The 57,671-nt window shown below is 37.0% G+C and carries 56 protein-coding genes, 1 tRNA gene, 1 other RNA gene and 1 riboswitch (1 of these 59 running past the window's edge); of the genes, 50 read left to right on the top strand and 8 right to left on the bottom strand.

Annotated elements, in window-relative coordinates:
• The 15 genes from lgt to Q1A47_RS04035 form a co-directional block, all read left to right on the top strand.
• On the top strand, window positions 1-855 hold the 3' portion of the coding sequence (gene lgt, locus Q1A47_RS04105) for a prolipoprotein diacylglyceryl transferase (RefSeq protein WP_121605665.1). The gene continues 21 nt to the left of window position 1, outside the view; 855 of the gene's 876 nt are visible here — the last part of the coding sequence; its start codon lies off the left edge, out of view; it ends in the stop codon at window positions 853-855.
• Window positions 856-947: 92 nt separating this feature from the next.
• Window positions 948-1,910 (top strand): nucleoside recognition domain-containing protein, encoded by a 963-nt coding sequence (locus tag Q1A47_RS04100; protein WP_026681669.1) that lies wholly within the window; start codon window positions 948-950, stop codon window positions 1,908-1,910.
• A complete protein-coding gene (gene ppaX, locus Q1A47_RS04095; protein ID WP_166530204.1) occupies window positions 1,885-2,520 on the top strand; it encodes a pyrophosphatase PpaX in 636 nt (211 codons plus the stop codon). The genes Q1A47_RS04100 and ppaX overlap by 26 nt, the downstream gene beginning before the upstream one ends.
• 3 nt (window positions 2,521-2,523) lie before the next feature.
• Window positions 2,524-3,045: a DapH/DapD/GlmU-related protein gene (locus Q1A47_RS04090; protein WP_026681667.1), complete on the top strand. Its 522-nt coding sequence runs from the start codon at window positions 2,524-2,526 to the stop codon at window positions 3,043-3,045.
• Window positions 3,046-3,054: 9 nt separating this feature from the next.
• A complete protein-coding gene (locus tag Q1A47_RS04085) occupies window positions 3,055-3,603 on the top strand; it encodes a glycerol-3-phosphate responsive antiterminator (RefSeq protein WP_026681666.1) in 549 nt (182 codons plus the stop codon).
• Window positions 3,604-3,788: 185 nt separating this feature from the next.
• Window positions 3,789-4,583 carry an MIP/aquaporin family protein gene (locus Q1A47_RS04080; RefSeq protein WP_121605662.1) on the top strand — a complete coding sequence of 265 codons (795 nt, stop codon included), beginning with the start codon at window positions 3,789-3,791 and terminating at the stop codon, window positions 4,581-4,583.
• A gap of 46 nt (window positions 4,584-4,629) precedes the next feature.
• The gene (gene glpK / locus Q1A47_RS04075; protein WP_026681664.1) at window positions 4,630-6,120 is read left to right on the top strand and encodes a glycerol kinase GlpK; all 1,491 of its coding nucleotides are present in this window, start codon (window positions 4,630-4,632) and stop codon (window positions 6,118-6,120) included.
• A 223-nt stretch (window positions 6,121-6,343) separates the two neighbouring features.
• The gene (locus tag Q1A47_RS04070; RefSeq protein WP_299630746.1) at window positions 6,344-8,011 is read left to right on the top strand and encodes a glycerol-3-phosphate dehydrogenase/oxidase; all 1,668 of its coding nucleotides are present in this window, start codon (window positions 6,344-6,346) and stop codon (window positions 8,009-8,011) included.
• Window positions 8,012-8,173: 162 nt separating this feature from the next.
• Window positions 8,174-9,187 carry a lipopolysaccharide assembly protein LapB gene (locus Q1A47_RS04065; RefSeq protein ID WP_026681662.1) on the top strand — a complete coding sequence of 338 codons (1,014 nt, stop codon included), beginning with the start codon at window positions 8,174-8,176 and terminating at the stop codon, window positions 9,185-9,187.
• A gap of 79 nt (window positions 9,188-9,266) precedes the next feature.
• Window positions 9,267-10,220, top strand: a complete 954-nt coding sequence (gene trxB / locus Q1A47_RS04060; RefSeq protein ID WP_121605659.1) for a thioredoxin-disulfide reductase — start codon at window positions 9,267-9,269, stop codon at window positions 10,218-10,220.
• A 504-nt stretch (window positions 10,221-10,724) separates the two neighbouring features.
• Window positions 10,725-11,189 (top strand): NUDIX domain-containing protein, encoded by a 465-nt coding sequence (locus tag Q1A47_RS04055; RefSeq protein ID WP_026681660.1) that lies wholly within the window; start codon window positions 10,725-10,727, stop codon window positions 11,187-11,189.
• A 25-nt stretch (window positions 11,190-11,214) separates the two neighbouring features.
• A complete protein-coding gene (rapZ, locus tag Q1A47_RS04050; protein WP_026681659.1) occupies window positions 11,215-12,099 on the top strand; it encodes an RNase adapter RapZ in 885 nt (294 codons plus the stop codon).
• Window positions 12,100-12,101: 2 nt separating this feature from the next.
• Window positions 12,102-13,067 carry a YvcK family protein gene (locus Q1A47_RS04045; protein WP_026681658.1) on the top strand — a complete coding sequence of 322 codons (966 nt, stop codon included), beginning with the start codon at window positions 12,102-12,104 and terminating at the stop codon, window positions 13,065-13,067.
• Between the two features lie 29 nt (window positions 13,068-13,096).
• Complete coding sequence (gene whiA / locus Q1A47_RS04040; protein WP_026681657.1) at window positions 13,097-14,041, top strand: DNA-binding protein WhiA; 945 nt, start codon at window positions 13,097-13,099, stop codon at window positions 14,039-14,041.
• 163 nt (window positions 14,042-14,204) lie between these two features.
• Window positions 14,205-14,459 (top strand): HPr family phosphocarrier protein, encoded by a 255-nt coding sequence (locus tag Q1A47_RS04035; protein ID WP_026681656.1) that lies wholly within the window; start codon window positions 14,205-14,207, stop codon window positions 14,457-14,459.
• Between the two features lie 44 nt (window positions 14,460-14,503).
• Here the strand turns inward: Q1A47_RS04035 and clpP are convergent, their stop codons facing one another.
• A complete protein-coding gene (gene clpP, locus Q1A47_RS04030; protein WP_026681655.1) occupies window positions 14,504-15,091 on the bottom strand; it encodes an ATP-dependent Clp endopeptidase proteolytic subunit ClpP in 588 nt (195 codons plus the stop codon).
• Window positions 15,092-15,316: 225 nt separating this feature from the next.
• Between clpP and Q1A47_RS04025 the strand changes: the two genes are divergently transcribed.
• Both Q1A47_RS04025 and Q1A47_RS04020 read left to right on the top strand, forming a co-directional pair.
• Window positions 15,317-15,389 (top strand) — tRNA-Arg (locus Q1A47_RS04025).
• A 432-nt stretch (window positions 15,390-15,821) separates the two neighbouring features.
• Window positions 15,822-17,081 carry a cytochrome P450 gene (locus tag Q1A47_RS04020; protein WP_166530205.1) on the top strand — a complete coding sequence of 420 codons (1,260 nt, stop codon included), beginning with the start codon at window positions 15,822-15,824 and terminating at the stop codon, window positions 17,079-17,081.
• Between the two features lie 165 nt (window positions 17,082-17,246).
• Here Q1A47_RS04020 and erm read toward each other — a convergent pair whose 3' ends face one another.
• The gene (gene erm / locus Q1A47_RS04015) at window positions 17,247-18,104 is read right to left on the bottom strand and encodes a 23S ribosomal RNA methyltransferase Erm (RefSeq protein WP_166530206.1); all 858 of its coding nucleotides are present in this window, start codon (window positions 18,102-18,104) and stop codon (window positions 17,247-17,249) included.
• Between the two features lie 1,033 nt (window positions 18,105-19,137).
• Here erm and Q1A47_RS04010 point away from each other — a divergent pair.
• The 3 genes from Q1A47_RS04010 (at window position 19,138) to Q1A47_RS20850 (ending at window position 20,513) form a co-directional block, all read left to right on the top strand.
• Window positions 19,138-19,371, top strand: coding sequence for a phage holin (locus Q1A47_RS04010; protein WP_026681652.1), 234 nt, complete (start codon window positions 19,138-19,140; stop codon window positions 19,369-19,371).
• 579 nt (window positions 19,372-19,950) lie between these two features.
• Entirely contained in the window at window positions 19,951-20,214 is a 264-nt protein-coding gene (locus Q1A47_RS04005) for a hypothetical protein (RefSeq protein WP_051388336.1), read from the top strand.
• A gap of 215 nt (window positions 20,215-20,429) precedes the next feature.
• Window positions 20,430-20,513 (top strand): putative holin-like toxin, encoded by an 84-nt coding sequence (locus Q1A47_RS20850; protein ID WP_220096165.1) that lies wholly within the window; start codon window positions 20,430-20,432, stop codon window positions 20,511-20,513.
• A gap of 211 nt (window positions 20,514-20,724) precedes the next feature.
• On the opposite strand, the gene Q1A47_RS04000 is transcribed toward Q1A47_RS20850, so the two are convergent.
• Window positions 20,725-21,285, bottom strand: a complete 561-nt coding sequence (locus tag Q1A47_RS04000) for a shikimate kinase (RefSeq protein WP_026681651.1) — start codon at window positions 21,283-21,285, stop codon at window positions 20,725-20,727.
• Between the two features lie 142 nt (window positions 21,286-21,427).
• Between Q1A47_RS04000 and aroD the strand changes: the two genes are divergently transcribed.
• The 7 genes from aroD to Q1A47_RS03965 all read left to right on the top strand — a co-directional run bounded on the left by aroD (window position 21,428) and on the right by Q1A47_RS03965 (window position 28,849).
• Window positions 21,428-22,195: a type I 3-dehydroquinate dehydratase gene (gene aroD / locus Q1A47_RS03995; RefSeq protein WP_246484663.1), complete on the top strand. Its 768-nt coding sequence runs from the start codon at window positions 21,428-21,430 to the stop codon at window positions 22,193-22,195.
• Between the two features lie 316 nt (window positions 22,196-22,511).
• Window positions 22,512-23,879, top strand: a complete 1,368-nt coding sequence (locus Q1A47_RS03990; protein WP_166530207.1) for a sigma-54-dependent Fis family transcriptional regulator — start codon at window positions 22,512-22,514, stop codon at window positions 23,877-23,879.
• 267 nt (window positions 23,880-24,146) lie between these two features.
• On the top strand, window positions 24,147-24,842 hold the full coding sequence (locus Q1A47_RS03985) for a CoA transferase subunit A (RefSeq protein WP_026681648.1): 696 nt from the start codon (window positions 24,147-24,149) through the stop codon (window positions 24,840-24,842).
• A 16-nt stretch (window positions 24,843-24,858) separates the two neighbouring features.
• The gene (locus Q1A47_RS03980; RefSeq protein ID WP_034679183.1) at window positions 24,859-25,536 is read left to right on the top strand and encodes a 3-oxoacid CoA-transferase subunit B; all 678 of its coding nucleotides are present in this window, start codon (window positions 24,859-24,861) and stop codon (window positions 25,534-25,536) included.
• 25 nt (window positions 25,537-25,561) lie between these two features.
• Window positions 25,562-26,338, top strand: coding sequence for a 3-hydroxybutyrate dehydrogenase (locus Q1A47_RS03975; RefSeq protein WP_026681646.1), 777 nt, complete (start codon window positions 25,562-25,564; stop codon window positions 26,336-26,338).
• Between the two features lie 21 nt (window positions 26,339-26,359).
• Entirely contained in the window at window positions 26,360-27,538 is a 1,179-nt protein-coding gene (locus Q1A47_RS03970; RefSeq protein ID WP_166530208.1) for an acetyl-CoA C-acetyltransferase, read from the top strand.
• Between the two features lie 27 nt (window positions 27,539-27,565).
• Complete coding sequence (locus Q1A47_RS03965; RefSeq protein WP_166530209.1) at window positions 27,566-28,849, top strand: GntP family permease; 1,284 nt, start codon at window positions 27,566-27,568, stop codon at window positions 28,847-28,849.
• A 40-nt stretch (window positions 28,850-28,889) separates the two neighbouring features.
• On the opposite strand, the gene Q1A47_RS03960 is transcribed toward Q1A47_RS03965, so the two are convergent.
• Complete coding sequence (locus tag Q1A47_RS03960; protein WP_026681643.1) at window positions 28,890-29,531, bottom strand: serine/threonine protein kinase; 642 nt, start codon at window positions 29,529-29,531, stop codon at window positions 28,890-28,892.
• Window positions 29,532-29,720: 189 nt separating this feature from the next.
• On the opposite strand from Q1A47_RS03960, the gene Q1A47_RS03955 reads away from it, so the two are divergent.
• Window positions 29,721-30,647, top strand: coding sequence for a fumarylacetoacetate hydrolase family protein (locus tag Q1A47_RS03955; protein ID WP_121605650.1), 927 nt, complete (start codon window positions 29,721-29,723; stop codon window positions 30,645-30,647).
• 382 nt (window positions 30,648-31,029) lie between these two features.
• On the opposite strand, the gene Q1A47_RS03950 is transcribed toward Q1A47_RS03955, so the two are convergent.
• Window positions 31,030-31,167 carry a hypothetical protein gene (locus Q1A47_RS03950; RefSeq protein WP_299630728.1) on the bottom strand — a complete coding sequence of 46 codons (138 nt, stop codon included), beginning with the start codon at window positions 31,165-31,167 and terminating at the stop codon, window positions 31,030-31,032.
• A 200-nt stretch (window positions 31,168-31,367) separates the two neighbouring features.
• Here Q1A47_RS03950 and Q1A47_RS03945 point away from each other — a divergent pair, with 200 nt between their 5' ends.
• Together Q1A47_RS03945 and Q1A47_RS03940 are read left to right on the top strand one after the other, a co-directional pair.
• A complete protein-coding gene (locus Q1A47_RS03945; RefSeq protein WP_026681640.1) occupies window positions 31,368-31,724 on the top strand; it encodes a DUF485 domain-containing protein in 357 nt (118 codons plus the stop codon).
• Window positions 31,721-33,250: a cation acetate symporter gene (locus tag Q1A47_RS03940; protein ID WP_166530210.1), complete on the top strand. Its 1,530-nt coding sequence runs from the start codon at window positions 31,721-31,723 to the stop codon at window positions 33,248-33,250. Before Q1A47_RS03945 ends, Q1A47_RS03940 begins: the two co-directional genes overlap by 4 nt.
• A gap of 31 nt (window positions 33,251-33,281) precedes the next feature.
• On the opposite strand, the gene Q1A47_RS03935 is transcribed toward Q1A47_RS03940, so the two are convergent.
• Complete coding sequence (locus Q1A47_RS03935) at window positions 33,282-33,677, bottom strand: ribonuclease HI family protein (protein ID WP_026681638.1); 396 nt, start codon at window positions 33,675-33,677, stop codon at window positions 33,282-33,284.
• A 264-nt stretch (window positions 33,678-33,941) separates the two neighbouring features.
• Between Q1A47_RS03935 and rpoN the strand changes: the two genes are divergently transcribed.
• From rpoN to Q1A47_RS03865, 14 genes are all read left to right on the top strand, one after another.
• Window positions 33,942-35,225, top strand: coding sequence for an RNA polymerase factor sigma-54 (gene rpoN, locus Q1A47_RS03930; protein ID WP_026681637.1), 1,284 nt, complete (start codon window positions 33,942-33,944; stop codon window positions 35,223-35,225).
• A gap of 1 nt (window position 35,226) precedes the next feature.
• On the top strand, window positions 35,227-35,469 hold the full coding sequence (locus Q1A47_RS03925) for a glutaredoxin family protein (protein ID WP_080668693.1): 243 nt from the start codon (window positions 35,227-35,229) through the stop codon (window positions 35,467-35,469).
• Between the two features lie 254 nt (window positions 35,470-35,723).
• Window positions 35,724-36,752, top strand: a complete 1,029-nt coding sequence (locus Q1A47_RS03920) for a sugar-binding transcriptional regulator (RefSeq protein ID WP_121605646.1) — start codon at window positions 35,724-35,726, stop codon at window positions 36,750-36,752.
• A gap of 37 nt (window positions 36,753-36,789) precedes the next feature.
• A complete protein-coding gene (gap, locus tag Q1A47_RS03915; RefSeq protein ID WP_121605645.1) occupies window positions 36,790-37,797 on the top strand; it encodes a type I glyceraldehyde-3-phosphate dehydrogenase in 1,008 nt (335 codons plus the stop codon).
• A 135-nt stretch (window positions 37,798-37,932) separates the two neighbouring features.
• The gene (locus tag Q1A47_RS03910) at window positions 37,933-39,114 is read left to right on the top strand and encodes a phosphoglycerate kinase (RefSeq protein ID WP_166530211.1); all 1,182 of its coding nucleotides are present in this window, start codon (window positions 37,933-37,935) and stop codon (window positions 39,112-39,114) included.
• A gap of 22 nt (window positions 39,115-39,136) precedes the next feature.
• Window positions 39,137-39,895 (top strand): triose-phosphate isomerase, encoded by a 759-nt coding sequence (gene tpiA, locus Q1A47_RS03905; RefSeq protein WP_026681632.1) that lies wholly within the window; start codon window positions 39,137-39,139, stop codon window positions 39,893-39,895.
• On the top strand, window positions 39,892-41,427 hold the full coding sequence (gene gpmI, locus Q1A47_RS03900; RefSeq protein WP_026681631.1) for a 2,3-bisphosphoglycerate-independent phosphoglycerate mutase: 1,536 nt from the start codon (window positions 39,892-39,894) through the stop codon (window positions 41,425-41,427). Before tpiA ends, gpmI begins: the two co-directional genes overlap by 4 nt.
• A 25-nt stretch (window positions 41,428-41,452) precedes the next feature.
• On the top strand, window positions 41,453-42,739 hold the full coding sequence (gene eno / locus Q1A47_RS03895; protein WP_026681630.1) for a phosphopyruvate hydratase: 1,287 nt from the start codon (window positions 41,453-41,455) through the stop codon (window positions 42,737-42,739).
• 342 nt (window positions 42,740-43,081) lie between these two features.
• Window positions 43,082-43,191, top strand: a riboswitch (TPP riboswitch).
• A 315-nt stretch (window positions 43,192-43,506) separates the two neighbouring features.
• Entirely contained in the window at window positions 43,507-44,520 is a 1,014-nt protein-coding gene (locus tag Q1A47_RS03890) for an ABC transporter substrate-binding protein (RefSeq protein ID WP_246484665.1), read from the top strand.
• A gap of 3 nt (window positions 44,521-44,523) precedes the next feature.
• The gene (locus tag Q1A47_RS03885) at window positions 44,524-44,814 is read left to right on the top strand and encodes an MTH1187 family thiamine-binding protein (RefSeq protein ID WP_026681628.1); all 291 of its coding nucleotides are present in this window, start codon (window positions 44,524-44,526) and stop codon (window positions 44,812-44,814) included.
• Window positions 44,814-45,584, top strand: coding sequence for an ABC transporter permease (locus tag Q1A47_RS03880; RefSeq protein ID WP_026681627.1), 771 nt, complete (start codon window positions 44,814-44,816; stop codon window positions 45,582-45,584). The genes Q1A47_RS03885 and Q1A47_RS03880 overlap by 1 nt, the downstream gene beginning before the upstream one ends.
• Window positions 45,577-46,317 (top strand): ABC transporter ATP-binding protein, encoded by a 741-nt coding sequence (locus Q1A47_RS03875; RefSeq protein ID WP_166530213.1) that lies wholly within the window; start codon window positions 45,577-45,579, stop codon window positions 46,315-46,317. The genes Q1A47_RS03880 and Q1A47_RS03875 overlap by 8 nt, the downstream gene beginning before the upstream one ends.
• Window positions 46,310-47,098, top strand: coding sequence for a TatD family hydrolase (locus Q1A47_RS03870; RefSeq protein WP_026681625.1), 789 nt, complete (start codon window positions 46,310-46,312; stop codon window positions 47,096-47,098). Before Q1A47_RS03875 ends, Q1A47_RS03870 begins: the two co-directional genes overlap by 8 nt.
• Before the next feature lie 62 nt (window positions 47,099-47,160).
• Entirely contained in the window at window positions 47,161-48,141 is a 981-nt protein-coding gene (locus tag Q1A47_RS03865; RefSeq protein ID WP_026681624.1) for a nucleoside hydrolase, read from the top strand.
• Window positions 48,142-48,322: 181 nt separating this feature from the next.
• Here Q1A47_RS03865 and ptsP read toward each other — a convergent pair whose 3' ends face one another.
• Both ptsP and Q1A47_RS03855 read right to left on the bottom strand, forming a co-directional pair.
• Window positions 48,323-50,035: a phosphoenolpyruvate--protein phosphotransferase gene (ptsP, locus tag Q1A47_RS03860; protein WP_166530214.1), complete on the bottom strand. Its 1,713-nt coding sequence runs from the start codon at window positions 50,033-50,035 to the stop codon at window positions 48,323-48,325.
• Window positions 50,036-50,194: 159 nt separating this feature from the next.
• Window positions 50,195-51,118 (bottom strand): alpha/beta fold hydrolase, encoded by a 924-nt coding sequence (locus tag Q1A47_RS03855; protein ID WP_026681622.1) that lies wholly within the window; start codon window positions 51,116-51,118, stop codon window positions 50,195-50,197.
• Window positions 51,119-51,287: 169 nt separating this feature from the next.
• On the opposite strand from Q1A47_RS03855, the gene Q1A47_RS03850 reads away from it, so the two are divergent.
• The 6 genes from Q1A47_RS03850 to ssrA all read left to right on the top strand — a co-directional run bounded on the left by Q1A47_RS03850 (window position 51,288) and on the right by ssrA (window position 57,453).
• Window positions 51,288-52,328, top strand: a complete 1,041-nt coding sequence (locus Q1A47_RS03850) for a M14 family zinc carboxypeptidase (protein WP_121605641.1) — start codon at window positions 51,288-51,290, stop codon at window positions 52,326-52,328.
• Window positions 52,329-52,720: 392 nt separating this feature from the next.
• Window positions 52,721-52,954, top strand: coding sequence for a preprotein translocase subunit SecG (gene secG, locus Q1A47_RS03845; RefSeq protein WP_021289023.1), 234 nt, complete (start codon window positions 52,721-52,723; stop codon window positions 52,952-52,954).
• A 97-nt stretch (window positions 52,955-53,051) separates the two neighbouring features.
• Window positions 53,052-53,798 (top strand): carboxylesterase, encoded by a 747-nt coding sequence (locus Q1A47_RS03840; RefSeq protein ID WP_121605640.1) that lies wholly within the window; start codon window positions 53,052-53,054, stop codon window positions 53,796-53,798.
• 48 nt (window positions 53,799-53,846) lie between these two features.
• On the top strand, window positions 53,847-56,018 hold the full coding sequence (gene rnr, locus Q1A47_RS03835; RefSeq protein ID WP_080668692.1) for a ribonuclease R: 2,172 nt from the start codon (window positions 53,847-53,849) through the stop codon (window positions 56,016-56,018).
• Window positions 56,019-56,501: 483 nt separating this feature from the next.
• Entirely contained in the window at window positions 56,502-56,966 is a 465-nt protein-coding gene (gene smpB / locus Q1A47_RS03830) for an SsrA-binding protein SmpB (RefSeq protein ID WP_121605639.1), read from the top strand.
• A gap of 123 nt (window positions 56,967-57,089) precedes the next feature.
• Window positions 57,090-57,453, top strand: a transfer-messenger RNA (tmRNA) gene (ssrA, locus tag Q1A47_RS03825).
• Window positions 57,454-57,671: the final 218 nt, after the last annotated feature.

The raw sequence follows: 57,671 nt of genomic DNA, 5'->3' as shown, positions 1-57,671 counted from the left end.
CTTGACCGTGTATTTTTACATATAGGATCATTACCGATATATTGGTATGGCGTGATTATAGCAGCAGGAGCCTTTCTAGGCTTATTTTTAGCTACTCGAGAGGCTGACCGCTTAGGTATGAAAAAGGATATCATGGTTGATTTAGTGGTATTTGCCATCCCTATTGCTATTATTTCTGCACGAATATATTACGTTATTTTTGAATGGGATCGTTATGCAGGTGGTCCATGGAGTGATGTCTTTGCTATTTGGGAAGGTGGTATCGCAATCCATGGTGCTCTAATAGGTTCTATTATAACAGCGATTATCTATGCACGTGTTAAACAAGTATCATTTTGGCAATTAGCAGATATTGCCGCACCAAGTATAATTCTAGGGCAAGCAATCGGCCGCTGGGGAAACTTTATGAATCAGGAAGCACATGGCGGAGAGATAGCAGAATCAACATATAATAGCTTTCATCAATACTTGCCTGATTTTATTATGAACCAGATGTGTATAGATGGGGTTATGTACCATCCGACGTTCTTATATGAGTCGTTCTGGAATATTCTTGTGTTTGTATTTCTACTTATATTGCGTAAATTTAACCCTATTCGTGGAGAATTATTCTTAAGCTATGCCATTACGTACTCGATTGGACGCTATTTCATAGAAGGAATGCGGACAGATAGTCTTTATGTCTTGGGATCACTACGTCAGGCACAGGTTATCTCAATTGTCATTATTGTTGTAGCGTTACTATTAATCATTTATCGCCGAAAAACGATTAATACCCGGTATAATGAGGTGGAACATAAGGGGAAAGTGGTAAAAAACACGTATCAAAAGAAAAAAAATAAGAAGAAGAAATAAAATAACATCTAGTTATAAAGAGGCGTTAGAATCGTAGCTAAATGTATACTATTTTAAGGAATTAAAGTTTCATATGAAAGAGGGAATATGGAATGAAGGGGATTTTACTTCGAGGAATGCAGCAGGGATTAAATACATCATGGACATTAGGAAAAGTTATTTTTCCTGTTACGTTAATCGTTACGATTTTACAATTCACGCCCGTTTTACCATGGATTATAAAGCAACTTACTCCTCTAATGGGATGGTTAGGGTTGTCTGGGGAAGCTGCTGTACCACTTGTTTTAGGAAATGCGCTGAATCTTTATGCGGGTATAGCAGCGATTGTTTCATTTGATTTTACGGTTAAAGAAGTATTTATTATGGCGATGATGTTATCATTTTCCCATAATTTATTTATTGAATCTGCCGTTGCCTCTAGGGTAGGTGTTAATTGGTGGTTGATCTCAGGAATTAGAATAGGGTTGGCGCTTTTCGCTGCGATTATCATTAACTTCCTGTGGAATGGCGGGGCGGAACAAGCAGCATATGGATTCATTTCTTCGGCAAATCCTGAATTAACAGGTTGGGGAGAGATTATTCTACATGGTCTGCAAACAGCTATTGTGGCCATTGCTCAGCTAGCTATGATTGTGATACCACTCATGATAGTTATGCAATTTTTACGTGAAAAAGGATGGTTGAATTATCTGTCTACTAAATTTGCTCCGTTTACAAGGGTTCTTGGAATGAAAGAGAATACCTCAATGACCATGGTAGCTGGGCTGACAATAGGTTTAGCATATGGTGCTGGTGTGATGATTCAGGCTGTGAAAGAGGATGGCGTTGAAAAAAAAGATATGATTCTAGCACTCATCTTTCTTGTTTCCTGTCACGCAGTAGTTGAGGATACGGTCGTATTTATCCCATTGGGAATCCCAGTATGGCCACTACTAGTTATTCGACTCATTACAGCAATTTTATTAACAATGGCAATTTCATTCATTTGGAACAGCATAGATAAGAACAAAAGAAGGAAGGAAACCACTAATGAGCATTCGTACAATACTTTTTGATTTAGATGGGACACTAATCGATACAAATGAATTAATTATTGCGTCATTTATTCATACATTTAATGCTTATCATTTAGAATATTCGCGTGAGGAAATTATAGAATTTAATGGACCTCCGTTGGTTGATACATTTACCAAGATTGATGCAAGACGAGCAGATAGTATGGTTGAAACCTATCGTGAGCATAATTTAAAAGAACATGATAATTATGTAAAACCGTTTCCGCATGTAGTTGATACTGTAAAAAAGCTACAGGAGAATGGGATTGAAATGGCGATTGTGACAACAAAGATGAGAAAAGGGGTAAATAAGGGGCTTTCATTAACAGGGCTGGATAACTATTTTGAAACAGTTATTACTATAGATGATGTGACGCATCCAAAACCGCATGCAGAACCTGTGTTAAAAGCAATGGAAGCATTGCAAGCCGATCCCAAGAGGACATTGATGGTTGGTGATAATTATCATGACATTGAAGCGGGGAAAAATGCTGGGTTACAAACAGCAGGTGTTGCTTGGACCTTTAAAGGTAAACAACGTTTACTGGAATATAAACCGACATATATGCTAGATGATATACGTGATTTACTGCAAATTACTGGAGTGTAGCCAATGCGAAAAACAAAGCGTTACCCTGTGCAGAATATGAATGCATTATGGCAAATTTATAATACAGTACCTTTTTGGAAGGTAATGAAAAATTTTATTGTGATTCAGATAGCAAGGTATACACCTATTTTGCCAATGAAAAATTGGTTGTATCGCAAGCTTTTACGGATGGAAGTTGGAGAGTATACAGCATTCGCTTTGATGGTAATGCCGGATATTATGTTTCCAGAAAAAATTAAAGTGGGAAAAAATAGTGTTATTGGCTATAATACAACCATTTTGGCACATGAATATTTAATAAAGGAATATCGTATTGGAACGGTAACGATTGGTGATGAAGTAATGATTGGAGCGAATTCAACGATATTACCAGGTGTAACGATTGGTGATCATGCGATTGTCTCTGCTGGCACGTTGGTACATAAGGATGTACCAGCTGGATCTTTTGTTGGTGGAAACCCGATGCAAGTGAAGTATACAAAAGATCAAGTTAAAGAAAGGGAAGAAAAATTGAAGCTAGAGTAGGTGATTGAATTGAACATACCAACTGGTATTTTACCTGCGATCCGAAAAATGAAAGATTTTGATAAGGCTTTGGATACCCCTCATGAATCCATAGTTATTCTAGAAACTAGATTGGCGCAGATAAAAAGTTTAGTGGACTATTCTAAGCGCGCAAAAAAAAATATATTGGTACACTTCGATCTTATTCAAGGATTAAAGTCGGATGATTATGGTATGGAGTTTTTGTTAAGAGAAATTAAGCCAGACGGTATCTTATCAACTCGAGCAAATGTTATTAGTATGGCGAAAAAGCATCAATTGTTAGCAATCCAACGTGTGTTTTTATTAGATAGCTTAGCCCTAGAGCAAAATATAAAAGTAATTAATCGAGTACAACCAGATTGTATCGAGGTATTGCCTGGACTTATTCCATCAATGGTGCATCAGATCCATGCCAAAACGGAATTGCCAGTAATCGCTGGAGGATTAATTACCAACGAGGAAGAAGTTAAAGCTGCTTTACAAGCTGGTGCTGTTGCTGTTTCAACATCAAATACAGATCTTTGGAAGATGATGTAATTTATTTCATGGTTGTTCGCTGATATAATAGATATAGTTTAAAATTGGCTAGGTAATCGTTAATGTAGATTGACGAGTGCCTAGTTTTTTATCTTTGTGAAAATGTACGCTTAAAGAATCTATTAATAACTTTCTGGAATTGTGGAATACCAAAATATCAACTTATTTAATGGAGGTATTTTAGTATGTCTGCATTTTTTGGAGAGTTAATTGGTACCATGATTCTAATTATTTTCGGCGGGGGAGTAGTAGCTGGGGTCAATCTGAAGCACACATTATCTGAAGGATCAGGTTGGGTTCTAGTCTCCATAGCTTGGGGTCTTGGCGTTACCATGGGTGTTTACGCAGTAGGTAATATTACTGGAGCCCATATTAACCCAGCTGTTACACTAGGTTTTGCTGCAATTGGTGAATTTCCTTGGGCGCAGGTTCCGTTATATATTTCAGCACAAATGCTAGGTGGCTTTATTGGTGCGATTATCGTTTTTTTTCATTATTTACCACATTGGAAAGAAACGAAAGATCAAGCTACAAAGCTAGGTGTGTTTTCTACCGGACCTGCTATTCCTAATACGCTAGCAAATTTAATTAGTGAAATTATAGGTACGTTTATACTAGTAATGGGTTTATTGTTTATTGGTGCGAATACATTTACAGAAGGATTGAATCCACTAATTGTAGGGTTGCTCATTATTGCTATTGGTATGTCTCTTGGTGGAACGACAGGATATGCGATTAATCCAGCTAGAGATCTAGGCCCAAGAGTGGCTCATTGGATTTTGCCAATTCCTGGGAAAGGATACTCTAATTGGAGCTATGCTTGGATTCCGGTAGCTGGCCCGGCAATTGGTGGTATTTATGGTGGACTTTTTTATGAGGCAATTTTTAAATCTCATGCTACAATAGTATTTTGGGTTTTTACTGCTGGTGTTTTACTATTGTTTATTACTGCATTAGGTAATGAACTAAAAAAGGCTTAATAATTACTAAATAAACGTATGACGGTTTTTTGGGGAGGAATAGAAATTGGAAAGATATATATTAGCACTTGATCAGGGGACAACCAGTTCACGTGCAATTATTTTTAATCATGCTGGTGAGATTGTTGCAACGGGACAAAAGGAATTTGAACAATATTTTTCAAAACCAGGCTGGGTAGAGCATGATGCCAATGAAATATGGACTTCTATACTTGCTTGTATCTCTGATGCACTTCGTAAGGCAGATTTAGAGCCATCTGATTTAGCTGGTATAGGTATAACAAATCAAAGAGAAACAACAGTTGTATGGGATAAAAACACTGGCAAACCTATTTATAAGGCGATTGTTTGGCAATCTAGACAAACTAAGGATATTTGCGATCAGCTTAAAAATGAAGGTTATAATGATGTCTTTCGGGCAAAAACAGGTTTATTAATTGATCCTTATTTTGCAGGGACAAAAGTGAAATGGATATTAGATCATGTCGATGGTGCAAGAGAAAAAGCAAATAATGGAGATCTTTTATTTGGTACGATTGATACATGGCTAGTCTATAAATTAACTGGTGGGAAACGCCATATTACGGACTATTCTAATGCATCTCGAACCCTCATGTATAATATTTATGATCTTAAATGGGATGAAGAATTATTAGAAATTTTAGGAGTACCGAAATCCATGCTGCCAGAGGTAAGGCAGTCTTCAGAGGTGTATGGTACTACGGTGGATTATCACTTTTTTGGACATGAGGTTCCAATTGCTGGAATTGCAGGAGATCAGCAGGCGGCCTTGTTCGGACAGGCTTGTTTTGAAAAAGGAATGGCAAAGAACACATATGGTACAGGATGTTTTATGCTAATGAATACAGGAGAACAAGGAATGCAATCAAAACATGGTCTCCTTACTACACTTGCTTGGGGAGTCGACGGTAAGGTAGAGTATGCATTAGAAGGAAGTATCTTTGTTGCGGGATCAGCAATCCAATGGCTGCGAGATGGCTTAGAATTAATCGAAAACTTGTCAGATACTGAATCACTTGCTCACGCTGTTTCTTCTACAGAAGGTGTATACGTAGTCCCTGCATTTGTTGGATTGGGAACGCCATATTGGGATAGTGATGTCAAAGGTTCTATATTTGGCTTAACGAGAGGAGCTACAAAAGAACACTTTGTACGAGCTACTTTAGAAGCATTAGCGTATCAAACAAAAGATGTTGTCGATGTTATGGAACAGGAAGCTGGTATGAAAGTGAAAAAATTCCGAGTTGATGGTGGAGTTGTCCAAAACAATTTTTTAATGCAATTTCAAAGCGATATGCTTGATGTTGCTGTAGAACGTCCAGTGGTTAATGAGACGACGGCATTGGGAGCTGCTTATTTAGCGGGTCTTGCTGTTGGCTTTTGGGAAAGCAAGGAAGAGATTGCTCAGCAATGGAAAGTAAATCGAACCTTTAATCCTACAATCATAAAAGAAGAAAGAACCAAATTATATACGGGATGGAAACAAGCAATAAAAGCAGCACAAGCTTTTAAGTAAAGTACTATACGAAATAAATGAATTATGCTATACTATAAGTAAGTTAATAGTGTGGACGGAGAATTGGAGAAGCCGCAAGCAACTAATGTAAGAATTGCATTAGTTTGTTTTGCGGCTTTATTTTTTATGTATTAGGAATTTTTTCCGTCTGCGTATACATGACTATCCAGAAATATGGGTATTGATATGTATAGACATTACTAGAAACGGGGAGTGAATAATAGTGAGTAATTTTTCTAGTCACGAACGCAATCAGCGATTAACAAAGATGGAAAATACAGAGTTAGATTTACTAGTTATTGGTGGTGGAATTACAGGATCAGGTATTGCTTTAGATGCTGTAACTAGAGGATTAACAACAGGGCTAGTAGAAATGCAGGACTTTGCAGCTGGAACCTCCAGTAGATCAACGAAATTAGTACATGGTGGACTACGTTACTTAAAACAATTTGAAGTAAAGATGGTTGCAGAAGTTGGAAAGGAAAGGGCCATCGTTTATGAAAATGGTCCACACGTAACCACACCTGAATGGATGATGCTACCATTCCATAAAGGTGGCACATTTGGTCCATTTACTACTAATATTGGATTACGCGTCTATGACTTTCTAGCAGGAGTTAAAAAAGGGGAACGCCGGAAGATGTTTAACCCAGAAGTAGCGCTAGAGAAGGAGCCTCTTGTTAAGAAGGAAAATTTAAGAGGCGCGGGTTATTATGTTGAATACAAAACAGATGATGCGCGACTTACCATTGAAGTATTAAAAAAAGCCGTGCAAAAAGGAGTACTTGCGGCAAACTATACTAAAGTGGTTGAATTTATTTACAATGATAAAAACCGCGTAAAAGGTGTTGTCGTAGAAGATCAGATCAGTGGAGAACAGTATCGCATTTTTGCTAAAAAAATTATTAATGCAGGTGGACCGTGGGTCGATAATTTAAGAGAAAAAGATGGATCGAAAAAAGGCAAAGCATTACACTTAACAAAAGGGATTCATTTGGTGTTCCCGAAAGAAGTCTTCTCTTTACAGCAAGCGATTTATTTTGATACACCTGATGGACGGATGATTTTCGCTATTCCTAGAGAAAACATCACCTATGTAGGGACAACGGATACTAGTTATAAAGGAGACATCGCTAATCCCAAAATGACAATCGAGGATCGTGACTATCTAATTGATGCGATTCATTATATGTTCCCTTCCTTAAACATTACAGCGGATCATGTCGAATCAAGTTGGGCTGGTTTACGTCCGTTGATTGCAGAAGAGGGGACAGATAATCCAAGTGAGATTTCACGGAAAGATGAAATTTTTGTTTCTGATTCTGGTTTAATATCCATGGCTGGAGGTAAATTAACTGGATATCGAAAAATGGCAGAACAAGCTGTTAATACAGTAACAAAACAGCTTCAAGAAGAAGAAGGTATCATGTATTCGAAATCAGATACAGTACATTTACCAATCGCAGGAGGAGAAGTTGGCGGTTCTAAAGGCTTCAAAAAGTATTTAGAGAGAAAAACCGCAGAAGCTGTAGCAGAAGGCTTAGATGAAGCAACTGCTATTTATTTAATTAAGAAGTATGGTGCTAACTTTGATGTTATTTTTGAGTTATATCAAACGAAGCAGGAGGAAGCGAAACAAGCAGAAATTGATCCAGTCGTTTTCGCTCAATTACTTTATGCGATGGAATATGAAGCTGCTTATAAACCAGTTGACTTCTTTATTAGACGTACAGGTGCGCTCTTCTTTGAAATAGAGTGGGTAAAATCACATCAGGAAAAAGTGATTGACTACATGGCACGAACGTTAAATTGGACAGATGATCAAAAAGAAATGTTTACAGAGGAACTACAGCAGCTGCTATATGATGCTGTTCACCCTGTAGCAGAATAAGGTAATAAATATAAAGCGGAGCATTGCAAAAAAGCTATGCTCTGTTTTTTAGTATCGTGCGTTACTTTTTACGTCGTGGGGCTATTTTCTTATCACGCTATATAAATCCCCTAGTAATTATGGTATACTTTGTTCGTATGTTAACAAACTAGGGGGATATACATGCAACACGTTACAAATAATATAAATGGAAAACAAAACAACGTTCTCCCTTTTATTCCTGAAGGTGATTTTTATTTCACAAAAGGTGTAGAAGCATTTCAAAAAAGAAAATTTGATATAGCTGTTAAATGGTTAAAAAAGGCTGTTGAGAAAAAACCATCTGATGCATTGTACCAATGTCAGCTATCAATTATATATACTGAAATAGGTTCTTATCATGCTGCAAACCAATTGTTAACCAACGTATTACAATCATCTGAATATGTTGATTGCTACTATTTACTAGCAAATAATTATGCACATTTAGGGTTATTAAACGACGCCAAAAAATATGCTGATTTGTATTTAGAAAAAGAACCTGAGGGTGATTTTAGTGAAGAAGCCTTTAGGTTATTAGAGCTGATCAATATTGAAGATGATGAAGATATCGATGACTGGGAATTGGAAGATGAGGATGAACTACTTATTTACCAAGAAACCGTATTCTATCATATGGAAAATATGGAATGGGATAAAGCTATTCCGGTATTAGAAGAAATGATGACTTTGTTTCCGGAACATAAAATGACAAAACATGATTATACTCAGGCATTATTTTTCTCTGGACATCCAGAAGAAGCTATTGAGATGGAATTAACTATGTTGAAGGAAGATCCTAATTCATTGTATAGCCATACAAATTTAGCTTTATTTTATTATCAAATTGGAGCACAAGAAGAATATGATTTGCATATTCAGACATTACTAAATGTATATCCAATTCATGAACAACAAAAACTGCGAATCGCTGTTACTTTATCAAGAACAGGTGAGCACGAAGCAGCGTATCCTCGTTTTTCGTCACTTGTCAAAGCGAAAGTAAAAGGACATCCCTCTTACTTCCGTTGGTATACCAAGTCTGCATATTATATTGGTGAACAAGAGAAAGCAACTGTTATTTGGCAAGAAGGCATAAAAAAACACCCCAAATTAACCAAGGAGGAGGCGCCTTGGGAACAAAGTAGTAGGAATTGAGCATAATAATAGACGAAACACGTTGATTTTATTAAGCTTAGTATGGCTGAATTATTATAGTGAAAAAGGGGCGATATCGATGTCCGAAAATCATATGTATGATGTTATTATTGCAGGGGCTGGTCCAGCTGGGATGACTGCGGCGGTCTATGCTTCTCGAGCTAATTTGGAGACATTAATGATCGAGAGAGGAATTCCCGGTGGTCAAATGGCAAATACCGAGGATGTTGAAAATTATCCAGGTTATGATCATATTTTAGGACCGGATCTTTCTAATAAGATGTTTGAGCATGCAAAAAAATTCGGTGCAGAGTATGCGTATGGTGATATTAAAGAAGTTATCGATCATGGAGACTATAAAACAATCGTAGCAGGAAATAAAGAATACAACACGAGAGCACTAATCATTACTACTGGAGCACAATACAAAAAGCTGGGAATTCCAGGTGAAGAAGAATTGAGTGGTCGTGGTGTTTCCTATTGTGCGGTTTGTGATGGTGCATTCTTTAAAGAGAAAAATTTGATTGTTATTGGAGGAGGCGATTCGGCTGTAGAAGAAGGAATTTATTTAACACGATTCGCTGATAAGGTGACAGTTGTGCATCGTCGTGACGCTTTACGTGCCCAACGTATTCTACAAGATCGCGCTTTTGATAATGAAAAGATTGACTTCATTTGGGACACTGTTGTGGAAAAAATTAATGAAGATGGCGGAAAAGTTGGAAGTGCAACTTTGAAAAACAATAAAACGGGAGAAACATACGAGTATTCTATTGATGGAGTGTTTGTATATATTGGAATGGTCCCTTTAAGTGAACCATTTAAATCGTTAGGAATTACAAATGATGAAGGCTATATACCAACAAACGAAAATATGGAAACGACGATTCCTGGTATCTTTGCTGCAGGAGATATTCGTGATAAGACATTACGTCAAATTGTGACTGCTACTGGAGATGGAAGTATTGCAGCAGAAGCAGCGATTAAGTATGTGGAAGATCTACAAGAAGAACTAAAAACCACAAATTCCTAGCTATTAAGAGGGTACTATAGAGAATAAATGAGCGATCACACCGGTAAAAGTCTAACTGGAGAATTACAATAGAACCTACCTTTGTGCTCTCTTTCAATGGAAAAGTTGAACTGATCGTGTTCATCATATCGATGGATGGAGTGTATGCATAGATCATAGTAACAATTGTATGAGACGAAACATCGGTGGGGACGACGAAATTTCACCATGGATAAAGCTTTACTTTATAAAGAAAAATTTACCAATAGTAATTGGTTCTTAATCCTGTTGTAATATGTTCGAAATAATCATGGGTTATAATTAGAAGTAACTAATTGACCCCCTTTTAATAGATAGATTAGTTTTTGGCACAGGTGTGAAAACCTGTGCTCTTTTTTTGTCGAAATCCCCATTATATTGTATACATATAGTCTCATAAATCAGTCGTATGGAAGTTTAATTCGTAAACTAGTATAATAAAAGAAATGGAATTTAGTTGTTCCTCTTCATACGGGGTGATTTGTAATGCAACAGGTAACGAATTGCATAGTAATAGATAATAACCATATATTAGTACTAAAAAAGCCAAGGCATGGCTGGTATGCTATTCCTGGAGGAAAAAAGGAACAAGGAGAAACGATCCAGGAATCTGTTATTCGAGAATATAGAGAAGAAACAGCATTAGTGCTCAAAAATCCAAAATTAGCAGGTGTTTTCACATTTTCTATTATGGAAGGACAAACACTTATAAAGGAATGGATGATGTATACGTTTATATGCCGCAAGTACAGTGGTGAACTTACGGCATATTGTCGAGAAGGTGAATTAGAATGGGTCCCCGTAAATCAAGTTTTAGATTTACCGATGGCAGAAGGGGATCAAATGATTTATAAATATCTGCTTGCTAATGAGCAAGTCGTGTCGGGTGCCTTTTCATATACAGCTAAAGACGAACTAATTAATTTTCGGATTGATCCTATAGAGCAGTAGGATTTAGGTAAAGGGGAGATACAAAATGAGAAATGGAGAACAAGAAACAAAGTTGGTTATCATTACAGGGATGTCTGGAGCTGGGAAAACAGTAGCTGTTCAAAGCTTTGAAGACTTAGGATACTATTGCGTAGATAACTTACCTCCTACATTACTACCGAAATTTATTGAGCTAATGAAGGATTCTACGAACAACATACAAAAAGTAGCTCTTGTTATGGACTTACGAGCTAGGGAGTTTTTTGATACGTTATTTGAGGCACTAGACGTATTGGCTAAAGAAGATTGGCTTGAAGAACATATCTTATTTTTGGATGCAAAGGACGAAAAATTAGTAAGTAGGTATAAAGAAACGAGGCGTTCTCATCCCTTAGATGTTGGTGGTCTTCCGCTAAATGGTATTAGGCAGGAAAGAGAAATTCTTGATGAATTAAGAGGAAGAGCTCAGCGAATAATCGATACGACAAACTTAAAGCCTAAGGATCTACGAGAAAAGATTGTTCAAAAATATTCAGAGGAAAGGCAAGAAGTATTTTCTGTTCATATGGTCTCGTTCGGCTTCAAATATGGTCTGCCAATTGATGCAGATCTGGTGTTTGACGTCCGCTTTTTACCTAATCCTCACTATGTCGCAAATTTACAGCCCTTAACGGGGCTTAATGCAGATGTTGCTTCCTATGTATTTAAATGGACAGATACACAGAAATTTAATGCTAAAGTATTAGATCTTTTACAATTTATGCTCCCTCAATATAAAAAAGAAGGTAAATCACAATTAGTAGTTGCAATTGGATGTACGGGGGGACAGCATCGCTCTGTTGCACTTTCAGAGTACTTTGCCAAAGAGCTATCTTCTCAATATATTACTCATGTCAGCCATCGTGACATCGATAAAAGAAAGGGATATTAATTATGAGTGAAGAAACCCTGCCGCGTGTTGTAGTTGTTGGGGGCGGAACAGGAATGCCAGTTTTACTACGTGGCTTAAAAGATCTGCCTATTCAATTAACGGCACTTGTGACGGTAGCTGATGATGGCGGCAGTACAGGTAGATTACGAAATGAAATGGCAATTCCAGCTCCTGGTGATATTCGTAATGTAATTGCTGCACTATCAGATGCAGAACCAATGCTCATCGAGTTATTCCAGCATCGCTTTAGTGTTGGTAATGGATTATCCGGCCATTCCATGGGAAATTTGCTACTTGCTGCAATGACATCAATTACAGGTAATTTTAATATGGGAATTCGTGAGATCTCACGTGTTTTAAATGTCAAAGGGAAGATTTACCCTATTTCCAATGATAACATGTCATTACATGCGGAGATGGAGGATGGCACTATTATTTCAGGTGAATCAAATATTCCATTATCAAAGAAAAGAATTGAGCGTGTGTTTTTAAGCCCACAACCTGTTCAACCACTACCAAATGCAGTCCGTGCCTTAAAAAAGGCAGATCTAATTGTTATTGCTCCTGGTAGCTTATACACAAGTATAATGCCGACAATCATTATGCCACAAATTGATGAAGCTATCCGTCATACAACAGGTCAGGTAGTTTATGTTTGTAACGTTATGACACAGGCTGGAGAAACAACAGGTTATACAGCAGCAGACCATGTTCAGGCAATACGAGATCATATTGGTGAAAAGAGTGTTGATGCAATTGTGGTGCATAATGAACCGATAGAGCAGACGGTTCGTGATATGTATGCGGAGGAAAATGCAGCCCCGGTTATTTATGATACAGATCGTTTATTAGAAATGGGCTTAAGAATTATTGAAGGGGATATAATTGATCCAACTCAATCTACATTACGACATGATAATCATAAAGTTGCATCATTATTATATTCTATTTTAAAAAATAATGGATAGCTAAGAATACAAGTAAAGGGGGGATATGATTGTCTTTTGCTTCTGAGATAAAAAAGGAATTAACAGCCATCGATATAGATGATTGCTGTATGCATGCAGAATTGGCTGCACTCATCCGTATGAATGGAGCGATATCCCTATCCAAGCAAGAATACACCTTAGACGTACAGACGGAGAACGCAGCTATTGCGAGAAGAATTTATACATTAATTAAGTCAACATATGCTCTACCTGTAGAGTTATTAGTACGCAAAAAAATGAAATTAAAGAAAAATAATGTTTATATTGTTCGGCTAAAGGAAGATGTGCGTTCTTTATTAAAGGATTTAAATATATTGCAAGAGCCCTATACCTTTACAAGGAATATATCCGAGAGATACGTAAAAAAATCTTGTTGCAAGCGTGCCTATTTACGTGGAGCGTTTCTTGCAGGTGGCTCCATTAATAATCCGGAGACATCTTCCTATCATTTGGAAGTATTTAACTTTTATCAGGAGCATAATGATGCACTTTGTGATTTACTTAATGCGTTTGATTTACATGCTCGTAAGCTGGAAAGGAAAAATGGATATATCGTATATATGAAAGAAGCAGAAAAGATTACGGAATTTCTTAGCATTATCGGTGCACATAATGCTTTATTTAAGTTTGAGGATGTACGAATTGTGCGTGATATGAGAAACTCTGTTAATCGACTTGTTAATTGTGAAACGGCTAATTTAAATAAAACGATTGGTGCAGCATTTCGTCAAATAGAAAACATTAACCTAATTGAACGTACAGTTGGTTTAGATCAGTTACCGGAAAAACTCAGGGAAATCGCAGTTTTACGTGTAAAACATCAGGATGTCTCCCTAAAGGAGCTTGGTGAATTAGTTACAAGTGGTAAAATATCAAAATCAGGTGTAAACCATCGCTTGAAAAAAATCGATGCTTTTGCTGAAAAAATTAAAAAAGGTGAAGTTTTACAGTAATTGTTTAATTTGATTACCATTCATGATATAATACGGATAATTTAAAATCTTGTAGTTTAATGTAGCCCTTCGTGATTCAGTGGGAAATTCCACTGAATCACCATATTTCGTTCTATTTATGTAATATTTGATAGCGTTTTCATCTAAGGGGAGGATGAGGTATTTGGTTGAGAGGTCAATTAAGGTGGAACTGACAACTGGCTTACAAGCGAGACCTGCAGCAGAATTTGTACAGGAGGCTAACCGATATACATCTCATATATTTCTTGAGAAAAATGGTAAAAAAGTGAATGCAAAGAGTATCATGGGCTTGATGAGCTTAGCGATAACTACTGGAGAACAGATTACGTTGATCGCAGAAGGAGCAGATGAAGAAGCAGCATTGTCACAACTTACTTCCTTTGTTGCCAAAAAGTAATAAAAAATCCCTTTCTTTTTGTGAAAGGGATTTTTTGAATAAAACTATTCTGGTTTACGTTCCATTATTTTATCAATCAGACCATACTCAACAGATTTATGAGCTGACATAAAATTATCGCGATCTGTATCTCGCTCGATAACATCTATTGGTTGACCAGTACGCTCTGAAAGAATTTCATTAATTTTTTCACGCATTTGGATGATTCTACGTGCGTGAATTTCAATGTCTGTAGCTTGGCCTTGTGTCCCTCCAAGCGGTTGGTGAATCATAACTTCACTGTTTGGTAATGCAAAGCGTTTCCCTTTTTCACCTGCTGCAAGTAAGAATGCACCCATAGATGCTGCCATCCCTGTGCAGATTGTGGAGACGTCAGATTTAATAAATTGCATGGTATCATATATAGCCATACCAGCAGTGATAGATCCACCTGGTGAATTAATGTATAACGAGATATCTTTTCCTGGATCCTCTGCTTCAAGGAATAGTAATTGTGCTACAATGGAATTTGCCACATTATCATCGATGGCACTCCCTAGCATAATGATACGATCTTTTAGTAAGCGTGAGTAAATATCGTAGGCACGCTCTCCACGATTTGTTTGTTCAATAACTGTAGGTATTAAATTCATGTAAAATCCTCCCTTATCTATTCGAATATCCATTAGATCGGATATATTTATCATAACTAATAGGTCAAAAAAGGTCAAACAAAAAGTTTAACTCGTAACCAATGAAAATACACTTCCATCATTCCCATAATTGTCAAAAATAAACCTATGATAACTAAAAATACTTGTGTAACTACTAATATGACGTTATAATATTCTATGTGTCTTAATTAGTGAATAGTACATGCGCCCGTAGCTCAGGGGATAGAGCAACGGTTTCCGGTACCGTGAGTCGGGGGTTCGAATCCCTCCGGGCGCGTAATTATGATCGTAGAAGAAGATAATAAAATAAGTAATAAAACACGTATAAATCTTGAAGTATCAAGATTTATACGTGTTTTTTGTTTGCAATATTTTTTGCAATTTTTTCAGTTAGAAACAGATTAAGATTTAAATGAAGTCAATTTCATTAACCATCCAGCCTATTAAATATAGAATAATTTATATGTTAATAGTGGAATACAGTTGATTTTCACTACAGCCGGACGAGTGCAGTCCGCGGAAGCCTTGTCTTTTTAATTCCTGCGTGTGTCTTAGTTGCACATGTATTCAAGCAAGCGTAGTTACCTTTAATCTTAATAAGTAGAAGCTGTGTCATACCTTCACGAACGATTGTCCTTGTATTTTTGCGAATAAACCGGGGATAATCTACAAAAATTAAGATCATTACTCGAAAATGGAGTTGGATCATATGTCGAATAGAAGTCAAATACCTCGAGAAGAAGGAATAGATCATACTTTAAGTCTTATAAGAGAAGGATATAGGTATATCTTAAATAGACGTCAAATTTTTAGTTGTGATATTTTCGAGACAAGGCTAGTTGGAAAAAAAGCGATTTGCATGGGAGGTAAAGAAGCAGCAGAAATATTTTATGACAACGAGAAATTTAAAAGAAAAGATGCAGCTCCTAATCGGGCAGTACAAACATTATTCGGTAAGAATGGAGTTCAGGCTTTAGATGGACAAGCCCATAGACAACGTAAGGAAATGTTTATGTCGATCATGTCTTCCAATGAACTGGACAGATTGACTGGAATTATAAGAAAACAATGGAAGTTAGCGGTAGATAAATGGGTGCAAATGGATAAGGTTATTTTTTATGAAGAAGTTAAGGAAATTATGTGCAGAACAGCCTGCGAATGGATAAGTATACCCGTGTCAGCAAATAAAGTAAAAGGGGTAACGAAAGATTTAGGGGCAATGTTCGAGTCAGTAGCAGCTATTGGCCCCACCCATTGGCTAGGAAGGAATGCTAGAAATCGTATAGAAAAGTGGGTAGGGAAACTCGTTGAAGAGATTCGTGATGGAAAAGTGAATGTATCTGAAAATAGTATTTTGTACAAATTTATTAGGTATCACGATCCATATGGGAATTCTCTTGATACAGATACAGTTGCTGTAGAAGTGATTAATATCTTACGGCCACTTGTAGCGATTGCTATATTCATCAATTTTATTGCTTTAACAGTTTATCATTATCCAAACGAAACGAAGAAGCTTGAAAGGAGTGATGAGAAATATTCTCTGAAGTTCATACAAGAAGTTCGGCGATTCTATCCATTTTTTCCTTTTGTCGCCGGACTGGTAAAAAACGATTTCATTTGGAAAGGGTATAAATTTGAAGAAGGTACGTTAACCTTACTAGATCTTTATGGTACCAATCACGATCCAAACATTTGGGAGAACCCTGATGTGTTCAACCCTGATCGGTTTACTACATGGGATGGTGGCTTATTTGACTTTATTCCACAAGGTGGGGGAGATTATTTTATGGGGCATCGGTGTGCTGGTGAGTGGGTGACCATAGAGATAATGAAAGTAAGCCTTGATTATCTAGTAAATCGAATAAACTATGATGTTCCTGATCAAGATTTAAGTTTTAGTATGGTTAGCATGCCAAGTATTCCCCGTAGTAAAATGGTGATAAAAAACATTAGCAAGAGAGAATAAATCCATTTTCTATTCTAATTGCGGTTATAGTGAGAGGCTATGTATAGAGGGCGAACAGTCAATTAATGGTTAATTGTCTCCTATTGAGATATGAAATATGCGGATTAATGGGTGGAATGAGAAGTAAAAAGGAATCCTCATTCCACAACCTTTTGTAAGTAGATTTTAAAAATGGTTTAATTTCGCTTTTTTTATCTTTGGCCATCTGGATTTTGGAACATACTTTATCATTGTTTCAAATAGGGAACCCCATTGCAGTTCCGTTAAAGATGCAACTGGAGTTTCATTATTTATTTGAAGATTTCTTTTTAAATGCTTCATTTGCGGTGGTGTAAATATACCTTTTAATGCAATCTCGATAGTATATTGTGGATGTTTAAGTGCATAATCAGCTAGTCCCCAGAAGATTAAATAATCGCTAATAGGTACAATCGGTTTCGCCTTTCTATTTATTTTAATCACAGCGGAATCAACTTTTGGTGGCGGGGAAAAATTTCTCCTAGAAATTCCTTTAACATACTGAATATCAAACCACATTTTCCAAGCGATCACATATGATTCCTTCACAAAATTTGAGGTAAATCTTTTAGCTACACCATTTTCCATTACAATAACCCCACTTTGAAAACCGCTTGAAGGTTTATTAAGAAACATTTTCATAATCGGCGTTGTAATAGCATATGGAATATTCGAAACAACTACAAATGGCTCTTGAGGTAATGAAATACGTAATATGTCTTGCTTTATGATTATAGTGTTTTTCATTTCAAGTTGTTTTAATTTCTTTATGAAGTTTGAATCGTATTCTATAGCGAGAACCTTTCTTGCTCGGGAGCTTAAAATACTAGTAATTGCTCCTTTTCCAGCTCCTAAATCTAATACAAGGTCGCTTTTTGAAATACGAGCAATATTTACAATATCATTTATTAAACGCTTATTGTGAATGAAATGCTTCCCACTGAAATTTGATGGAGTTCCAGTAGACGATTTTTTATGCTGATATCTCTTCCTGCTTCTTGCCATGATTTAACAGTCCTTTCTTAAAATATTTGCATTCGGCTCTGAATGCAAAAAAGCCACAGACATAGGCGTCTGTAGCTTCCAGTAAACGGAATGCATCATTATGCAGAATGAGATATTGTAAAAAAACTAATCAGCACAAAATGAGCCTTCTTATTTAAAGAGCTAAAGCAATTTCTCATATAAATAAAAAGGAGAGATTGTATAATCAGTCCTTCCTCTCATTTTATTAATAAAATATAGTAATGAAGATTGTTAAAAATGAGCAGATTTATCCCGCTTACTCTGTAGCAAAACAGAGCCTTCGAACGTATTAAATTACCAGTTCAAAGTACGGATAATAATAATTCCACCCATAATTTTTTAACAACCCTCCTTCGTTTAGTTTACACTAGAATTCATTTATATTATAAATACTGCTAAAGTGTACGTCAATAAAAATTATACTTGCTACTCAACGTAGTAATAGTTAAACGATAATTTGAGTAACTCACCATAAAACTTTCGTTCGGATTTATAATTCTTATTTAAAAATATAGTTGTTACATTATCTGTCAATTCATCCTTCACATCAAATTATTTTCCATACATATATCTCTCTAATACTCTTCTTGTTTATCCCGCATATAATTGGCAGTTAGTCTCCAATACCAGTAATAAAGTGAACCCAATATGGATAAGGGGGGCGACTGCCGGTAAATTGTCCGATTGGTTCAAAGAACTTTAGATCATATCCCTCTGGTACTAACAATCCGTAGGTGATAAACCACCCCCCAACTGATTGAAAAAATTCGCTTTGTCGGAAATTAATGCTTAAACATCTACATTACTTGTTAAATTACGAATAAGAGCAGGAATTTGTTAATCAGTGTCGTAATATATAGAATAAGTGATTTACTTCTGTAAATTTAATTTACGAATGAAAATAGTAATGGTTTTAGCTAATGTTTACACCTTCTTCGCATATATATAAGTACGAGCTCCATTATTTTTGTTTTGTGGATTCTTTAATCTTATTGTACAGGGGGTGAGAGACATGGATAGAGGTACGCTTATTCGCACGATTGTCTTAGTATTAGCTTTAATTAACCAATTTCTCATTGCAGCAGATTTGAACCCAATACCTGGTACGCACGAACTTTGGGGTGAAATTATTTCGATGATTTTTACGGTGTGTGCCAGTGTGTGGGCATGGTTTAAAAATAATTATGTAACAGTAAAAGGAAAGAAGCAAAAAGAAGTATTGCAGGCGAATAACTTAATTAATTAAGTTATAAGTGGCAGGGAAAAAACACAACTTCTTTACTCAAAATATGAATAATCATGTTATCAATAGGAGTACCATCGCTGCACCATGAAACTATACGTGCTTTCCGCGGGCATGGCCACTCAGCTCACTTGGTAAAGGAAAACATGTTACCAAGTGGATCTTCGAACTCGTGCTGTTCCCGCTGGATAAGCAAGGCTTCGGAAGCAATACATCGCACGTAGAAAATGCATTCTTCTTTTTCAAGGAGTCTCGCATATTTCAGGTGCTAAATTAATTATTCTAAGAACAAAAGCACAAGCGTCCGATTAGAAACGTAGCGTCTGGAACGAGTCAGAGATAAAGGAAACAAAGGTGAGCTTGTGAGCCGATGATTACTTAGCTTAGGGCGATACGCGAAGTAGTTTCGTTTCTGGTCGCTCTTAACACGACCCATATTTATCTTTGTCATTCCCTATACCATTAAAAAACGAACGATCATTAATTTAAACTAATAATCGTTCGTTTTTTTATTAACCCCATTTTTGTTTTAGTTAAAATAGGAGAAGCAGGTTTTGGGTATCCTATAAAAGGGTGATAAACATGAAAGCAAATGATATGGAAAGCAAACGCTTTGATAAAGCACTTGATGAATTTATTGATTTGTTTAATAATCTGGAAGCGGACACACCGATCATACAATTTGGTCAAGACGTCATTAAAAATATAGAATTAGCAAAACAGAAATATGGTGACGAGGCAATAGATGAAAAAATAAATGCAGTTGTTCGTGAAATGCTGTCCTGGCTAGATTTAGAAGCTGATGCTAAAGCAGAAGAGAATGCTAAAAAAGACGACGAAGATTAACAGGTAGAATGAACCTTTCGCACCATGTAAGTTTTAACGAACTGGAGTGAATGAAATGAAGCCATAGAGTAAGTTTTTTTCTATACATAAATATATTGCCCTATTTTCAAGCAAAAATAGGATTAGATATTATTTTTTGTTACAATGGTATTGTACAATAAGGCTTTCATGGGTGGCGGTTTCACTCCCTGACTGATGAACAGGAGAGGGGGGTGATGCCTATGACAGTGTTCGAAGCACTTGTGCTAATGATCTCGTTTGGTTCATTGGTTGTTGCTTTACTGTCACAAAAAAAATAACCACCCATAAGCCTGGCAAGCATAGTGGGTAGTTATTTTCTATAAACTGTGTGAGCCGCCCCCTTGAAGGGCTATTGTACATGGCCGTTGGTGTACCAGCACCAGCGGTCTTTATTAAAGTTTTTTCTAAGTCTAGATCAAATGCTTTTTTATTTTATTCATATTATCTATTTTTATTATACCCGATTAGCACAAATATGCAAACCTTCAGTTAGTTATTTTGTGGTTCATAAATGTCCCAAGCTGTTTTAAGTGATTTAACAATGTAAGCCGCTGCATCCTCAATCATTAATTGATCAGTTGCAACAGCCGAATGGTGATCTTGATAAATTGATTTCCGTTCTTCAAATAGTGCTTTAATTTCCTTTAAGCTTTTGCCTTGCAAAACAGGTCTACTGTCTATGAGTAAGCTAATTCTTTCTTGCCACGACTCCCACGATAAATCTAAATAAAATACGATACATTCTTCCAGACAGACATTTCTTATTTCCTCCTGAAGAAAGGCACCACCGCCTAGAGAAATAATTTTTAGTTTTTGCTTGCAAAGTTTTTGTAAGATTTCTTTCTCTTTATGTCTAAAGACTTTTTCACCATAAGTCTGGAATATCTCAGAAGCAGGCATATGAAACGCTGCTTCAATTTCTTTATCTGCATCAATAAAATCTCGGTAAAGCATTTTTGCCACTTCTTTACCAATAGATGTTTTTCCAACACCCATGAATCCAATTAATGCTATACTTTTTTGTCGTAATGGTGTTTCGTTCGTGCTCATAAGTAACCTCTTTCTTCACAGGAATGTTTCCCTAATTATAAGCGAAATAGTATACACATGCACGTTAATTGAAATAATCTCATATTGGCAATGATTGCTGTAACGATTATAATGAGTAGATAAGTTGCTAGGGAGAGGATAAATGATGAATATCGTATCCGTAAAGGATATCCTTATTGGTAAAGGTATTCCGAAGGTGATTATCCCTTTAATGGGTGTTAATTTACATGAGTTAAAGTCTGAACTCAATGAGGTAAAGAAAGAAAACCCGGATATTATTGAATGGCGTGTTGATGCTTTAAAAGAGGCGGAAAGTATCGAAGCGGTCATTTACGTACTCTCAGAATTACATAAAGAAATGGATGGCATACCACTACTCTTTACATTTCGTTCCTATAAAGAGGGTGGAATGAAAAATTTGAATACATCCGTATATATAAATTTGTTAAGCACAGCAATCGAATCGGGATATCTTGATTTAATTGATCTTGAATTGTTTACAGGCACCATTGAGATTAAACGTTTGGTGGAAAAGGCAAAGAGGAACCAAGTTGTAGTAATTATGTCTAATCATGATTTTGAAGGTACGCCGACGAATGAAGAGATGACTAATCGCTTGATTTCGATGGAAAACGCTGGAGCAGACATCGTTAAGATTGCTGTTATGCCTAATAGCATATCGGATGTTCTCCGGTTGTTAACTGTTGCGGAAACTATAAAAACTACTGCAAAGCAGCCATATATAACTATTGCGATGGGAAAAAAAGGAATATTGAGTAGAATAGCAGGCGAATTCGTAGGTTCTGCAGCAACCTTTGGCTCAGGAAAGCATGCCTCTGCACCAGGACAAATCGCTGCTGAAGAGTTGAAATATTTAATGGAGAGACTACACTATCATTCCAACTGCTGAACACATTTTTTAGCAGTTGGAATTTTAGGCTGAAAGAAATACCCACAACGAAAAAACACCCGCACGAGATATAAAGTTTTACAAAAATTCTACGTTGCATGTTCTAATGATTAAATAAAGTGAAAATTCAATCATAGGGGGTTAGTTTATCTCCAATGATAGTTCGTACCGCGGTATGACCTAAAGGCTCTTAACCCGGACATTTACTGTCAGTTATATACGGAATAAAGCCTATCACTGCAATAAAGAGGTAATAATTACGTTTTTCTTTCTAATAATCGTAAACCAATAGTCAAAGGGAAATGAGGAATGTGTTATGGCAACATTAACGTCTGAGTATAAAGATGAAATTTTTGAAACCGTTTTCGAAAATGCCTATCATTGCTTTGTAGTAGTGGATGATCAAGGCTTGGTTACTTATATGAATAATAGCTATTGTCGTTTTCTAGAGCTGGATAAGCAGGAAGTTATCGGTAAACATGTAGCGGATGTTATAGAAAATACAAGGATGCATATTGTTGTACAAACTGGTAAGGAAGAAATAGCAGATTTACAGTATATTCGTGGTAATCACATGATTGCTAATCGAATTCCGGTTCGTTCTGAAGGCAGGATAGTCGGTGCAGTTGGAACCGTTCTGTATCGTGATACGAAAGAATGGATGCTGATGAACAGTCATATTAAAGATTTATTACTTGAAATTGAACATTATCGGAATCAATTAAAGGAGCAGCATGGCATTACCTATTCACTTCATGATATAGCTGGTAGTTCCAAGCAGATGAGTGAGTTAAAGGAAAAAATAAAAAAGGTTTCACCTGGTGATGTATCTGTTTTACTTCGAGGCGAAAGTGGTACAGGGAAGGAACTATTTGCTCATAGTATTCATCATCTAAGTGAGAGGAATACAAAACCATTTGTTAAAGTAAATTGTGCAGCGATTCCAGAACATTTAATTGAATCAGAGTTATTTGGTTATAAAGAAGGAGCTTTTACTGGAGCAAAAAGAGGGGGGAAACTAGGAAAGTTCCAATTAGCAGATGGGGGGACGTTATTTTTAGATGAAATAGGGGATATGCCATTATCCGCACAAGTAAAAATTTTAAGAGTGCTTCAAGAAGGCGAAATAGAATCAATAGGATCAGAAGCTCCTAAAAAGGTTGACGTAAGAATCATTGCTGCGACAAATCAACCATTGGAACAGCTAATAAAAAAGCAATTGTTTCGAGAGGATTTGTTCTACCGAATTAATGTTGTACAAGTTTTTATACCACCCCTACGTGAAAGGCCTGATGATATTCGAATAATTACAAAGTTTATTTTGCATAAAGTAAGAGCAAGGACAGGAAAACGAGTAATGGATATTGATCCAGCAGCAATGACGCAGCTGACCTATTATAGTTGGCCCGGAAATATTCGTGAATTAGAAAATGTCATTGAATCTGCAGTGCATCTAACCAACGATGAAACAATAACTGTTGCTGATTTACCAGATCGTATGCATCCACCCGCAAATATAGAGAAGCGGACAGGGAATTTAAAAGAAATTCTAGAACTAACCGAAAAGAAAACAATTCAACATGCAATGAAAGAAAGCAAAGGAGACAAAGAAAGGGCAATGCAGATCCTAGGAATTAAAAAATCAAGTTTTTATGAAAAACTTAGAAAGTATGGGCTTTCCTAGCTTCCGGCATTTCGGAATGTGTTCCATAAACTTGGAATCATGTGTAGATGGTAAATAGAAGTAAGGGTTTGCAAATGAATACTAATAATAAATACCCCGTTTTCCATAAACATGGAATCGGGGTATTTATTTATGCCGTTTCTACTAATAAAAGATAATATGGAATGCTATTTATACAAAGGATTGGCGGGTTAAGGAGAAACTTATCGAAAAATTCGTAAGGGTTGGCATGTTATTTGCATAATAATTGTGAAAGGAGTGCAGAGAATGAAAAAAATATATCAATCATTTTTAGAAGCGATAAATAGTATGGAAGATGGAGCAACTATTATGGTAGGGGGGTTCGGTTTAGTAGGAATACCAGAAAATCTTATTTTGGCTTTAGTTGAAACAAATGTAAAACATTTAACCGTAATTTCTAATAATTGTGGTATTGATGATTGGGGCTTAGGCTTATTACTAAAAAATAAGCAAATTGATAAGATGATTGGATCCTATGTAGGTGAAAATAAGGAATTCGAACGTCAGGTATTAACAGGAGAATTAGAAGTAGAACTAGTTCCTCAAGGGACGTTAGCTGAAAGAATTCGAGCAGGTGGAGCCGGGATACCAGCTTTCTATACGCCAGCTGGTGTGGGTACAGCAATAGCTAAGGGGAAGGAAGTACGTCAATTTGCTGGCAAGGATTATTTACTTGAGACCTCACTAAAAGCTGATTATAGTCTCATTCGAGCAGCAATAGGGGATAAAGATGGTAATTTGCAATATGCGAAAACGGCACAAAATTTCAATCCAATGATGGCTGCTGCTGGAAGTATTACCATTGCGGAAGTAGAACAGATAGTGGAAACAGGAATGATAAGCCCGGCTTCTGTTCATACACCTGGTATTTATGTGAATCGATTAATTCAAGGGAAACAGGAAAAGCGAATAGAGCGGTTAACAATAAAACAAGAAGCGTAGTAAAAGGGAGGAAATAATGGTGTTAAAGCAAGTAAGTAAAGTAAACGTAAGAGAAAATATGGCAATAAGAGCTGAGCGTGAAATTGTAAGCGGTTCCTATGTTAATCTAGGAATTGGTATGCCAACAATGGTTGCCAATTATATTCAAGCCGACAAAAAGGTTGTTCTCCAATCGGAAAATGGTCTGCTTGGCATTGGCAGATCTCCTTATGCAAATGAGGTTGATCCAGATTTAATTAATGCCGGAAAAGAGACTGTGACCGCCATAACAGGAGCTTCATATTTCAGTAGTGCGGAGTCGTTCGCTATGATACGTGGTGAACATCTGGATCTAGCAATTTTAGGTGGGATGGAGGTTTCTGAATCGGGCGATTTAGCAAATTGGATGATCCCAGGAAAAATGATTAAAGGAATGGGGGGAGCAATGGATATTGTACATGGTGCCAAAAAAATAGTTATCATTATGGACCATGTAACGAAGGACGGACACCCCAAAATAGTAAAAGCGTGTCAATTACCGTTAACTGGAAAACAGGTCGTTGATCGAATCATTACGGATCGAGCAGTAATTGATGTAACGAGCAGTGGTCTGATTCTTCAAGAAATTGCTAGGGGATGGACAGTTGAAAAAGTAATTGCGTCTACTGGAGCTGAACTTAGCGTAAGTAACCAATTAGTAGAAGCAGCATTTTAACAAAAATGAACAGGAGGAACTATTGATGGTCGAAAATAAGGTTGTTTTTATAACTGGTGCAGCAAGTGGCATTGGCTATGAAATTGGTGTTGAATTTTTGAAAAATAAAGCTTTCGTAGTTTTTACGGATATAAATGAAGAAAAAGTTAAACAATCAGTAAATCATTGGCAAGAAAAAGGCTATAACTGTTTAGGAATTCAATGTGATGTTACAAATGAGGAGCAACTAAAAGAGGCTATCGATCAAACAGTAGATCACTATGGAAAACTAGATGTACTTATTAATAATGCTGGATTACAGCATGTGGCTTCCATTGAGGAATTCCCAACGGAGAAATTCGAGTTTATGACAAAGGTCATGTTAGTCGCTCCGTTTACTGCAACAAAGTATGCTTTCCCAATCATGAAAAAGCAGGGTAGTGGACGTATTATTAACATGTCTTCGATAAACGGAGTAATCGGTTTTGCTGGAAAGGCTGCATATAATAGCTCTAAACATGGGTTGATTGGTTTAACAAAGGTAGCTGCCTTAGAGGGTGCAGCGGATGGAATCACCGTAAATGCAGTTTGTCCTGGTTATGTGGATACACCATTAGTTCGTAATCAAATGGAAGGTTTAGCAAAAAATCGTAATGTTTCTCTAGAAAAAGTACTAGAGGAGGTTATTTATCCATTGGTTCCTCAGAAACGATTATTATCTGTCCAGGAAATTGCTGACTATACCGTTTTTCTTGCTAGCGATAAAGCAAAAGGTGTAACAGGTCAGGCAATCATTATAGATGGCGGCTATACAGCTCAATAATGGGTAAGGAGTGAAAAATAGATGGAGAATGTATATATTTTAGAAGGAGCACGGACCCCATTTGGTACATTTGGGGGAGGGTTGAAGGATGTAGATCCTACAGAACTTGGCGTAATTGTTAGTAAAGAAGCTATTCAGCGAAGTCAGATTGATGCGAAACAGATTGATTTTACAGTTATGGGAAATGTGATTTATTCTGCAAAGAATGCCCCTTACTTATCAAGGCATATTGCATTAGATACGGGAGTACCTATTGAAAGTCCTTCATTAACGGTGAATCGACTATGTGGATCTGGTCTCCAGGCTGTCATTAATGCGGCGCAGTCTATTCAATTAAAAGAAGGACAGGTGGCATTAGCTGGTGGCGTGGAAAATATGAGCTTAGCCCCTCATGCACTAAGAGGAAGTAGGTTTGGTACAAAATTAGGAACGCCGAAGATGGATGACATGTTGTGGTCCGCATTGACCGATGAGTACATTGGAGCTGGTATGGGCGTGACGGCTGAAAATTTGGCGGAGAAATATCACATTTCTCGAAGTGAACAAGATGAGTACGCCTATCAAAGTCATCAACGGGCGAGTAAAGCTAGACGTGATGGTAAATTTAGTGAAGAAATTGTAGGGGTAGAAGTGAAGTCTAAGAAGGGTTCCCTATGGATCGAATCAGATGAACATATCCGAGAAGATACAACAATCGAACGTTTGTCAACGTTAAAGACTTCATTTAAAAATGAGGGTACTGTTACCGGTGGGAATGCAAGTGGTATAAATGATGGTGCTGCTGCAGTCATTTTAGCTGGAGAGCAGTTCATTAACGAACAGCAACTTAAACCAATTGCTAGGATTATGTCATGGGGGGTGGCTGGAGTTGATCCATCTATCATGGGAATTGGTCCAGTACCTGCGATGAAAAAGGCTTTAGATAATGCAAACATGAGTCTACAAGATATCGATTTAATTGAAGTGAATGAAGCTTTTGCATCACAGTATCTTGCTGTAGAGAAGGAAATGGGATTGGATCGTGCTAAAGTAAATGTTAACGGCGGTGCAATTGCTTTAGGACATCCAATTGGCGCGAGTGGTACGAGGGTTTTATATACACTTATTAAAGAGTTGAAGCGTAGAGGGCAAACATATGGCATGGCTTCATTATGTATTGGTGGTGGCCAAGGGATAGCCATGATCGTTGAAGTAATCTAATATCAAAATGATATGGGGGGATTTTTCATGATTGGAATCATACTGGGGCTGATTGTATTAATGGTGCTTGCCTATTTAGGCTGGTCTATTATTTGGGTAGCTCCAATAGCTGCTGGGGTTGTGGCACTAACTGGAGGACTCGACTTGCTAGATGCCTATAAAGATACATATATGGGGGGATTCGTATCTTTTGCTAAGCAGTGGTTTCCGGTATTTATGTTAGGAGCTATCTTTGGGAAGTTAATGGAAGATACAGGAATGGCTAAATCTGTTGCAGTAGCTTTAACAAAGATTATTGGTACGAAGCGAGCAATATTGGGGGTATTAGTATCGTCGGCAGTTCTAACATATGGTGGAGTAAGCTTATTTGTTGTTGTATTTGCTGTATATCCATTAGCATTAACGCTATTTCGGGAAGCGAATATTAGTAGAAGGTTAATCCCAGCGACGGTTGCTTTAGGAGCTTTTACTTTTACCATGACTGCACTGCCGGGTACGCCTCAGATACAGAATTTAATTCCGATGGAATACTTTCATACAAGTGCAGTCGCTGCACCAATAATGGGAATTATTGCAGCTATTGTTATGGGCGGTGGTGGTTATTTTTATCTGAGCTGGCGAGAAAAGAAATTAACTGCTAACGGTGAAACGTTTTCAGAACCGACAGAACAAAATGTTGAAGATAGAGAGGAATCGACACCAAATTTCCTGTTATCGTTACTTCCATTATTAACGGTATTGCTTACCTTGAATTTATTGAAATGGGATATCGTCATCGCGTTGATATCCGGCATTATCTTAATACTATTGCTTAATGTTCATAAAACGAAGTATTTCATAAAAGCTATCAATAGTGGAGCGGTCGGATCGGTTACAGCTATTATTAATACAAGTGCAGCAGTAGGCTTTGGAACGGTGGTAAAGGTGGTTCCTGGTTTTGAAAAGCTTACTCAAATACTAATGGGTATTAAAGGAAATCCACTAATATCTGAAGCAGTTGCAGTAAATATATTAGCAGGAGCCACAGGTTCCGCTTCAGGTGGAATGGGAATTGCCTTAGAGGCATTAGGTTCAAAATACTATGATATAGCCATGAATACAGGAATATCACCAGAGGCATTTCATCGTATTGCGTCACTTTCATCAGGTGGCCTCGATGCATTACCGCATAATGGTGCAGTATTAACATTGTTAACTATAACTGGAATGTCTCATAAAGACAGCTATAAAGATATTTTCGTAGTGGCAGTTCTTATACCAGTTATATCTGTTATCATAGCTATTATCCTAGCTTCGATTGGATTAATCTAGAAACAGAGCGAGTACGGTTATTCGAAATACTGTACTTGCTCTACTTATTTTCTACTTTCTTTATTTTAATTAGAGGTGCTTGTACTACTCTCTTTTTATATAAAAAAGCAATGCCATTTAAAATACATGCAGGTATCTTCTTAGGAGTGTACTTTTTAAAATACATGGTGGAGAGGGCTAATTTAATGTCATCCCATTGAGAGTCATATGTAGTTTGTCGAAAACGGGCTACGTCAATTAATTTAATCGTTCCCTCTGACGTTAGCATAATATTCCGTAAGTGAATATCAGAAGGATTTAAACCTAATCGTTTAACGGAATGTAAGGCTTCGTCCACCTTTTTAATATTCAATTCCGTAAGTGGAATTCCTTTCAGTAAACAGTCATATAATGTGTATCCACTAATATAATCGATTAATAGATAGTTATTACCAGCTTCATATAAAGAAGGGAAAAAATTGTTCCCTTCCAACAAAGCATATATTTTGGCCTCTTCTAACGCAATATGTTCAAACACAGGAGGAAATATTTTGAGGGCCATTGAGGTGGATTTAATCTTAAAAACCACAGCACTTCTTCCAATTCCGATGATTTCTAATGAAGGATCTTTCTTAGCAATTATAAACTGTGGTTTGGCAGATATAATTTCTACACTATCGACTAACTCAATAACAGATTGCACATGTACCGCTCCTCCCTATATCTATTCTTATTATAATTATAAAGAAAAAGAACGATTATTTCTGCTTTTAAGACTCATTCAGTTTTCTGTCTGTTCTCTAAGCGCGAGTTGATATGGGAGGAGTACTTGTGCTTTTATTATAAATATTGATAAAATTATTGCTACTGACTAAATGAAAGAGGTGTAGGTATGAAATTAGTCAATTACTGCATAAAGGGAAAAGAAGAATCGCGAATTGGCTGTGTATTAGATAACTACGTATTGGATGTACAGAATGCATATCGGCAATTGCTAAGTTCACATGAAAAGAAAGGTATAATAGCGAATTTAGAAAAATATCTTCCTAGTGATGCATCTCATTTTTTCGCAATCGGTTCATCAGCAATTGAGCGAGCATATGAAGCAGTTCAATACAATCTTGAAAAAGAAGAAGGAGAAAACAGAATCCCTCTAGATGATGTCAGATTAAAAACACCTATTGAAAAACCCAGTAAGATCATCTGTGTAGGCAAAAACTACGCGAATCATGTAGAGGAAATGAAAGGTGAAATGCCCGAGTATCCAGTAATATTTGCAAAGTATAATAATGCTTTAATTGGACCAGAGGATGTAATCGAAAAACCTGCCTTTACAAGCGAGCTTGATTATGAGGTTGAACTTGCAGTTGTAATTGGGAAAAAGGCTTCTAAAGTTCTCAAGGATGACGCACTGAATTATGTTGCGGGTTATGCGATAGCTAATGATACAACAGCTCGAGATCTTCAGAAGCGAACACCCCAATGGTTACAAGGTAAGACATTAGATCGTAGCACACCAATCGGACCATGGATCGTAACAACGGAAGAATTAAAAGATCCATCTAATCTATCAATTCGTTCATTTGTAAATGGGGAAGAACGCCAATCTGCAAACACTAATCAGCTAATTTTTGATGTTCCATTTTTAATACAATTTATTTCGAGATTAATAACCTTATACCCAGGAGATATTATTATGACAGGTACACCGGATGGCGTTGGGTTTGCTAGGGAACCAGCACAATTTTTACATGATGGTGATGTAGTAAAAGTAGAAATTGAAGCTATTGGCCAGATGGAAAATAAGATAAGGGAATAAGTTATAGCAATTATTGGAGAAAGTCCAAGTTCGTCTGTATCTATCTACTTCAGACGATTGGGGCTTTTTTGTTTTTACTACTACTGACTCGAATACAAATAGAATAAAACAATGTAAATGTTTCTATTTCAAAAGCGCTCATTTCTATAAAAATATCGAATATTCTAAATTAACTTATTATTATTTTTGCATCAAATTCGTTGTTTATATTCTCTTTTTATAATCCGTGTGAAGGAAAGTGGTGTGAAATTACCTAAATATCCAGATATTTAATCAAAATTAACCTATTACTTTTAGCCTAATTTATAATAAATTTTTAAAATAGATTGAATATTTATTAAAGTTAGTATACTATTTGAGTATTGAAAAATAGGGTTATGTTTTATCCCGCATATAACTGGCAGTAAGCCCCCACTTCAAGCGATAAAGTGAAATGAATATGGATAAGTGTGTGGTCGACTGCCAGTAAATGTCCGATTGGTTCACCTAACCATCCGTGGGGATAAACAAACTCCCCCACGGATGGAAGTTTCACTTTATCCCGCATATAACTGGCAGTAAGCCCCCCACTTCAAGCGATAAAGTGAAATGAATATGGATAAGTGTGTGGTCGACTGCCAGTAAATGTCCGATTGGTTCACCTAACCATCCGTGGGAGATAAACACACTCCCCCACGGATGGAAGTTTCACTTTATAAATAATGAAAAATTGAGGGAGGAATGAGCATGAGTGTTGAAAGCGATTTCAAAAAAGAAGAATTTTCGAAAGGTAAGCCAGATTTCATTGCAGTATCTGAAAGCAAAGCATTTAAAAATTTAATTGCTAAACGGAAAAAGTTTATCCTACCGCTTACTGTTTTCTTTTTAGTTTTCTATTTTATGTTACCCATTTTAACTTCGTATTCTACAATTTTAAACACGCCGGTAATTGGCGATATCTCTTGGGCATGGATTTTTGCGTTTTGCCAATTTATTATGACTTGGGTTTTTTGTACCGTTTATGTTAAAAAATCAGCAAGCTTTGACCGCCAATCAGATGAAATCGTTGAAAATCAGCTAGGGGGTAGACATGAATGAATGCTACCGTAGTAACACTCTTCTTAATTATTGTCATAGCTACCTTGGTAATTACCTATTATGCAGCTAAAAAAACGCAAACAACCGGAGATTTTTATACTGCCGGTGGTGGATTAAAGGGGTGGCAAAATGGTCTTGCTATCGCAGGTGATTACCTATCAGCCGCTTCTTTTTTAGGCATAGCGGGAGCAATCGCGCTTTACGGATTTGATGGCTTCTTTTATAGTATTGGATTTTTAATAGCATATTTAGTTGTAATGTTCTTAGTAGCAGAGCCTCTTAGGAACTTAGGGAAATATACTTTGGCAGACATGATTAATGCAAGATTTGATGCTAAAAAAGTAAGAGGAATTGCCGCGCTTAGCACGATTACTATTGTCATATTTTATATGATTGCCCAGCTTGTTGGTGCAGGAGCTTTAATTCAGCTATTATTTGATATAGATTATTGGATTGCAGTGCTAATAGTTGGAGTAATGATGACAATATATGTCTTATTTGGAGGCATGACGGCAACGAGCTGGGTGCAAATTATTAAGGCAGTATTATTAATGATTGGTACAGTGATTATTGCATTTATGGTATTGGCGAAGTTTAATTTTAATATTCTAGGCATGTTTAGCGAGATGAAAACGGTAACTAGTCATGGAGCAGATTACTTAAACCCAGGATTGAAGTATAACGTACCACTAGATACAATATCATTAATGTTAGCTTTAGTTCTCGGTACTGCAGGGCTGCCACATATTCTAATGCGGTTCTTTACAGTAAGAAATGCCAAAACAGCAAGAAGTTCTGTCGTAACAGCAACATGGGTCGTTGGTATATTTTATGTATTAACTATCTTTCTAGGATTTGGAGCAGCAGCATTTGTTGGGGAAGAGCTAATTACTGCGGCAAATCCTGCTGGTAATATGGCTGCTCCATTATTAGCAGAAGCACTTGGTGGGAATTTTCTAATGTCATTCGTTTCAGCGGTAGCGTTTGCAACCATACTTGCTGTTGTCGCTGGCCTTGTTTTGTCTGGAGCTTCCGCTTTTGCTCATGATATTTATGGACAAATTATAAAAAAAGGAAAAGCAACGGATAAGCAGCAGATGCTTGCAGCACGTTATGCTTCCTTAGGCGTTTCCGTATTCTCCATCATATTTGCCCTATTTGCACAAACAATGAATGTTGCATTCCTTGTATCGTTAGCATTTTGTGTTGCGGCAAGTGCCAATTTACCTGTGATCCTTTATACAATTTATTGGAAACGATTTAATACAGCAGGAGCAATTACGGCAATGTTATTCGGTCTCGTATCAGCGCTTGTTCTAGTTTCGATTAGTCCAAATGTATTTTCACCTATTGAAGGAGCAGCAATATTTGTTGGTGAACCTATTTTCCCATTAACCAATCCTGCATTGATTTCAGTACCATTAGGCTTTTTAGGCGGGTATATTGGAACTATGCTTTCTAAAGAAGTAGATTTAAACCGTTATGCAGAAGTTCAAGTAAAAGCAAATACCGGGTATAGGGAATAGAAATGTAAATATGGCTGGCTCTCCATCGGAGTCAGCTTTTATTTAAATGAATGGCTTTTTTAGATAGTTTATCAGCATGGAAGTTTTGTTTCTCGGGAATCCATTTGATAAAAAAGAAAGAAAAGTGTGCTGCTTCCTCTTGTATTTTCTGTAGTAATGGCAAAAATTTTTGGTTTTTAGTGAATCCTTTCTCAATTACATCGACGACTAGCTTAGAATCAGATCGAAAGGAAAGAATCTCCTCTGGGAATTCTTTTCTGCATAATTCAAGTGCCTGAATTACAGCAAAGAACTCTGCTTCGTGATTTGATAGTATACCTAATGGATACGCATAATGATAATTATTTTTCCCTTTTTTTATAAATATCCCCGCACCACTTGGACCAGGATCTCCATTTGCAGCACCATCTGTGTACACTTCGATCATTCTTGATTACTCCCTTACTTGTGAAATACATTTCAACTGTGTTTTTACTGTCAACTAATCGGAGCATATGCCGAGATCTTAGTGACAGTAGTAGGACTAACTAACAGCGATGGATAAACGAATCGCATTATTGAAGCTTCAGCATTATTATAGCATGCGTAGATAGTAGGGAGAAAACCTATCGTTATTTTTTAGCTAATAAACTAGCTGTAATAAAAAATTTATGGCAAAATAAATGATAGGGGAAGTATTGGGGGGATAGACATGAAATTACAACTTGTAAATGAGCAAGTGTTGCAATGGAAAATGAATCAGTCCCTAATGCAATCCATTCAGGTATTACAAATGTCTAGTATGGAACTGATGGAATATATAAGGGAAATAGAAAAAGAAAATCCAGTCATTGAAGAAATTAGGTATAATGATGAGCATGTTCAGTATCGTTCTTCTGATACCTCTGTTTCTATTGGAGAAATCAATTCATCGGAGTTGACCTTATATGATCAATTAAAACAGCAATTGTTTACGCTTTCTATTTCCGAGGAAATAAGACCTGTTGTCTTGTTTGGAATTGATTCATTAAATGAAAGCGGTTACTTAGATGTATCATTGGACATATGGGCAGCTAAGTGTAATACTACCATTGAAATAGTAGAAGAAGCTTTAAAGCATATACAATCCTTAGAACCAGCTGGTATAGGTGCTAGATCATTATCTGAATGTATTGAGTTACAACTAGCAGCACAGTCGTTCGTACCAGCCTTTTTGCAGGATCTCATACAAGAACACATAGAATGGCTGGCAGATGATAATATTCAGCGAATATCAGAACACTATGGAGTGTCTCATTCGTACGTTGAAGAAGTCATTGATCATATTAAAAATTGCCACCCTAAGCCAGGTCAGCTTCTTACAACGAAAAAAGCTGACTATATTATTCCAGAAGCTACTATTTTTAAAGAGGCTGGTAACTGGAAGATATCATTTTATTCGTGGAGCGTTCCAAAAATTACGATAAATACGGATTACCAAAATAGTACCTTTAAGGAAAAACAAACTGCTAACTATGTGAAAGAAAAATTAAATCAGCTAGAATCGTTAAAAAAGGCTATTGTCTATAGAAGTGATACGCTGGAGCGGGTAATCCAGGTGATTGTTGAAAAGCAACATATGTATTTTGAAAAAGGAGCATCTATGCTTAGGCCTCTGACTCTGAGAGAGATTGCAAGTGATTTAGATCTGCATGTTTCCACAATAAGTCGAACGGTAGCTAATAAATATGTTCAAACAACGAATGGGGTACTGCCACTAAACTTCTTTTTGCAATCAGGTATTAAACAAGCAAACGGTTCAAAAGCATCTGCCTTAGCAGTAAAGCAGATGATAGCTGAACTAATTAGCAATGAAGATAAGATAAATCCTTTATCGGATGAGAAGATAAAAAATAAGTTAGCACTTGATTATAATTTGCAAATCGCAAGAAGAACAGTGATGAAATATCGAGAACAATTAAATATTCCGGCATCACTCAAACGGAAGGAGAGATAGCATGCTGAACATCATTTTGTATACGAAAGATTCTTGTCCACTATGTGATGATGCTAAGTTCATGCTGGAAGTTTTACAGAGGGACTATCCATTTAAACTGGAAGAGCGAGATATTTACACGAATGATAAGTGGTTGGAGACATATCAACTGCTTATTCCGTGTGTGGTTATAGATGACATTTCTATTGATGCTGCTCAGCTTAATTTTGCAGTATTAAGTGAGGCTCTAGAAGCTAAGGTATGACATCGTTTATCATGCCACTATCGAATCGTTAAACCTAGTAACTATTATAAGATAGGTAAGCGGTTTACGAAGTAGCAAAAAAACGGTCATACAGAAAGTAGTAAAAGCTTTTTTAGATAAATATACTTTTTAGTTGTGTAATTTTACATCTTTGCTATAATAAAAATTGTAGGAAGGATTTATTTTTTTGGTGCTTCCGGGACGCGATATAACCATCCGGGACTTTTTATGTCCATATATAAAGGAGTCCTTTGATGAGAGAGCTGATTGACTTACAGAAAAAATTATTACCAGATGTTCTAGAAATTATGCAGCAACGCTATGCAATTCTGCGAAGTATTGACTTATTACAGCCAATTGGTAGAAGGGGGCTTGCTGACAACACCAACATGACAGAGAGAAGTGTTCGAGGAGAAATTGACTTACTGCAGCATCAAGATTTAATTCAAGTTACTGCAAAAGGAATGTATATCTCGGAAGAGGGAAAAGTAGTACTGGAGAGCTTAGCTTCATTTATGGGTGAAATCATGGGGTTACGCGTTTTAGAAGAGCAATTACAGGATACATTATCTATAAGTAATGTTATTGTTGTCCCGGGTAATAGTGATGCTTATGGATGGGTAAAACAAGAATTAGGAAAAGCCTGTATTGCCTTTTTGAAAACGATCGTTGGTGAGGATAGTACCATAGCTGTAACAGGTGGAACAACGATGGCAGCAGTAGCGAGTATGATGACACCACTAAATAAAGAAGGTACCTTATTTGTCCCTGCTCGTGGAGGAATTGGTGAAAAAGTTGAAAATCAAGCAAACACAATTGCTGCTGAGATGGCCCGAAAAGCCAACGGTGATTACCGACTACTATATGTCCCAGATCCACTGAGTGAATCAGCTTATCAGTCTATTATCCAGGAGCCATCGATAAATGAGACCTTGGAACAAATAAAGAGTGCTACGATTGCATTACACGGTGTAGGAGACGCACTGACGATGGCGCACCGCAGAAAAACTTCTGAAACTGTTGTGAAAAAACTGAAGGAAAATCAAGCGATGAGTGAAGCTTTTGGCTATTATTTTGATAGCGAGGGCGATGTGGTTCATAAAGTGCGGACAGTAGGGATTCAATTAGAAGATCTAAAAAAAATCCCTTATGTCATAACCATCGCTGGTGGAGAGTCAAAGGCCCAAGCAATAGCATCCTTTTTTAAACAAGGAAAAAGTGATTTGCTAATTACCGATGAAGCGGCGGCAGAAGAGATTTTAAGGGGAACTACTTCCCTTTAAATATAATATTGTAAATAATTTTTTAGGAGGAATATACATGACAGTAAAAGTAGGAATTAACGGTTTTGGTAGAATTGGACGTAACGTATTTCGTCAATCTCTTAAGAATGATGAGGTTGAAGTAGTTGCAGTAAATGACTTAACAGATGCAAACATGCTTGCACATCTTTTAAAGTATGATTCCATTCATGGACATCTTGATGAAGAAGTATCTGTTAATGGCTCTAACATTGTAGTAGGTGGAAAAGAAATTAAAGTATTATCAGAACGCGACCCTGCTGATTTAGGCTGGGGAGATCTTGGTGTAGAAGTTGTCATTGAATCTACTGGTCGCTTCACAAATGGTGAAGATGCTCAGAAACATATCGATGCAGGAGCGAAAAAAGTAATTATTTCTGCACCTGGTAAAAATGAAGATTTAACAATGGTAATGGGTGTAAATGACGATCAGTATGACCCAGCTAAACATAATATTATTTCTAATGCGTCTTGTACAACAAACTGCTTAGCACCATATGCAAAAGTATTACACGACAAATTTGGAATTAAGCGTGGACTAATGACAACAATCCATTCTTACACAAATGATCAACAAATTCTTGATTTACCGCATAAAGATTATCGTCGTGCAAGAGCGGCTGCTCAAAACATTATTCCTACTACTACTGGTGCAGCTAAGGCAGTTGGAAAAGTACTTCCTGAACTGAATGGTAAACTAAATGGTGGTGCAGTACGAGTACCAACTCCAGATGGTTCATTGGTTGATCTAGTTGCTGAACTTGACCAAAATGTTACAGCAGAAGACATAAATGCTGCACTAAAAGAAGCTGCTGAAGGCGAGTTAAAAGGAATTCTAGAATATAGCGAAGAACCGCTTGTATCATCGGATATTGTTGGTAACACTCATTCTTCTATTGTAGATGGTTTATCAACAATGGTACTAGAAGATAACATGGTTAAAGTAATTTCATGGTATGATAATGAAATGGGTTATTCTTCTCGTTGTGTGGACTTAGCTGCATTCCTGAAAAAACAAGGACTATAAGATAAATAAGCGGGGGAGGGACCAAATCCTCCTCCGTTTTCCATGTTTTTATTTGCATGACTAATGATCCCATATAAGGGAATCCCTAAATTGTAATGAGAACTACATATTCCTAAAATAGGGAGGCAGAAGAACATGAACAAAAAATCATTAACAGATCTTGAGCTAAAAGGAAAAAGAGTATTTTGCCGAGTTGATTTCAACGTTCCAATGAAAGATGGTAAAGTAACTGATGATACTAGAATCAGAGCAGCATTGCCAACTATTGAATATCTTTCTAAACAGGGAGCAATAACAATACTTGCCAGTCATCTAGGACGTCCTAAAGGTGAAGTTGTAGAGAAACTACGCTTAGATCCTGTTGCAGACCGATTAAGTGATTTAATCGGTAAAGAAATTGTGAAGACGGATGCTGTTTACGGAGATGAAGTAAACGAAGCTGTTTCACAAGTTAGCGATGGAGACATTGTTTTAATTGAAAATGTTCGTTTTGAAGCTGGCGAAGAAAAGAATGATGAGAATCTTGTACAAGCATTTGCAAGTATGGCTGACTACTATGTTAATGACGCATTTGGAGCTGCACATCGCGCTCATGCTTCAACAACAGGTATTGCTGAGAAGCTTCCTGCTGCTGCAGGTTTCTTAATGGAAAAAGAAATTGAAGTATTAGGGAAAGCATTGGATAATCCGGAACGACCATTTACGGCAATAATTGGTGGAGCTAAAGTAAAAGATAAAATAAATGTCATTGATAATTTACTTGATAAAGTAGATAATTTAATTATCGGCGGCGGTTTAGCTTATACCTTTATTAAAGCACAAGGGTACGAAATTGGTAACTCTTTGTTAGAGGAAGATAAGATCGAACTCGCTAAGGATTTTATGAAAAAAGCAGAGGATAAAGGTGTTAATTTTGTCCTTCCCGTTGATGTGATTGTAGCAGATGACTTTGCGGAAACGGCTAATACGAAAGAAGTAGCAATTGATCAGATTCCTGCTGATTGGGAAGCGTTAGATATTGGACCGGCAACAAGTAAGAAATATGCACAAATCGTTGCTGATTCGAAACTAATCATCTGGAATGGACCAATGGGTGTGTTTGAAATGGAAGCATTTGCCAATGGCACAAAGGCAGTTGCAAATGCATTAGCAACGACAGAAGGATATACTGTAATTGGCGGTGGCGATTCTGCTGCTGCTGTTGAAAAATTTGATCTTAGTGAAAAAATGGATCATGTTTCAACTGGTGGTGGTGCATCCCTTGAATTTATGGAAGGAAAAGTGCTACCTGGTGTCGAAGCATTAAGTGATAAATAATAAAACATAATGAGGTGAGAAGATGCGCAAGAAAGTAATTGCTGGAAACTGGAAGATGAACAAAGTTTCAACAGAAGCGAATCAATTTGTTGATGAAGTCGGAGCAAAAATACCTGAAGATAAGAATGTAGAGGCAATTGTTTGTGCGCCATTCCCATTTTTAGCATCTCTTGTTGATAAAACAAAAGATACAAATCTTAAAGTTGCTGCACAAACGATGCACTATGAAGAAAGTGGAGCTTTTACCGGTGAAGTAAGTCCAGTTATGCTAGAGGATTTAGGTATAACGCATGTTGTACTTGGACATTCGGAGCGACGAGAATATTATAATGAAACGGACGAAACGGTGAATAAAAAAGTTCATGCTGCATTTAATCATCATTTAGTTCCAATTGTTTGTGTTGGTGAAACCCTAGAACAGCGTGAGGCAAATGAAACAATGGATCATGTCGAAAACCAAGTGATTAAAGCTTTAGAAGGTCTATCAGACCAACAAGTGGCTGAAACGATCATAGCTTATGAACCGATTTGGGCAATTGGTACAGGTAAAACAGCTACAAGTGCTGAAGCAAATGAAGTATGTGCATATATTAGACAAGTTATTGCAAAACTTACTTCAAAGGAAACAGCAGACCATGTAGTTATTCAATATGGTGGAAGTGTAAAACCAGCTAATATAGAGGAGTTACTAGCACAATCCGATATTGACGGTGCATTAGTTGGTGGTGCTAGCCTTCAACCAGAATCCTTCTTACAATTAGTGGAGGCAGGTAAAAAATGAAACAGGATAAATTAGCAGCATTAATCATCTTGGATGGCTTCGCTCTTCGTGATGAGGAAAAAGGAAATGCTGTAAAGCAAGCCAATACTCCTAACTTTGATCGTTATTGGAATACCTATGCTCACAACCAATTAACAGCATGTGGTGAGGCAGTTGGTCTACCTGAAGGGCAAATGGGAAACTCCGAGGTCGGGCATTTAAATATTGGAGCTGGGCGCATCGTTTATCAAAGTTTAACTCGTGTGAATTTGTCCATTAAGAATGGCGAGTTCTTTGAAAAAGAGGCCTTTAAAAAATCAATAGAAAATGCGAAGAAAAACAAAAAAGCATTGCATGTTTTTGGATTGCTTTCCGATGGAGGCGTGCATAGTCATATCAATCATTTATTTGCTTTATTAAAACTAGCAAAAGATAATGAGTTGAAAGAAGTGTACATCCATGCATTTCTTGATGGACGAGATGTTGGTCCGCAAACAGCGAAAGAATATATTAAACAAACGCAGGATAAGATCAAGGAATACGGTGTTGGTCAATTTGCAACCATTTCAGGCCGCTATTATTCCATGGATCGTGACAAACGTTGGGATCGTGTGAAAAAAGCGTATGATGCAATGGTATATGGAGAAGGACCAGCATATCAAGACCCAATAGAGGTTGTTGACGATTCATATGCAAATGAAATTTACGATGAGTTTGTTATTCCATCTGTCATCACAGATGAAAACGGTGAAGCAGTTGGGAAAATTAAAGATGGAGATTCTATAATCTTTTATAACTTCCGTCCAGATCGCGCTATTCAGATTTCACGTACCTTTGCAAATGAAGATTTTCGTGATTTTGATCGTGGTGAGCACGTGCCAAAAAATTTGGACTTTGTAATGTTAACGAATTTTAGTGAAACAGTCGATGGCTATGTTGCTTACGAACCTGTTAACCTAGATAATACAGTTGGCGAAGTATTATCTCAGCATAATTTGAAGCAATTACGTATTGCTGAGACAGAAAAATATCCACATGTCACTTTCTTTATGAGTGGTGGTCGTGAGAAAGAATTTGATGGTGAAAAACGTGTATTGATTGATTCGCCAAAGGTTGCAACATATGATTTAAAACCAGAAATGAGTGCTTATGGAGTGACGGACGCGTTGCTCAAAGAACTTGATGCTGGTGAACACAATGCAATTATCTTGAACTTTGCTAACCCGGACATGGTTGGACATTCTGGTAAATTACAGCCGACTATTAAAGCAATTGAAGTAGTTGATGAATGTCTAGGGAAAATTGTTGATAAAATTAAAGAGCTTGGCGGGAATGCCATTATTACTGCTGATCACGGTAATTCTGATGAGGTAGTTACGCTTGAAGGTAAGCCAATGACTGCTCATACGACAAATCCTGTTCCGGTAATTGTGACAGAAGAAAATATAACATTACGAGATGGTGGGATTTTAGCTGATCTATCACCAACCTTATTGGATTTACTAGGTATTGAAAAACCAGAAGAAATGACTGGCGAATCATTAATTAAATAAAAGGAAATTAAAGGAGAGAAAAATTATGCCATACATTACTGATGTATATGCACGTGAAGTATTAGACTCACGCGGTAACCCGACAGTTGAAGTGGAAGTATTTACAGAATCAGGTGCCTTCGGTTCTGCACTTGTGCCAAGCGGTGCATCTACCGGTGAATACGAGGCTGTGGAATTACGTGATGGTGATAAAGATCGTTATCTTGGAAAAGGTGTTCTAAAAGCAGTTCAAAACGTAAATGAAATAATTGCACCTGAATTACTTGGGATTGATGTTACTCGTCAGAATATCATCGATGCGTTAATGATCGAATTAGATGGAACTGAAAATAAAGGCAAACTTGGTGCTAACGCAATTCTTGGTGTATCCATGGCTGTAGCACATGCTGCTGCTAGTTATCTTGAAGTACCGTTATATAACTACCTCGGTGGATTTAATGCAAAAACCCTACCAACACCAATGATGAATATTCTTAATGGTGGTGAGCATGCCGATAATAACGTAGATATTCAAGAGTTTATGGTTATGCCAGTTGGAGCAGAAACGTTCCAAGAAGCACTACGTACGGGTGCTGAAATTTTCCATTCATTGAAAAATGTATTAAAATCAAAGGGGTATAACACAGCTGTTGGTGACGAAGGCGGATTTGCACCAAACCTTGCTTCTAATGAAGAAGCTTTACAAACAATTGTGGAAGCAATTGAAGCTGCTGGTTACAAGCCAGGAGAAGAAGTGAAGCTTGCAATGGATGTTGCTGCTTCAGAAATATATGAAGATGGTAAATATAATCTAAAAGGTGAAGGTGTTGTTCGTACTTCTGAAGAGATGGTTGATTGGTATGAAGACATGATCAACAAATACCCAATTATCTCCATTGAAGATGGACTAGATGAAAATGATTGGGATGGATTTAAAGTATTAACAGATCGTCTTGGTGGACGAGTACAGCTTGTCGGAGATGATTTATTTGTAACAAATACTAATAAGCTTTCCAAAGGTATTGAACAAGGTATTGGAAACTCTATCTTAGTAAAAGTTAATCAAATCGGTACATTAACAGAGACGTTCGAAGCAATCGAAATGGCAAAACGCGCTGGCTATACAGCGGTTATCTCACACCGTTCAGGAGAAACAGAAGATGCAACGATCGCTGACATTGCTGTAGCGACTAATGCAGGTCAGATCAAAACAGGTGCACCTTCTCGAACAGATCGTGTAGCTAAATACAATCAACTGCTTCGCATTGAAGATGAGCTAGCAGGCATGGGTGAATATGCTGGTAAGACAGCGTTCTATAACCTAAATAAATAGGGAAGAAAACCTCTTAAGGTATGGTGGTTATACTTTAAGAGGTTTTTTATAGGTTTATCCCACACATATAACTGGCAGTAATAATCCACTTTAAGCAATAAAGTAAAACCACTATGGGGAAGTGGAGGATCGATTGCCGGTAAATGTCCGGTCGGTTCAAAGGATTTTAGGTCTGTGGTGCTAACAATCAATGTGGGATAAATAAAACCCCCACTGATTAAAGTGTCACTTTATGCAGAAGTTGCTTCTATGTTCATAGAAGTTTCTATATTTTTTGAGTTTCTTAAACTTGATTAAATGGACGAATTATGTCATAGTTACTATGGAATTAATAATAGAATACTAAAGTTGTAGGGGGACCAGTGTTGCTGGTTGAGATTGTATCCGTAAGGTACTGACTCTTAGAACCTGATCTGGTTTAAACCAGCGTAGGGAACATGTTTGATACATCAAATATTAAGTTGTATATGCCCTAATGGTGATTAACCATCTAGGGCATTTTTTATAGTCTAAGAAATTATAAAATTTGCGTGTTGAGCTGCGTCCAGCTCCAGCGCCCAGAAACTAGGCTACTTCATCATGAATCGCCCTAATCTAAATCATCATCGGCTCGCAAGCTCACCGTGAGTCCTTTATCTCCGTTGAATCGTCGCTGCGTTGCTAATCGGGTGTTTGCGCTTTTATTCTTAGCGAAGGAATTACAGTCAAACAAGATGATACATACGCTGTTCCTTACAATGAGAAAGGTATTCAAGAGGAGGAAAACATTGAAGAAGCTTTTACTGCTTAGTTTAGGGATTACACTGCTTATATTAACGGCATGTGGTACAGAAGAGAAAGAACAAAGTCAGCAGAACAATGACTCAACAGAAAAGAAAAAGATCTCTGTTGTACTTGATTGGACACCAAATACGAATCATACAGGATTATATGTTGCAAAAGAGAAGGGATATTTTGAAGAGCAAGGCCTTGATGTGGACATAATTATGCCTGGTGAAGCGGGAGCAGATCAGTTAATTGCATCTGGTAAAGCAGATTTTGGTGTGAGTTATCAGGAGGGGATTACTGAAGCTCGTGTACAAGATATACCGATTGTTTCCATTGCTGCTGTTATACAGCATAATACCTCAGGTTTTGCCTCACCCAAGAATAAACAGATTACTACACCTAAAGATTTTGAAGATAAAACATATGGTGGCTGGGGAGCTCCAGTAGAAAAAGCGGTTCTAACCTCACTCATGCAGCAGGAAAATGCTAATGTAGAATCAGTTGATATTATCAACATGGGCGATACGGACTTTTTTACTGCGGTGAAAAGAGATATTGATTTTGCGTGGATTTATTATGGTTGGACTGGTGTAGAGGCAGAGCTCCGTGATGAAGAAATTAATATGGTGTATTTAACCGATTATTCGTCAAATTTAGATTATTACACGCCGGTTTTAGCTACCAATGAAAAAATGATCAAAGATGATCCAGAAACAGTTAAGCAATTCTTAGCTGCAGTATCTAAAGGTTATAATCTAGCAATTGAGCAACCAGAGGAAGCCGCTGATATCTTAATTAACGCTGTTCCTGATTTGGATGCAGAATTAGTAAAAGCAAGTCAAGCTTGGTTAGCGTCAAAGTATCAAGATGATGCGGACCAGTGGGGGGAACAAAAGCAAGAGGTATGGGAGAATTACGCCAATTGGATGTATGAGAATGAGCTGTTAGATAAACCGTTAGATAGTGAAAAAGCATTTACAAATGAGTTTTTACCAGAAACAAAGGAGGAATAAATGATGGCAGATGCACTAGTTAGTATTCAAATTATCCCGAAAACGAAAAATGGTGAAGATGTTATTCCGTATGTGGATGAAGCGATTAAGATTATCGATCATTCCGGAGTTAAGTATCAGGTAAGTCCACTAGAAACTACAATGCAAGGTGATCTTGCAGAACTATTTGGAATTATTGAGAAGATGAATAAAAGGATGACTGAAATTGGTTGTGAAAATGTTATTTCACAGGTGAAGGTTCTTTATCAACCTTCTGGAGCTTCCATGGAACAATTAACGGAGAAGTATCGCTAATGAGAAGATTGCGAGAAAAGGGATGGCGACCAGCTCTGGTCCTCATCCTTTTCCTTATCAGTTGGGAAATAGCTTGTCGTATTTTTTCGATCCCAGCTTGGCTACTACCTGCTCCAAGTGTAATATGGCAAGAAGCTGTCAATGGCTGGCCAAATTATGCTAGTCATCTACAATCGACTATCCAACTATCGATTATCGGATTTATGATAGGCAGCAGTGTAGGTACGCTCGTTGCTGTTTGTCTTCATCTCATTCCGACAGTTAGGGAAGCCTTTTATCCATTATTAATAATATCACAGAATATACCTATTATTATTTTAGCTCCCTTATTAGTAATTTGGTTTGGTTTTGGAATCTTGCCGAAATTAATTGTTATTACACTTGTTTGTTTTTTTCCAATAACTATAGCAGCTTTAGATGGATTTAGACAAACAAGTGGAGAACTGAAACACTATATGCAAATGACAGGTGCCAGTAAAGGGCAAATCTTTCGTAAGCTAGAGTGGCCATATGGATTACCTTCTTTGTTTAGTGGTTTAAAGATATCGGCGACATATAGCGTAATGGGAGCGGTGATATCTGAATGGCTTGGTGCAAGTGAAGGAATTGGAGTATATATGACTTTGGCATCTTCGTCTTTCCGAACAGATCGTGTCTTTGTTGCTATCTTATTTATAGTGCTGTTAAGTTTATTGTTTTTTGGTTGTATTTCATTAATTGAAAAAAGAGTAATTAAATGGAAACCGGAAGAAGGGAAGATCAGTGAGTAATTTAGAACTTGTAAATCTAACAAAAAAATATGGGGAAACTACTATTCTTAATCGTATTTCATTAACGGTGCGAAACGGAGAGTTTGTTTCGATTGTTGGACCATCAGGAAGTGGGAAGAGCACGTTATTTCGACTGATTGGAGGGATTACCTCACCTAATTCCGGTACGATTAAATTAAATGGAAAAGAGATTATCGGCAAACGGGGATTCATCAGCTATATGCCTCAATCAGATTCCTTACTTCCTTGGCGTTCGATTTTACAAAATGTTGTCTTAGCGGCAGAAATTGCAGGTAGAAAAGATGAATTAGAAGCAAAACGAATGCTAGAACGAGCTGGCTTAAAAGGATATGAAAATGCATATCCCCATGAATTATCTGGAGGAATGAAGCAGCGCGCTTCTTTTGTACGCAGTATTTTAAGTCCCCAGCCTGTTATTTGTTTAGATGAACCATTTTCCGCATTGGATGAATTTACCCGTTTGGACATGCAAAAGTGGTTATTAGCAATGTGGAATGAGCATCAACGATCAATCCTTTTCGTAACGCATAATATAGAAGAAGCATTATTTCTATCTGATCGTGTGATTGTGTTGTCAGCTCGTCCGGCTTCGATAAAAAAAGAATTCACAATTCCTTTTTCAAGACCAAGAGAGGAAGCGTTAGTTTTATCAGAAGCATTTCTAGAGTATAAGAAAAGGATATATCAGGAATTGAGGGCTGCAAATGGATAGCTTCATTATTGATGCACACATTCACTTAGATATGTATACACAGGAGGAACAAACAGAAATTATTAAATCTTTGAAACGGCATCATGTTAGCTCACTAATTTCTGTTTCGAATAACCTAGCATCGTCAATTTCCAATTTAAGGTTAGCGGAGAGATGTTCCGCAGTTAAACCTGCTTTCGGATTTCATCCGGAACAAGAAATACCTAACGATAATGATATAGCTGATTTAATACAATTTATTGACTCGAATCTAGACAGAGCAATTGCGGTAGGTGAAGTAGGTCTACCTTATTACAAGCGACAAGAAAATTCAAATTTAATGGTAAAGCCATATATTGAATTACTAGAATTATTTATACGAAAAGCTAAAGAATGGAATAAGCCAATTGTACTTCATGCAGTTTATGATGATGCTACCATTGCCTGTGATTTATTAGAAAAGTATTCCATCACCAATGCACAGTTTCATTGGTTTAAGGGTGACAAACCTACAATGGAACGAATGAGCCAGAATGGATATTTTATATCCATCACACCAGATGTCATGTACGAACGAGAAATTAACCAGCTAGTTAATAAATACCCAATAACTCATATGATGGTGGAAACGGATGGGCCTTGGCAGTTTGCTGGTCCGTTTATCAACCAACTGACCCATCCAAAAATGATCCATAAGTCGATTAAACAAATAGCGACAATTAAAAAAATGCCTCTTCCTGATGTACAGGAACAACTTTATGTTAATACATCCCAGTTCTTTCATCTTAAGAATGACAAGTGAACATAGGACGAGTATGAATGGGAATATCATGTTAACAAGACATATGTTTATGGAGGGTTTTTATGTCTCAAAAAGTGTTGTTATTTGGTGATGTAGGTATTGATGATACAATCGCGCTTATCTATGCTTATTTGAACGATGATGTAGAAGTCATCGGCATTGTGGCGGATTATGGAAACGTATCAAGAGAAAATGCAATTGCGAATATCTTATATATCCGCAGTCTTTTTCCAACAAAAGAGGTAGAGGATATTAAAGTAATTGCTGGTGCACATATTCCAATGACTGGAGAACCCCCAGTATATGTTCCGGAAATACATGGGGAATATGGATTGGGACCAATTATTCCCCCTAAAAATATGCAGAATGGTATTAGCGAAAATTTCTGTGAAATTATTGATTTAATTGAAACGTATAAAGATGAATTAGTGATTGTTAATATTGGAAGATTGACTTCTTTAGCTAGCTTATTCATCTTATATAAATCATTAATGACTACCATAAAGGAATATTACATTATGGGTGGCGCTTTCTGGGTACCAGGTAATATTACAGCTGTCTCTGAAGCTAATTTTCATGGTGACCCAGTGGCTGCTCAAGTAGTACTTGCTCACGCAAACAATGTAACCATTATTCCTCTTAATGTCACTAAATATGCGATAGCAACACCTCAAATGGTTGAGTATATTGATCGAATGGGTTCCGTTAGTATTGTGAAAGTATTACTGGATTATTATTATGATTTTTATAAAAAACGCAACCCATCGATTCAAGGTAGCCCATTACATGATGTATTGACACTTATGGCCGTTGTAAAGCCTGATATGATGACATATCAATATCTTCCTGTTCATATCATTCAAGCACAGACAGGAATAGTGAGGGGACAAAGTATTGCTGATATTCGTCCATATGTTAATTTAGAAGATATGCAAGATGGTGAAGAGGTAGGTGGGAGAGTCCATCGTATTGCCTTTAATCTCGATTATCAAAAATTCTATATTGATTTCATGTCCATTATGACTGGTGAAAGATTCAGCTAGAAGAAAATATTCCCTATAATAGTAATAGTATGTTATAATATAAGTAAGCGTTTGCAAATGGGTTTATCAAGCAGTTCAATCTAAACTTGAAACAGGGGAGTCATGACGAAGTAGTCATTTATACTTTCTTATAAACAAAGAAGATGACCTCAGGGAGAAATCACCTTCTTTATTTGTATAGCTATTCTGTTTTCTCTTTAATAAATTCTACAACTTCTTCAGCAGTACCCATTGAAAGGATTTTATCTTTATAAGCTACCATTTTTTCTTTAGATAGCTTACGAAGTTGTGTACGAGCCGGTAAGATCGACGTTGCACTCATACTGAATTCATCTAAACCAAGACCAAGTAGAATTGGAATAGCAATGGAGTCACCTGCCATCTCACCGCACATTCCAACCCATTTATCCTCACTATGTGCTGCTTCAATAACAGTATGGATTAGGTTCAGAATTGCAGGGTTATATGGTTGATATAGGTAGGAAACCTGCTCATTCATTCGGTCAGCAGCCATCGTATATTGGATTAAATCGTTTGTTCCAATACTGAAGAAGTCAACTTCCTTTGCAAATTGCTTAGCGATTACAGCTGTGGATGGAATCTCCACCATGATACCAACCTCAATGTCGTTGGAAACCTCGAAACCTTCTTTTAGTAAGGATTCTTTTTCGTCCATTAAAATAGCCTTAGCCTTGCGGAATTCTTCCAATGTTGCGATCATCGGGAACATGATTTTTAAGTTACCGTAAACGCTTGCTCGTAAAAGTGCACGTAATTGTGGACGAAAGACATTCTCATTTTCTAAGCAGAAGCGAATAGCTCGGAAGCCAAGGAATGGATTTAGTTCCTCAGGAAGGTCTAAATAGTTTAATTCCTTATCTCCACCAATATCCAATGTACGAACAACGACAGGCTTTCCTTCCATTTGCTCTAGTACTGATTTGTAAGCAGTGAACTGCTCTTCTTCTGTTGGGAGCTGACTTTTACCCATATATAAAAATTCTGTACGATATAGTCCAATGCCTTCACCGCCATTAGCTAGCACACCTTCAACATCATCTGGAGTACCAATGTTGGCAGCTAGTTCCACTTGTTCTCCATCTTCCGAAAATGTAGGCTCGTCTTTTAGCTTAGCCCATTCTTGCTTCATCTCGGCAAACGCTTCTTGTTTCTTTCGATATTCTGCTATTTCTTCTTCAGACGGATTGATAATAACTATTCCTGCATTTCCGTCAACAATGATCGTATCATCTTTTTTAACAGATGCTGTTATTTCTTTCGTACCAACAACCGCAGGAATTTCTAATGACCTAGCCATAATCGCTGAATGGGAGGTGCGGCCACCGATATCAGTAGCAAAGCCCTTAACAAAATCACGATTTAATTGTGCAGTATCCGAAGGGGTTAAATCGTTCGCAATGACAATTACCTCTTCGTTAATTAAAGCAGGATCAGGGAAGGTAACCCCTAATAAATGAGCCATAACTCGCTTTGTTACATCATGAATATCTGCAGCGCGTTCACGCATATAGGCATTATCCATATTCTTAAACATATCGATAAACATATTGGCTGTTTCTTCAAGAGCAGTTTCGGCAATGACATTTTCAGCTTTTATTTTATCCTTAATAGGGTTTATTAGTTCAGGGTCACTAAGTACTAATAAATGGGCTGAAAAAATTTCGGCATGTTCATCACCGATATTTTCTTTAGTATGTGCCTTGATTTTCTCAAGTTCTTGCTTAGAAATTTCAAGCGCTTTATCTAATCGCTCTATTTCGACATCTGGATTGTCGATAGATACTTTTTCAAATGACAAATCTGGAGATGCAAGCTGGTATACTTTTGCGATTGCAATTCCAGATGAAGCGGCAATTCCTTGAACATTTGACATATTTGTTACCCAACCTTTCTACAATTCAATCAACCTCTATTTTACCCCCTTGGATTAGTAGGTACAAGCAATCAGCGACAATTTATTTAAAGTTTGTCGAAAAAGACGGAAAAAAGTTAGAAATTATTTAAAAAGTACGAGTGAATTCGGGGTTTCACTCTATATACTGGAAATATTTGCTTGTAACCAGCTATTTATTGCAGTATACACCTCTTCTTTATTTGCTTCATTCAACAGTTCATGTCTACCATTTGTAAAGACCATTGTAGTTATGCTTTCAAGACCGGCTTTTTCAAAAAGTCGTGCTGTCTTCCAGATCCCCTTTTCATAGTTACCGACCGGATCACAGTCACCACTTAGGATGAGAAGTGGAAAATTATGACGAATATGCTTATTATTGCTTGTCTTTTGCATAGTAAGTAAACCTTCCATTAAGTCAAAAAAGAAACGACCAGTAGGGATAAAGCCTGTAAATGGATCTTTTACGTATTTTTGAACCGTTACATGATCACTACTTAACCATTCATAGCCAGTGGAAGCATCTGCGATTTTTTTATTATATGTACCAAATACAAGCTTGTTCATCCACGGTGCTTCTTTCTTTGGTGAAAAGAAGCTAGCCAGTTGCTTACCGGCTATTGTTTTTAAACGAGGAAAATGACCCGTTCCAGATAGAATAGCGCCATCCACTAAGCTACTATTTTGCTGAATAAAAATGCGAATAAGAAAAGAGCCCATACTATGACCAATTAAAAATAGAGGTAACGTAGGGTGGCTTGCTTTAATTTGTTTAGATAGCTGGACGAGATCATCAGCAGTCCTAAAAAATCCATGACTATCAGCGAAATATCCTAATTTCCCCTGTCTCTCACCAGTTCTACCATGCCCTCGATGATCATTTCCATAAACAATAAAACCTTGTGAAGTTAAGTATGAAGCAAAATTCTCATATCGTTCGATATGTTCCATCATACCATGTGCAATTTGTATGACTGCTTTAGCTTGTTTTTTGGGTTCCCACTTTTGAACAAAGATATCAACATTATCTGGTGATGTGTACCAAAAGGTATTTTTAAGATTCATTTTACTCCTCCTCCGTTTGTATTCCCACTTCTGCACAAATAGTCTTATTAGTGGAATGATGATGTTATGCATAAGTATTATTCCTTATTTTCTGATAAAAAGAAAGGGATTCGACAATTTTTATAGAATCATTTAATGACAAAGATTAAAAAATAGGAGTGATACAATCATGAAAAACAAATGGATAACACTTTCAATTACAGGGGCCTTAATACTTGGAACAACAGCCATTGGGACACCAATAGTAAATGCAGTGGGAGAAGGTCCAAATTATAACGGGAAGGAAACCATTACGAATTCGATTCTTCATTCGCATCAAGAACTAGTAGATTTCTTGCATAAGCAAGAAGCAAAGCAAGAAGCAATGGAATTAGAAGTAATTGGTCAATCGGTAAAGGGCAGAGATCTACACTTAGTAAAATATATCAAGAATCCAGAAAATCCTACTATTTTGTTCCTCACTCAGCAGCATGGCAATGAAGCATTAACTACTGAGGGAGCATTACAGTTTATTAAACAACTTGGAACCGGAAAAATGAAAGGTATTCTCAAGGACGTAAACGTCCTTATCATTCCTAGACTAAATGTAGATGGTGCGATGGGAGATGTAAACTTTCCTTTAGATGATTATATTGCTAGTGGAGACCATCATTTAACGAGATATAACGCAAATGAAGTGGATCTAAATAGAGATCATGTTGAAAGATTACAACCAGAAACAAAAGCATTACATGACAATGTACTTGGTCCCTACGATGTTGATTATATGATTGATTTACACCATCAAGCAACCCAAAGTGAGGTAGATGGTAAACTAGTTTCGGGCTCTATATTGTATCCAACTACAGACAATGCTAATGAGACGGTAGTTAAAAAGTCGAAACAATTAGGTGCAGTTGTATATGATGCTATTGACTCTAAAGGATGGGGACATATCGGTAAATATCAGGGAGGTTCGGCGGAGACGATTAGTCGAAATGGAATTGCAGTAGAATATGGTATTTCGACATTACTATTTGAAATGCGTGGAATGGCAGATCATGAATGGGAATCGTATGTACTTGGTCAAAAAAGTAATGGATATTTAATTAAGCAAACAGTCATTACACTGGAGGAAACAGTTAGGGCAATTGCTGATAGATCGATTGAGTCAAAAGATACCTCTTTTTGGGATTCTTTACCTTATCAGACAAGGAGAACAACAGAATAAACTGATTTAATGTGTATTTCTATTCCGTATCAAAGGTTTGGTAGGATATGTCAGTCGCAAGGTTTTCCATTTCTCCGTACTGTGGTTTTAAATAAAAATATATCGATTATTCTCAAAGCCTTTCCACAGAGAAAACAACTGGAAAATAAGGGACGCCGGGGGATAGAGAAGACGTGACAAGATCTATTTAAAGCATTAGTAATTCTGCCGGCGTAATTCGTACTATACTCTTCATGGTCAATTGTCTAACGTAATCGAAAAAGCTTGCTATGACAAAGTAAGTTATGCTAAAGTTATAAGTAGGTTCAAGTATGCTAGGTACGGCATATGTGGTAACGGATGAAATTCAGATTTTTTGTTTGGTTATATGTTACAGGGGGTATCATACAAATATGCTAGGAATCGTAAATGTATTATTAGTGATTGATGGAATTATTATGATTGTACTTGTATTATTGCAGTCTGGGAAAAGTGAAGGCTTATCTGGCGCGATTTCCGGTGGTGCTGAACAATTATTTGGGAAACAGAAAGCACGAGGCATTGATCTTGTTTTACACCGAGGAACGATCGTAACAGCCGTAATATTTTTTGTACTAGCTTTTCTGAGCGCATATGTTTTACAATAGATACGAACCCTTATCACTAATAGTGGTAAGGGTTTTTACTTTAAGGTAAAAAGGGTAAAGTAGATAAAGAAAGAAAGCAGAAGGAGTTGCAGTAAGAATGAAAGTTAAACAACCACAACCTTTTACGTTTGAAGCTGGACCGCGTGCGGTATTATTACTACATGGCTTTACTGGGCATTCTGCAGATGTCCGAATGCTAGGAAGGTATTTAGAAAAACGAGGATATACAAGTCATGCTCCTATTTATCGTGGACACGGACTACCACCAGAAGAATTAGTAAAGGCAACACCAGATGAATGGTGGGAAGATGTAAAAGAAGCCTATCAACATTTAAAGGAACTTGGATACAATGAAATAGCAGTAGCTGGCTTATCCTTAGGAGGAGTATTAGGCTTGAAAATTGCCTATACCGAAAAAACAAAAGCAGTCATAACGATGTGTTCTCCTATGTTTTTTGATAATGAAACACAGCTAACCAAAGGATTTACAGCATTTGCTAAAGAGTACAAACAATTAGAAAGAAAAGATAAAGATGTTATCGAAAAAGAAGTTGAGGAACTGTTGAAGAATTCAACCGATGTATTTACTCACCTAGGAAAATTTATTAATGAGGTCAAAAATGAAGTGGATACAATCTACACACCTACGATGGTAGTTCAGGCGAGAAAAGATAACATGATAAATACGGATAGTGCAAATTATATTTATGATAATGTCGAATCTGATCAAAAAGCAATTCATTGGTATGAGGACTCTGGACATGTAATCACAATGGATAAAGAGAAAGAACAAGTATTTGAAGATATTTATCAATTCCTTGAAACATTAAACTGGGAAGAATGATTATATTCAACAAAGAACGTTAACAATAATAGAAAGAAGGTGAAGAAAGTGAAGGAAAAAATACAAAATTATTTTAAAGAAAATGGAACAAAACCATTAGCAGTAGACGAATTAGAAGAAGTGTTAGAAATTGAGGATGCAATAGAATTCAAAGAACTGGTCAAAGCACTTAATCAATTAGAAGAAGAAGGTGAACTGGTTCGAACTCGAAAAAATCGATTTGGTCTTCCAGAAAAAATGAATCTGATACGGGGCAGAATTCAAATGCATGCGAAAGGATTTGCATTCTTAATTCCAGATGATGAGAAGCAAGATGATGTTTATGTCCACCACTCTGATCTGGCATCTGCAATGAATAACGATAAAGTACTGGTACGTATTGAAAAAAGGGATAAAGATGGAAATCGTCCTGAAGGTACAGTGATCCGCATATTAGAACGAGCAACTTTGCAGGTAGTGGGCACATTTGAGGATAATCGTTCATTTGGGTTTGTGATAGCGGATGATAAGCGGATTCCTAATGATATCTTCATCCCAAAAAATATGACGAATGGAGCTGTAAGTGGGCATAAAGTAATTGCCCATATTACAAAATATCCAGAGGGAAAGAAAAGTGCTGAGGGAGAAATTATTCATATACTTGGTCATAAAAATGATCCAGGTATTGATATTATATCAATTATCCATAAGCACGGTATTAAGATGGACTTCCCTAATAAAGTGCTTGATCAAGCCGCTGCTACACCAGAAACAATCTCAGCAGATGAAATAAAGGAAAGAAGAGATCTACGTAATGAAACAATTGTTACTATTGATGGTGCAGATGCAAAGGATTTAGATGATGCCGTTTCTGTAAAAAAATTAGACAATGGTAATTATAAGCTAGGTGTCTATATTGCAGATGTTAGTTATTATGTGGAAGAAGGAAGTCCGATTGATCAAGAAGCGCTAGAAAGAGGAACAAGTGTCTATCTAGTGGATCGGGTTATTCCAATGATACCTCATCGTTTATCCAATGGTATTTGTTCCTTAAATCCTCAAGTCGATCGATTAACCTTAGGTTGTGAAATGGAAATTGATACTAGTGGAAACATTGTTGACCATGAGATTTTCCAAAGTGTCATCCGTACGAATGAGCGAATGACTTATTCCGATGTAAATAAAATTCTTGTAGATAAAGATGAGGCATTACGTGAACGTTATAGGGAATTAGTACCTGTTTTTGAAAATATGGAGCAATTAGCTTCCGTACTGCGTCATAAACGGATGGATCGAGGAGCCATTGACTTTGATTTTAAGGAAGCAAAGGTTTTAGTGGATGAAAATGGTAAGCCAGAAGATGTGGTACTACGTGAGCGTTCTGTTGCTGAACGGTTAATTGAAGAATTTATGTTAGCCGCTAATGAAACCGTAGCAGAGCATTTCCATTGGTTAGATGTTCCATTTATCCATCGAATCCACGAAGACCCTGACCCAGGTAAGCTACAGACATTCTTTGAATTTTTAGCAGGGCTAGGTTATGTCGTAAAAGGGACGAACAACGAAGTTCATCCACAGGCATTACAAAAGGTACTGGAAGAAGTGCAGGGTAAACCAGAAGAAATGATTGTATCCAAGCTGATGCTACGGTCCATGCAGCAGGCAAAATATGATCCACAAAGCATTGGTCATTTTGGGCTGGCAACAGAGTTTTATACGCATTTCACTTCACCGATTCGCAGATATCCAGACTTGACAGTGCATCGATTAATCCGTACGTATCTTATTCAGAAAAAAATGGATCAGAAAACGATGCAGAAATGGAAAGATGCAATGCCAGAAATTTCTAGACAAACCTCAGAAGCAGAAAGAAGAGCTGTGGATGCAGAACGAGAAACAGATGATTTGAAAAAAGCAGAATTTATGAAAGATAAAATTGGTGAATCGTATACTGGTGTAATCAGCTCTATTACCAATTTTGGCTTGTTTGTTGAACTAGAAAATACAATTGAAGGATTAATTCATGTAAGCTACTTAACGGATGATTATTATCATTACGACCAACGAAGCCAGGCGATGATCGGTGAACGTACAGCAAATATGTACCGAATTGGTGATGAAGTAAAGGTGAAAGTAGCTGGTGTTAATTTAGATGAACGTACCGTTGATTTCGAAATGGTTTATTCGAAAAAGCCAAAGAAGCAAAAACGGATAAAAGCTAAAAGAGTTAAAAAGAAGTAAGAACGAACCGCTGCATCTATTCATTGATCAGCGGTTTCAAGATTTGCTGCATAGTGTTACCGTTATATAAGTTAATAAAGTGTGAATAATTTGTCATATTCCTCTATTTTAATTTGGTAGAAGCCACTATTTAGATGCTTAATACTAACGATAAAACTATGTAACGCTTACTAAGAGGAAGTTTTTTTGTTTGTCGTTCTTATTTGAACTTGTAGAACCACTTGGTGCCATTATTACACAATGTTTTTCAACCAATTGATTTTCTCCATGGTTGCCGGAATGAAGGTATTTATCTTGCTAGATGAATTATTACCAGCAGCCAAGTAATATGATGAAGCACATCTATTGCGATAGATGAAGTAATGAGCGATATGACTGTCCTGACTATTAGCTTATTAGTAATGATTTGATTCATTTTTTTATTGGAATACTTCCAAATATTTGATAGAATAAGGTTCATGTAAGCAGTAGGAGGAAGTTCTTATGCCTAAAGGACAAGGAAATACAATTGCACAAAATAAACGAGCATCCCATGAATATTTTATTGAGGATACCTTTGAAGCGGGAATCGTCCTTCAAGGTACAGAAATAAAATCAATTCGAGCAGGAAGAGTAAATATTAAAGATTCACATGCTAGAATCGATCGAGGAGAAGTTAAACTAATTAACCTTCACATTGCGGAATATGAACAGGGAAATCGATTTAATCATGATCCAACTCGAACACGTAAGCTTTTGCTCCATCGTAAAGAAATTGATAAGTTAATTGGCTTAACGCAACAGCAAGGTTATGCGCTGGTTCCATTAAAAATTTATATCAAAAATGGATATGCTAAAGTATTATTAGGATTAGGAAAAGGGAAAAAGAAATATGATAAACGGGAAGATCTTAAGCGTAAACAAATGAAGCGAGATGTAGATCGTGCTATCAAAGAGCATATGCGATAAAAGCAAGGCAGATCCCATGAGAAATTTGACTTTTATACTAAAAATGTTATAATGAAGCATGTAATTAGGAAAGCAAAATAAAATTATATATGCTCATTCTTCCTAGCGTTACTCCTATTTTATGGGGACGTTACGGATTCGACAGGGGTAGATTGAGCTCAGGTTGCGCGTCGAGGTTACGGCTCGTAAAACGTTATCGCCTAAATATAACTGGCAAAGAAAACAATCAACCTGCTTTAGCAGCTGCGTAAGCACTGCTAAGCGATCCTTCCTGCTATTGCCCGTGTAGCAGATTGAAGGGTCTCAAATCGAGCGGGCTATACAATGATCCACCGTCTGAGGATGATTGTTGAAACCAATCAGACTAGCCTCTCTAAAGCCTGTCGATAGGCTGAAGAGTAAGCGAATGATAATATATCGACTATGCGTGTAGAAGCCTGAGTGGCGATATCTCTGGACGTGGGTTCGATTCCCACCGTCTCCACCAAATACATAATTGGTGGTTTTTTAGTTTAAGCGGTAACATATTTACCTGAATTAATATATTTTTGCTAATTAAAGTCGTCTTTCATTTGAGGATGGCTTTTTTGTTTATGAAATTACACTAGCGTTGCATTAAATTATGAAGCTAAAGTCAAGCAATAATTATTATTTCAAGATTATGAATAATGTTAATTTTTACTATTAAAAGCCATAAAAAAACCT

The organism is uncultured Virgibacillus sp., assembly GCF_947495635.1.
Classification (GTDB): Bacteria; Bacillota; Bacilli; order Bacillales; family Amphibacillaceae; genus Virgibacillus; species Virgibacillus salarius.
Note: the sequence above shows the minus strand (reverse complement) of the source record. Positions and strands in the feature narration are given on the sequence as shown.

Coding starts and splice junctions, on each gene's coding strand:
- Q1A47_RS04100 (WP_026681669.1), top strand. CDS start 948: ATGAAGGGGATTTTACTTCGAGGAATGCAGCAGGGATTAAATACATCA.
- ppaX (WP_166530204.1), top strand. CDS start 1,885: ATGAGCATTCGTACAATACTTTTTGATTTAGATGGGACACTAATCGAT.
- Q1A47_RS04090 (WP_026681667.1), top strand. CDS start 2,524: ATGCGAAAAACAAAGCGTTACCCTGTGCAGAATATGAATGCATTATGG.
- Q1A47_RS04080 (WP_121605662.1), top strand. CDS start 3,789: ATGTCTGCATTTTTTGGAGAGTTAATTGGTACCATGATTCTAATTATT.
- Q1A47_RS04065 (WP_026681662.1), top strand. CDS start 8,174: ATGCAACACGTTACAAATAATATAAATGGAAAACAAAACAACGTTCTC.
- trxB (WP_121605659.1), top strand. CDS start 9,267: ATGTCCGAAAATCATATGTATGATGTTATTATTGCAGGGGCTGGTCCA.
- Q1A47_RS04055 (WP_026681660.1), top strand. CDS start 10,725: ATGCAACAGGTAACGAATTGCATAGTAATAGATAATAACCATATATTA.
- rapZ (WP_026681659.1), top strand. CDS start 11,215: ATGAGAAATGGAGAACAAGAAACAAAGTTGGTTATCATTACAGGGATG.
- Q1A47_RS04045 (WP_026681658.1), top strand. CDS start 12,102: ATGAGTGAAGAAACCCTGCCGCGTGTTGTAGTTGTTGGGGGCGGAACA.
- clpP (WP_026681655.1), bottom strand. CDS start 15,091: ATGAATTTAATACCTACAGTTATTGAACAAACAAATCGTGGAGAGCGT.
- Q1A47_RS04020 (WP_166530205.1), top strand. CDS start 15,822: ATGTCGAATAGAAGTCAAATACCTCGAGAAGAAGGAATAGATCATACT.
- erm (WP_166530206.1), bottom strand. CDS start 18,104: ATGGCAAGAAGCAGGAAGAGATATCAGCATAAAAAATCGTCTACTGGA.
- Q1A47_RS04010 (WP_026681652.1), top strand. CDS start 19,138: ATGGATAGAGGTACGCTTATTCGCACGATTGTCTTAGTATTAGCTTTA.
- Q1A47_RS04005 (WP_051388336.1), top strand. CDS start 19,951: ATGAAAGCAAATGATATGGAAAGCAAACGCTTTGATAAAGCACTTGAT.
- Q1A47_RS20850 (WP_220096165.1), top strand. CDS start 20,430: ATGCCTATGACAGTGTTCGAAGCACTTGTGCTAATGATCTCGTTTGGT.
- Q1A47_RS04000 (WP_026681651.1), bottom strand. CDS start 21,285: ATGAGCACGAACGAAACACCATTACGACAAAAAAGTATAGCATTAATT.
- aroD (WP_246484663.1), top strand. CDS start 21,428: ATGATGAATATCGTATCCGTAAAGGATATCCTTATTGGTAAAGGTATT.
- Q1A47_RS03990 (WP_166530207.1), top strand. CDS start 22,512: ATGGCAACATTAACGTCTGAGTATAAAGATGAAATTTTTGAAACCGTT.
- Q1A47_RS03985 (WP_026681648.1), top strand. CDS start 24,147: ATGAAAAAAATATATCAATCATTTTTAGAAGCGATAAATAGTATGGAA.
- Q1A47_RS03980 (WP_034679183.1), top strand. CDS start 24,859: ATGGTGTTAAAGCAAGTAAGTAAAGTAAACGTAAGAGAAAATATGGCA.
- Q1A47_RS03975 (WP_026681646.1), top strand. CDS start 25,562: ATGGTCGAAAATAAGGTTGTTTTTATAACTGGTGCAGCAAGTGGCATT.
- Q1A47_RS03970 (WP_166530208.1), top strand. CDS start 26,360: ATGGAGAATGTATATATTTTAGAAGGAGCACGGACCCCATTTGGTACA.
- Q1A47_RS03965 (WP_166530209.1), top strand. CDS start 27,566: ATGATTGGAATCATACTGGGGCTGATTGTATTAATGGTGCTTGCCTAT.
- Q1A47_RS03955 (WP_121605650.1), top strand. CDS start 29,721: ATGAAATTAGTCAATTACTGCATAAAGGGAAAAGAAGAATCGCGAATT.
- Q1A47_RS03945 (WP_026681640.1), top strand. CDS start 31,368: ATGAGCATGAGTGTTGAAAGCGATTTCAAAAAAGAAGAATTTTCGAAA.
- Q1A47_RS03940 (WP_166530210.1), top strand. CDS start 31,721: ATGAATGCTACCGTAGTAACACTCTTCTTAATTATTGTCATAGCTACC.
- Q1A47_RS03935 (WP_026681638.1), bottom strand. CDS start 33,677: ATGATCGAAGTGTACACAGATGGTGCTGCAAATGGAGATCCTGGTCCA.
- rpoN (WP_026681637.1), top strand. CDS start 33,942: ATGAAATTACAACTTGTAAATGAGCAAGTGTTGCAATGGAAAATGAAT.
- Q1A47_RS03925 (WP_080668693.1), top strand. CDS start 35,227: ATGCTGAACATCATTTTGTATACGAAAGATTCTTGTCCACTATGTGAT.
- Q1A47_RS03920 (WP_121605646.1), top strand. CDS start 35,724: ATGAGAGAGCTGATTGACTTACAGAAAAAATTATTACCAGATGTTCTA.
- gap (WP_121605645.1), top strand. CDS start 36,790: ATGACAGTAAAAGTAGGAATTAACGGTTTTGGTAGAATTGGACGTAAC.
- Q1A47_RS03910 (WP_166530211.1), top strand. CDS start 37,933: ATGAACAAAAAATCATTAACAGATCTTGAGCTAAAAGGAAAAAGAGTA.
- tpiA (WP_026681632.1), top strand. CDS start 39,137: ATGCGCAAGAAAGTAATTGCTGGAAACTGGAAGATGAACAAAGTTTCA.
- gpmI (WP_026681631.1), top strand. CDS start 39,892: ATGAAACAGGATAAATTAGCAGCATTAATCATCTTGGATGGCTTCGCT.
- eno (WP_026681630.1), top strand. CDS start 41,453: ATGCCATACATTACTGATGTATATGCACGTGAAGTATTAGACTCACGC.
- Q1A47_RS03885 (WP_026681628.1), top strand. CDS start 44,524: ATGGCAGATGCACTAGTTAGTATTCAAATTATCCCGAAAACGAAAAAT.
- Q1A47_RS03880 (WP_026681627.1), top strand. CDS start 44,814: ATGAGAAGATTGCGAGAAAAGGGATGGCGACCAGCTCTGGTCCTCATC.
- Q1A47_RS03870 (WP_026681625.1), top strand. CDS start 46,310: ATGGATAGCTTCATTATTGATGCACACATTCACTTAGATATGTATACA.
- Q1A47_RS03865 (WP_026681624.1), top strand. CDS start 47,161: ATGTCTCAAAAAGTGTTGTTATTTGGTGATGTAGGTATTGATGATACA.
- ptsP (WP_166530214.1), bottom strand. CDS start 50,035: ATGTCAAATGTTCAAGGAATTGCCGCTTCATCTGGAATTGCAATCGCA.
- Q1A47_RS03855 (WP_026681622.1), bottom strand. CDS start 51,118: ATGAATCTTAAAAATACCTTTTGGTACACATCACCAGATAATGTTGAT.
- Q1A47_RS03850 (WP_121605641.1), top strand. CDS start 51,288: ATGAAAAACAAATGGATAACACTTTCAATTACAGGGGCCTTAATACTT.
- secG (WP_021289023.1), top strand. CDS start 52,721: ATGCTAGGAATCGTAAATGTATTATTAGTGATTGATGGAATTATTATG.
- Q1A47_RS03840 (WP_121605640.1), top strand. CDS start 53,052: ATGAAAGTTAAACAACCACAACCTTTTACGTTTGAAGCTGGACCGCGT.
- smpB (WP_121605639.1), top strand. CDS start 56,502: ATGCCTAAAGGACAAGGAAATACAATTGCACAAAATAAACGAGCATCC.